The sequence below is a fragment of the Streptomyces sp. NPDC048507 genome (assembly GCF_043199995.1).
Taxonomy (GTDB): Bacteria; Actinomycetota; Actinomycetes; order Streptomycetales; family Streptomycetaceae; genus Streptomyces.
Window position 1 is genome coordinate 111,099 of sequence record NZ_JBICWZ010000010.1, and the last position, 49,451, is coordinate 160,549.

Consider the following 49,451-nt stretch of genomic DNA (forward strand, 5'->3'; position numbering starts at 1 on the left):
CCTCCGCCGCGGTCCGGCATCTGGAAAGCCAAGGTGCGCACCTCGAAAGTCGCTGTGGTCTGGTCGGTCTCTGGCGTACTGAAAAGTTTCCAAAGCTGGGCCCCCGATCGTAGGGCCCACCCATGCAACTTACTGAGGCTTTAGTCAGTTCCCGGTATCGGGGAGAAAGGAGGCAGGATGTTGCCCATGTCCAACCTTTCGCCCTCCCCCGGCACCCCGATGGCGGCCAGTCCGCTCACCCGCGCCGTCCTCGAGATCGACGAGTACGCCTCCACCCTCGGCTGGGACAAGCCCGCCCGGCTCTTCGCCCTGGTCGACACGGCCCGGCTGCGCCGGTCGGAGCCCGGGCTCGCGAACCAGCTCGGAACCGACCAGGACGACACCGGCAAGAACCAGCTGACGCCGATCGAGCAGGACCAGGTGCCGGCCGGGACCGCCCTGGACAAGTTCCTGGGGACCATCGCGTGGCCCGACGCGATCGCCGGCTGCGCCCTGACCGTGGAGCGGCTGATGCTCCCGCCGTCCGCGGAGGCCTCCGTACCCGAGGGACTCAGCGACAAGCAGCTGGCCAAGTGGGTCGCCGCGCATCCCGACCGGCAGGAGGTGCGGCTGACCGTGGGCGTGCTGCGCGACGGCTCCCGCGAGTCCGCGGTGCGGCTGCGGGAGAAGGACTCCGCCAGCGAGGTGCTGACCGGGGCGACCCTGGTGCCGGGCCTGGCCGAGGCGCTGGCCGCGACCTTCCTGGACTAGCCGCCCCCGCCGGCGGGGGCGGTCGCGGCCGGGGCCGCAGCCGCGGTCAGGACTTCGTGCACCGCGGCAGGCCCGCCGTGTCGCCCTTGCCGATCTTCTCCAGCGCCTTGGTGGCGTCGCCGATGGTGTCCACCTTGACCAGGGTCAGGCCGTCGGGCACGTGCGCGGCGGCCGCGGCGCAGTTGTCGGCCGGGGTGAGGAAGTACTCGGCCCCGGCCTGGCGGGCGCCGATGGTCTTCATCTGGATGCCGCCGATGGGGCCGACCTTGCCGGCGTCGTCGATGGTGCCGGTACCCGCGATGAACTTGCCGCCGGTGAGGCTCTCCGGGTTGAGCTTGTCGACGATGCCGAGGGCGAACATCAGACCGGCGCTGGGCCCGCCGACGTCGGCGAGCTTGATGTCGATGGGGAACGGGAAGGTGTGGTCGGTCCCGGCCCGGATGCCGACGACGGCGTGGCCGTCCTCCGGCGCCTTGCCCGCGGTGACGGTGACCTTGCTCGTGGCCGTCGGCTCGCGGTTGGCCTTCTCCGCCTCGGCGGCTTCGGCGGCCGGGACGATGGTGAACTCCACCGGCTCGCCGGGCTTGTGCCTGGTCACCAGCTTGGCCACGTCGCCCGGGGCGGTGACCGCCGCGCCGTCGACTTCCCTGATCACGTCTCCGGCGTGCAGCCGGCCCTCGGAGGGGCTGCCCTTGACCACGGTGGAGACGATGACCCGGGCGGACACCGGGATGCCCAGCTGCTTGAGGGCGGCCACCTTGGCGCTCTCCTGGGACTGGCTGAACTCCTCGGCGTTCTCCTGCGTCGATTCCTTGTCCGTCTTGCCGTTCGGGTAGAGGTTCTCGTGCGGTACGACGATGTTGTCGTCGGCCAGCCAGCCGTACACGGCCTCGAGCAGGTTCATGTCGTAGTCGGCGCCGGTGACGCGGACCGTGGTCATGTTGAGGTGACCGCTGGTCGGGTACGTCTTGTGGCCCGAGATGTTCAGGACCGGCTCGCCGCGGGAGTCCCCCAGCGTGTTCACGGTCGGTCCCGGGCTCATCTCGGAGTACGGGACCTTGATGAACACCCCTGCGCAGAGAAGCGCGAACAGCACGAGGAAGGAGGCGAGCATCGTCGCGGTGCGGCGTGGCATGAGCCGACAGTACGGGACGGTCTCGGGGGGCGGCCCGTGGGGCCGGTCCGTACGGGGGCCCGGGGCGCAACTCTCAGGGGATTCTCAGCCCGGCCGCTGCGCGGAGCCCTCTCGTGGGCGGGACGCCGGAGGGACTCACGGGACGCCTCAGACGGCGTCGGAACCGGAGTGTGCCTTCTCTTTCGTCCCGGCCCGATGGGCGCGGTCGGCCTTGTCCATGACCTCGCGGAACCTCGCGTAACCGGCGAGCTCCGATATGTCGCCTTGCGTGCGGTCGCGTGCCGCCCAGCTGCCCCATATCGCCGCTCCGACCGCGGCGAACAGCGGAATCAGCAACCACGCCAGTGACGCCATGGACGTGCCTCCCTGCCCCGAAAGTACGTGTCGTTGGTGGCTTCAACGCTCGTGCCCGGAAAGGGGTTACGCAAATCGAGGGCGTGTTGCGCGGCCGAACGGGTGTGAGGGTACCGCCACCCGGGTCGAGTCCCGCGCCCGGGGGCACCGCCGCGCCCCTGCGCCCGTTCGGCGCCGCCGCCTCAGCAGGCGCCGACCCACTCCTCCGTGCCGTCCGCGAAGGTCTGGTGCTTCCAGATGGGGACCTCGTGCTTGAGGTCGTCGATCAGCATCCGGCAGGCCTCGAAGGCCTCGCCGCGGTGCGGACAGGAGACGGCGACGACCACGGCCAGGTCGCCGACGGCCAGGTCGCCGATGCGGTGGACCGCCGCCAGGGCGCGGACCGGGTACTTCTCGACGACGCGCTCCGCGACGCGGCGCATCTCGGCCTGCGCCGTCGGGTGGCAGGAGTAGCCGAGGGAGTCGACGTCGACGCCGCCGTCGTGGTCGCGCACCGTGCCGACGAACAGGGTCGTGCCTCCGGTCGCGTCGTCGCCGACGGCCCGGAAGACCTCGTCGATCGAGAGCGGGGTGTCACGGATGTCGAGCAGGCGGATCGGGTCCTGAGCGGCCTGCTCGCCGGGGTGGTCGAAGTGCGGTGCCATGTCTTCCATCGTGCCCTAGGGGCTGAGGTGGCGGAATAGCCGTTTCGCCCGGGCCGGGCGCGTCGGCTTGGGAGCCTCCTACAGGAGCTCCGGCCCCCGGAACCCCACCCGCCCGGCCCCGGCGGGGCTCGCCGGGCTGCCGGGGCGCGAGGACCCGCCGGGGCGGCAGGCCAGGCGGAGCCCGCAGGTCCGGCGGGGCTCGCCGGGCTGCCGGGGCCTACTGGGGCGACGGGGCTCGTGGGGCCGCCGCGCGCCGCCCCGGCCCGGTCACAGGCCCCGGCGCTTGCGGGCCCGGCGGACCGCGGCGGCGGCGCCCAGCAGGGCCACCGTCGCGCCCGCGGCGCCCGCTGCCGTGGCGGCGTCCTTGCGGCCCAGCCTGCGGCCCGCGACCGTGTGCCGGCCCGCCACCTCCTGGAGCAGCTCGGCCAGCACCTCCTCGTTGGTCCAGCGGGGCCGCCAGCCGGCCGCGTGCAGCCCGCTGACGCTGACCACCCACGGGTGCATCGTGTACGCGAGGTCCCCGGCCGGGGACGGCGTCAGGCCGATCCGGTGCAGCCGGGCCGCCGCGCCCAGGGCGACCGCCGAGGGCAGCTCCATGCGGCGGATGCCGCTCAGCTCCTCGACCTCCTCCTGCTCCAGCCAGCCCTCGCAGCCGACCGCCAGCTCGCCCTCGGCCTTCTCCAGCGCCGCGTACTCCAGCGCGCTGACCAGGTCCTCGACGTGGCAGAACTGCCAGGTGGGCCGGGAGCCCGCGACGACGAGCAGGCGCGGCGACTCGAAGTACCGGGTCAGGGCGGTGTCGGTGCCGCCGACCAGGACCGCCGGACGGACCACCGTCACGTTCAGCCCGGGGTGGGCCCGGGGCGCCCGGCGGCCCAGCCGCTCGATCTCCAGGAGGTCGCCGACGCCGGTCGCCTCGGCGGTGGCGCGCAGCTCGGAGTCCTCCGAGAGCGGGATGTCGTTGTCCGGGAGGGCCCCGTAGACCATCGCGGACGTGCAGAGCACGACCCGGTGCACCCCGGCGGCCGCGGCGGCGGTCAGGACGGTCTGGGTCCCCCGCACGTTGTACGCGGTACGGGCCGCCGGGTCGGTCTCCAGGTCGAGGTCGAGCGCGAGGTGCACGACGACGTCGGCGCCGCGCAGCTTCTCGGCGATCGCGGGGTCGCGCACGTCCAGGACGTGCCAGTGCGCGGCCGCGCAGTCCCCGCGCCGCTCGTCGATGGCGACGACCTGCTTGACCTCGTCCGATGCGGCGAGGCGGCTCACCAGGGCCGCGCCGACCCCGGACGCGGCTCCGGTCACCGCGATCACGGGGCTGCGCCGCCGGGGTTCGGGCTGGTTTCGCGGCTGGCGAACGCCGGGGGCGCTGTCACCGTGCTCAGGGCGGTTTTCGGCGTCGTGCGGCGCGCGAGCCTGCGGATCTGGGGAACTCACCGGGCGTCTCCAGCGGTTGTCTTCAGTGGGGGCGCGCCGTGACGCGTACCCACCAGGTGATGTCCATCCTGCCGCAGCCCAGGAGTCGGCGGAGCACCGAGCCCGGAAGCGGGAGTGGTGTCTACGCTGGGTGGTGTTGTCGGACCATTGCCCGTCGGCTCCCGCCGGCGGCCCTACGAGCCGAGGAAACCCGTGAGCGACACCCCATTCGGATTCGGCCTTCCGCCGGAGGAGCCGGAGAACGGCGACGAGGGCAAGAAGGGCGGGCAGGGCGGGCCCGCGAATCCGTTCGGGTTCGGCCCGGGCGGCCTGCCGGGCGGTGCGGACAATCCGTTCGCCGCGATGTTCGGGTCGATGAACCCGAACGACCTGGGTGCCGCCTTCCAGCAGCTCGGCCAGATGCTGAGCTACGAGGGCGGCCCGGTCAACTGGGACATGGCCAAGGACATCGCCCGCCAGACCGTCGCCCAGGGCACGGCGGACGGCGTGAAGGACGTGAGCGTCGGCGTCGCCGAGAAGTCGGCGGTCGAGGAGGCGGTGCGCCTCGCCGACCTGTGGCTGGACGGGGTGACCTCCCTGCCGTCGGGTGCCAACGCCGCCGTGGCGTGGAGCCGTGCCGAGTGGGTCGAGGCGACGCTGCCGGTGTGGAAGGAGCTCGTCGACCCGGTCGCCGAGCGCGTCGGCGCGGCCATGGGCGGCGTGCTGCCCGAGGAGATGCAGGCCATGGCGGGCCCGCTGCTCGGCATGATGCGTTCCATGGGCGGGGCCATGTTCGGCCAGCAGATCGGCCAGGCCGTGGGCACGCTCGCGGGCGAGGTCGTCGGCTCCACCGACATCGGCCTGCCGCTGGGCCCGGCCGGCCGGGCGGCGCTGCTGCCGCTGAACATCGAGGCCTTCGGCAAGGACCTCGGCGTCCCCTCGGACGAGGTACGGCTGTACCTGGCGCTGCGCGAGGCGGCCCACGCCCGGCTCTTCGCCCACGTGCCGTGGCTGCGCTCGCACCTGTTCGGCGCGGTCGAGGGGTACGCCCGCGGCATCAAGGTCGACACCTCGAAGCTGGAGGACGTGGTCGGCCAGCTCGACCCCTCGAACCCGGAGCAGCTCCAGGAGGCCCTCCAGGGCGGCATGTTCCAGCCGCAGGACACCCCGGAGCAGAAGGCCGCCCTGGCCCGCCTGGAGACGGCGCTCGCGCTGGTCGAGGGCTGGGTGGACGCCGTCGTGCACGAGGCGGCCAAGCCCCGTCTGACCTCGGCCGACGCCATGCGCGAGACGATGCGCCGGCGCCGCGCCTCGGGCGGTCCCGCGGAGCAGACCTTCGCGACGCTGATCGGGCTGGAGCTGCGGCCCCGGCGGCTGCGCGACGCCTCGCGGCTGTGGGCCTCGCTCACCGACGCGCGCGGCGTGGACGGCCGCGACGGGCTGTGGGAGCACCCGGACATGCTGCCGACGGCCTCCGACCTGGACGACCCGGACGGGTTCGTGCACCGCGAGCAGCTGGACTTCTCCGAGATCGACAAGATGCTCGGCGAGGCGGCGCGGGGGCGCGACGGGTCCGCCGGCGGGAACGGCGCCGCGGGCGACGGCAAGAGCGGCGAAGAGAACGGCGAAGACGAGAAGTGAGCCTGCACGAAGACGCGGTCCTGGTCCTGAAGCGGTACGAGGACCAGCCCGAGCTCCGCGACCTGTACCTGGAGCACCTCGCCGCCCACCCGGACGGGGTCTACAAGCCCTGCACGGCCGGGCACGTCACCGGCAGCGCCCTGGTGGTGGACCCGGAGGGCGGCCGCGTCCTGCTGACCCTGCACCGGAAGCTGGGCATCTGGCTCCAGATGGGCGGGCACTGCGAGCCCGGTGACGCCACCCTCGCCGACGCGGCGCTGCGCGAGGCCGTCGAGGAGTCGGGCATCGCCTCCGGGCTGACGCTGGTGCCGGGCGGGCCGGTGCGGCTGGACCGGCATCCGATCCCGGCACCGTGCAACTGGCACCTGGACGTGCAGTACGCCGCGCTGGCTCCGGCCGGGGCGGTGGCGGAGATCAGCGAGGAGTCGCTGGACCTGCGCTGGTTCCCGTACGAGGAGGTGGCGGCGGTGGCCGACACCTCGGTGGTGCGGCTGCTGGAGGCCACCCGGGCGCGCCTCGGCGGCTGATCCCGGCAGCACGGCGGGAGGGGCGGCCCCGTGCGGGGCCGCCCCTCCCGCCGTGCGGTCCGTGTCCGCGGACACGGACCGCTCGCGGTCAGTTCCAGGCGTTGTTCTGGTTCTGGGCGTGGGCGCCGTGCTGGCCCATGCCGTACTGGGCGGCCATGCCCTGCCCGAGCGCGGCGTTCTGCGGCGGCAGCACCTCGCTGGGCTGGACCAGCGCGAAGCCGGTGCCGAGGAAGCTGAGCTCCCAGCCCTCGCCGGTGTTGCCGCGGCGCCGCCAGACGCCCGTGGAGTGCGTCTGGGCCTGCATCTGCACGCGCAGCGAGGTGGACCAGGCGACGATGGCGTCGGCGTCGGCGTTGACGTACTTGTCCGGCGTGACCTGCATCATCAGCGGCTGTCCGGAGGTCATGAGGGCGACCTTGCCGCGTCCGCTGATGTTGAGCTGGTACTTGCCGGAGCCGGAGATCCCGTACTGGCTGTCCACGGCGATGGCCTCGGTGTGCAGGGAGGAGTCCAGGGCGAGCACGTAGCTGCTGTCGACGGTGAGGCCGTCCTGGTCCACGTCGACGACGTGCACGTGCTGCGCGAGGTTGGCCAGGTAGACCGTGCCCTGCCCCGAGCAGCGCATCAGGTCGAGGCCCTCGCCGGTGCGGGCGCGGGAGGTGCGCTGGGTCGTGCTCTGGTACTCGCCGTCGAAGTCGACGATGCCCTGGTAGGCGACCATGGCGCCCTTGCGGGCGAGGACGTCGTCGGAGCCGGTCAGCGAGACCCTCAGGAGCTGGGGGTTCTGGACGGTGTACCGGTCCTGGGACTGCGCTTCCGCGTAGCCGAAAAGTGCGCTCTGCATGATGTCCGCTCCCCCTCAGCCCCGGGTCCGGAGCCGGTCGGTGCTGTCCTCGCTGGGCTGTACGACGACGATGCCCTGGCCGGAGAAGGCCATCTGGTAGGCCTCTCCGCTGCCCCGGCCGATCATCGACGAGGCCTTGAAGCTGCGCTTCCCCTTGACCTTGAGGTTCGGGGACCAGGCGACGAGCGCGTCCGGGTCGACGTACGTCTCGTCCTCGCCACGGCCGCAGTCGACGACGATCGGGGTGCCGCGGGAGGTGATGGCCACCCATCCGGTGCCGGAGACCTGGACGTTGAAGAGGCCCTGGCCGGCGAACTTCGCCATGCCCTTGACCCGCTCGACGCCCCACTGGAGGTGCGCGTCGAAGGCGAGGAGATTGGTGCCGTTGACGGAGAGGGCGTCGTTGTTGAGGTTGATGCAGACGACGTCGGCGCCGTAGTCGGCGAGGTAGAGCAGGCCGTCGCCGGTGGCCTTCATCAGCGGGGCGCCCTCGCCGGTCAGCCACTGCGAGGCCATCTGGCGCACGGCGGGCGGGTTGGGCTCGTACTGGACGAAGCCCTCGTAGGCGACCATCGAGCCGGTGCGGGCGAAGAGGTCCTGGCCGCTCTGCATGGCGACCTTGAGCATGGCGCGGCCGTGGTTCTCCATGCGGGCCGTGACGGGGGTGGGGGCGTAGCCCGCGAGCTGCTGGTTCGTTGCGTTCATGGCGTTCATGTGGGGCTCCCTCAGACCTCGTACGGCTGGACGACGATGAAGTTGCCGGGAGCACCGCGGAACTGGAGGTTCACGGTCTCGCCGCTGTGGCCGGGGTAGGCGTTGCGGCGCAGGCGCACCTGGCTGGAGATGATCACCTGGGATGCGGCCGACCACGCGACGATGGCGTTGCTGTCCGCGAAGGTGGTCGGGGTGACGGGCAGTACGACCGGGACGCCGTGCGTCTTGACGATCACCGTGCCGGAGCCCTGGAACAGCATCGTGAACAGGGCTCCGCCGGGGATGCCGTGGCCCTCGATGCGGCGCACCTCGTGCTGGAGGGACTCGTCGAAGGCGAGGACGGACTCGGCGGAGACGCAGATGCCGTCGCCCTGGAGCTCGATGGCGTGCAGGTGCGCGCCGTCCTCGGCGAGGAACACCTGGCCGCGGCCGGTGCAGCGCATCAGCTGCATCTCCTGGCCGGTGGCGTTGCCGACGATGCGGCCGGCGAAGCCCGCTCCCTTGTAGCTGAAGTCGACCTTGCCCTGGTAGAGGACCATGCTGCCCTGACGGGCGAGGACGGCCTGGCCGCCCATCGACAGGTCGACGCGCATGAGCTGCTGGTTCTGCGGGGTCCAGCGGGCGCCCGTGGGGGCTTCCTTGTACGGCTGGAGGGCGGCGGCGAGGCCGGCCCCGGCGGCGGCCTGCGGGGCCTGGCCGTAGGCGGGCGGGGGCTGCTGCCCGTAGGGCTGGCCGGGCTGCTGCCCGTACGGCTGGGCCGGGACCTGACCGTACGGGGCCTGCGGGGCCTGGCCGTAGGGCGGAGCGGGGGCCGGGGGCGGGACCTGGCCGCCGTACGAGGAGTGCGGCTGCTGCTGCCCGCCGTAGGAGGGCGGGCCGGGCTGCTGCGGCGGGTGGGGCGGCTGGCCGTACGGGGCCGCGGGGGCGGGCGGCACCAGCGGGGCGATCATCGTCGGCGCCGAGTGCACCGGCGCGGGGGCCGGGGGCTGCTGCTGCGGCGCCGCGTAGGGCGCGGGCTGGTGGTGCTGCGGCTGGTGCTGGTGGTGCTGGGGCTGCTGCGGCTGCTGGTGCTGCGGCTGGGCGGGGGCGGCGAAGGACGGTGCCGGGGCGGCCTGCTGCGGGGGCGGGGCGAAGCCGGGCGCGGCCGCCTGCGGCGGCGCCTGGGGCGGCACCTGCTGCTGCGGCTGCTCCTCTTCCTCGGCGACCTCGCCGCCGAAGTTGCGCAGCAGCGCGTCGAGCCCGCCGTCGAAGCCCTGGCCGACGGCGGCGAAGCGCCACACGTCCTTCAGGTAGAAGTCGCCGATCATCAGCGCGCGCTCGGTGCTGAACTCGGCGCCGGTGAAGGAGTACCGGACGACTTCCTCGCCGCCGGCCACGACCCGGATGTAACCCGGGCCGATCTGCGACATCTGGCCGGGGCCGTCGAGGGTCGCGGTGAAGGACAGCTTGTGGATCGCCGCCGGCACCCGGTCGAGGGTCACCCGGAAGGATTCCGTGTCCCCGGCCTGCGCGCCGAGCTGCTGGACGGACTCCTCCGGCGACTTCGGCTGGTTGTAGAAGACGAAGTAACGGTCGTCCGAGAGCCGTTCGTCGGCGTCGAGGCCGAAGCAGCTGATGTCGAAGGCGAGCCCGGGCCCGGCGATCTGGACGCCCACGTACAGATCGGTACCCGCCGTCAGATCACTGATCTTGGCCTTGTGGCCGCGTTGGAATTCCCTGGCCATACGTCCGACCGTCCCCCATCCCGACTGTGAATCCGTGCCGCCGGATCGCCTCGCGGCGATGCCGCGCCGGCATGCGTGCCGCTCAGGCTAACGGCTCCCGCCGACATCCGGCCAAGTCGGTACCGACCCGGTACACAATCACCACCCGTGACGGAAGGTAACCGTCCGGATCACTCCTCCCGGGCGTCCGGGGGCCCCGGAGGCCCCGGAAGGCGCTCCGCCGCGACGACCCCCTCCAGGAAGCCGCGGGCCCGCTCGGTCTTCGGGTAGGCCTCCAGCAGCTCCCAGAACCGGGGACCGTGGCCGGGCACCAGCAGGTGCGCCAGCTCGTGGAGCAGCACGTAGTCCACGACGTACTCCGGCATGCCCTGGAGGCGGTGGGAGAGCCGGATGCTGCCCTCGGCCGGGGTGCAGGAGCCCCAGCGGGTGTTCTGGTTGGTGACCCAGCGGACCGAACCCGGGCGGGCCCGGCCGTCGAAGTACTGCTCCGAGAGACGTTCGGCGCGCGCGGTGAGTTCCGCGTCGCCCAGGGTGCGCTTGCTCTCCTGGGCGGCGAGCTTGTCCAGCATGACGCCCACCCAGCGGCGTTCCTCCGCCTCGGACATCCGGGCAGGGATCAGCACGACCGTCCGGTCACCCTCGCGGTAGGCGGACACGGTCCTGCGGCGGCGCGCGCTCCGGCGGACTTCGACGGCGCGCTGGGGTGGGTCGGCGGACACGCCTCGACGGTACCCGCTCGCCGTGGCGGAAGTCCCGCGCGTCCGCGGTTCGAACATGATCGATTCGGCGGGGATTCCGCGAACGCCCCCTTTCTCCATCTCATACGCCTTGTGCACCCCGCCTGTGGACGGGCCGGCGCACGGTGCGCGGCCGCCGGGCAAGGTGGCACAGGACAGGAGAAGGCGGCGGAACAGGTCTCTGGGGGGATGTCGTGTATCCGAAGGTGAAGCCCGCGCTGGCACGGGCCTGGCGGGATCTGCAGACGGTCCAGTTCGGTGTGACGCCCGCCCACGCGGTGGTGCTCGGACCGGTGGACACGGCCACCGGTTCGCTCATCGACCGGATCGACGGGACGCGCGGGATGGAGCTGTTACGGGCCGAGGCCCGGGCGGCGGGGCTCGCGGAGGGGCGGCTGGACGAGCTGGTGCGGCGCCTGGCCGGGGCCGGGCTGCTCGACGACCTCACCGCGGGAGGGCCCCGCGCCCAGGCGGTGCGCCGTCGCCCGGAGGTGCTGGAGCGGCTCGGCCCTGATATGGGCTCGCTCTCCCTGGTGCACCGGGAGCCGGGGGGTGACCTGCGGGGGGTGGCGGCGCGGCGGGCGATACGGGTCCAGGTGCGCGGGAGCGGCCGGGTCGGGGCGGCGGTCGCGGCCGTCCTCGCGGGGGCCGGGGTGGGGCGGGTCGAGGTGCTCGACGGGGGCCGGGTGACGGCGGCCGACGTGGCTCCGGGCGGGCTGGGTCCCGCGAGCGTGGGCCGGCTGCGGGCGGAGGCGGCGGCCGCCCTGGTCCGGGAGTCGGCTCCGGGCCGGCCACCGCGCACGGGAGATCCCGAGGGGCCGGGGCCGGCGCCCGCGCTGGTGGTGGTCGCGCCCCGGGACGGGCTCCAGGCGTGGGCGCCCGATCCGGCGGTGGCGGCCGACTGGGTGGGCTCGGGCACCCCGCACCTGTACGCGGGAGTGCTGGAGGGGACGGGGCTGGTGGGGCCGCTGGTGCTGCCGGGGGCCACGGCCTGCGCCGGGTGCATGGAGCGCGACCGCGTCGACCGGGATCCGGCCTGGCCGCGGATGCTGGTCCAGTGGCGTTCGGCGCACCGCCGCCGGGCCACGGCGGCCTGCGATCTGGGGCTGTCCACTGCGGTGGCGGGGCTGACCGCGGCCCACGCCCTGGCCTTCCTGGACGGGGAGCTGCCCGCCTCGACCGCCACCCGCTGGGAGGCCGCCCTGCCCGGGCTGCACTGGGAGCACTCGGCGCTGCGGCCCCATCCGGACTGCCCGTGCGCGGCGGCGGCCCCCGCCGTGGACGCCGGGGCGGTGCGGTCGTGAACGGCCGGACTCCCGCCGGACCGGGGCGGACCGGGGCGGATCGGGGGCGGGTACCCGGGTCCGCCCGCACAGGGGGCCATGGCAGGATGCGTCGGGGGCCGAGGGGCCGTCCCGCAACCGCCGCTCGCGGCGCAGCCGTCTGGGAACTGGAGGGGCGAATGTCTGATCTTCCCCGGAAGGCGGTCACCCGTACCGTCAAGCTGGCGGCGCTGCCGCTGGGCATCGCGGGACGGGCGACCTGGGGCCTCGGCAAGCGCATCGGCGGCAAGTCGGCCGAGATCGTGGCCCGTGAACTCCAGCAGCGCACCGCCGAGCAGTTGTTCCGCACCCTCGGTGAGCTGAAGGGGGGCGCCATGAAGTTCGGGCAAGCCCTTTCGGTGTTCGAGTCGGCGCTGCCCGAGGAGGTCGCGGGCCCCTACCGGGCGGCCCTGACCAAGCTCCAGGAAGCGGCCCCGCCGCTGCCGGCGGCGCGGGTGCACCAGGTGCTGGCGGAGCGGCTCGGCGAGGATTGGCGCGAGCTCTTCGAGGAGTTCGAGGACAAGCCGGCCGCGGCGGCCTCGATCGGGCAGGTACACCGCGCGGTGTGGCACGACGGCCGGCAGGTGGCGGTCAAGGTCCAGTACCCGGGGGCCGGAGAGGCGCTGCTGTCCGACCTGAAGCAGCTGAGCCGGTTCGCCGGGCTGCTCGGTCCGCTGATCCCGGGCATGGACATGAAGCCGCTCATCACCGAGCTGCGCGACCGCGTCGCGGAGGAGCTGGACTACGAGCTCGAGGCGGAGGCGCAGCGCACCCACGCGGACGCCTTCGACGGCGATCCGGACGTGGTCGTCCCGGACGTCGTGCACCAGGGGGACCAGGTGCTGGTGACCGAGTGGATGGAGGGCGTGCCGCTGTCGGAGATCGTCGCCGACGGCACCCGGGAGGAGCGCGACCGCGCCGGCCAGCTGCTGGCCCGGTTCCTCTTCTCCGGACCCGCGCGCACCGGGCTGCTGCATGCCGACCCGCATCCGGGGAACTTCCGGCTGATCACGGGGGCGGACGGCCGGATGCGGCTGGGCGTGCTCGACTTCGGCACGGTCGACCGGCTGCCGGGCGGCTGGCCGAAGCCCATAGGCCGCTCGCTGCGCATGACCCTGGACGGGGACGCGGAGGGGGTCTACGGACATCTGCGTGCGGAGGGCTTCGTGAAGGAGTCCATCGCGCTCGACCCCGGCGCGCTGCTCGACTATCTGAAGCCGATCATCGAGCCCGCCGAGGCCGAGGAGTTCACCTTCACCCGTCCGTGGCTGCGCGGCCAGGCGGCGCGGATCGCCGATCCCCGCTCCCCCGCCCACCAGTTGGGGCGGCAGATCAACCTGCCGCCCTCGTACCTGCTGATCCACCGGGTCACCCTGAGCACCATCGGGGTGCTGTGCCAGCTGGGCGCGACGGTACGGCTGCGCGACGAACTGGAGGCGTGGCTGCCGGGGTTCCTCCCGGAGGACTGAGGCCCGGAACGGGCCCGGCGGCGGCCCGGGTCACCACCAGGCGGAGTCGAGGCGGCCCTCGATCGCCCGGAGGTTGGCGCGCGCGCAGTCGACGCAGAAGTACTGTCTGGTCCCGTTCTCCACCGAGCAGGTCCAGGTGGGCGGGGCGCCGTCCGGGGAGCGGGCGCCGCATCGCGCGCAGACGACGGGCTGGGTCCCGGATCCCGGCGGGCAGGGGTGGGGAGGCTGCTGGTCCACCTCCGGACGATATCCCCGCGGGGGCCCGGCCCGCTCCGCAACGCACCGGGGGGACCGGTCCGTTCGGACCGGTCCCCCCGGGTGGTTCAGTCGGTGGCTCGCGGGCTCACCGGCCGTCAGTGCATGACGGCCATGGCGAGCGCACGCCGGGCGCGCAGCGAGACGCGCTCGGCCTTGCGCTGCATGCGCCGGGCGGCGACCAGGCGCAGGGCGTGACGCTCGGCGTCCGCCTCACGCATGCGGTCGTCCATATGGGCACGAGCCAGGGCTTCTGGGATGAGTTGCATTTCGCGGGTCCTGTTCTGACGCGAGGTGATCGCGCCTGCGGTGATGAAGTCTGCGGTGGCGGAGCCGTGCGGCTGCTCGCTCGTGGTGGCGTGGGGGGACATGAGGGCCTGCTTCAGGGGGTCGTGCGTCACGGGGCGGTCGATGGTTCCGATGGCGGTCATGCCGCTGCAACCGGGTTCTTGCGCGGACGGCCACGCGGACGCTTGCGCGCCACGACGACGCCCTGGACGAAGAGCTCGCCGCCCCAGACGCCCCAGGGCTCGCGGCGCTCCTTGGCGCCGGCGAGGCAGGCCTCGACCAGCGGGCAGGTGCCGCAGAGCGACTTGGCGTACTCGACGTCGGCCGGGGACTCGGCGAAGAAGACCTCGGGGTCGAAGGTGCGGCAGGGAACCGGGACGCCGAGGTTCTCGATGGCGTCGTCGAGCGCGGTGAGCGCGGTGAGGGGGGTCAAGGTGGAGTCCTCCGGGACTGCGGGCGGGGAGATCGTTTGGGTCTGCGGTACGGACGGGGCGTGCGCTTCGAGTTGCACGGTGTTTTTCTTCCTCGTCTTGTTCGACTAGTCGTTCCGGCCGGTCGGCCGGTCGCGGCTTGGTACCTGGTCTTGCCAGTCCCGAGGCCCCTTCGCTCCGCCGTCCCCGTTCGGGGACAAACAGAAGGGCCGCGGATCCCGGGTGGGGTTCCGCGGCCCTGAAGGCGCCGGCCTGATCGTGAGATCAGGCTGGATCACTCCAGGGTTCGAGCCCGCGGAAGGCCCACATCAGGTGGTGCTGGTGCTTCTTCGTCTGCGTCTGGGATCCGGCACCGGCTGCGGCCGCGAAGCCATAGGCGGCGTGCGCCTGGGCTTCCAGTACTGCCACCGGTGCCTGGGTCGGTCGCTCATTGCGCTCGCTGACCGGAAGGGTCGCCAGGAGGGCGGGGCTGCCGACGGAAATCGCGGACAGACCGGTACCCCTGTTGGAGACGGAGCCGAGCAGGCAGGAAGCGTCGACCGAGCGATCGGTCATTTTGGTGAAGGTCATGAAGCTGGTCACTGGTCTCGCCTCCTCTCGGCGTCTCGGGGTCCGGGCCCGGAGGCCTGTCCCATGCGTATTCGGATAAGTACAGCACGGATCCCGGGCTTCGGAGAAGCCACCGTTTCCGTTGCTAAGAACCTATGGGGATCCGCCGGGCATGTGCAAACTATTTTTCCGACGAGTTTCTACGCGTCGTCAGGATCCGCCCCGACAGGCTCCTGGCCTGCGCAGATGGCCAGGACATCGGTTCCGTACCGCTCGAGCTTGCGGCCACCGACGCCGGAGATCATCGAGAGCTCCCCGGCCTCGGAGGGCGAGGCCTCCGCGATGGCCATGAGGGTCTTGTCGGTGAAGACGCAGTACGCGGGCAGCCCCTGGGCCTTCGACTGGCCCGCGCGCCAGTCGCGCAGCCGCTCGTAGAGTCCTTCGTCCATGTCGGACGGGCAGTCTTCGCAGCGCATCAGTTTGATGTCGCCGGCTTCCGTCAGGGTCCGGCCGCAGACCCGGCACAGCGCCGGTCCGCGGCGGCCGCGGACCCGGGTGCCGCCCTCGGTGGAGGCCCCGGCCCGGCTCGCGGGGGCCGCGGAGCCCGGCCGCAGGCCGTTCAGGAAGCGGCTGGGGCGACGGGAGGCCCGGCCGCCCGGAGCCCGGGAGAGCGCCCAGGAGAGCGTCAGGTGCACCCGGGCGCGGGTCACGCCGACGTACAGCAGCCGGCGCTCCTCCTCGACCTGCTCGTCGGTCTTGGCGTAGGTGATCGGCACCATGCCGTCGGTGAGGCCCACCAGGAAGACGGCGTCCCACTCCAGGCCCTTCGCCGCGTGCAGCGAGGCGAGGGTGACGCCCTGGACGGTCGGCGCGTGCTGGACGGCCTTGCGCTCCTCCAGCTCGACCGTGAGATCGGCCAGCGTCGCCCCGGGGCGGGCCCGGGCGAAGTCCTCGGCCAGGCGGACCAGCGCGGCCAGGGATTCCCACTGGTCGCGCACGGCGCCGGAGCCGGCGGGCGGCGCGGCGCTCCAGCCGGTGGAACTGAGCACGGCCCGGACCTGGGAGCCCAGCTCCACGACGTCTTCGAGCAGCGGATCGTTGCTGCCGCCCGAGCGGGCGGCCCCGCGCAGGGCGAGGACGGCCTTCTGCACCTCGGCCCGTTCGAAGAACCGCTCGGCCCCGCGCAGCTGGTACGGCACCCCTGCGTCGGCCAGGGCCTGCTCGTACACCTCGGACTGGGCGTTGATCCGGTAGAGGACGGCGATCTCCCCGGCGGGGACGCCGGCCGCGATGAGGTCACGGACCCGCCCGGCGACGCCCTCGGCCTCGGCGGGCTCGTCCGGGTACTCGGCGTACACGGGGGCGGGGCCCGGCTCGCGCTGGGAGATCAGCTCCAGGCGGTGTTCGGCGGCCCGGCCCCTGGCCTGGCCCAGCAGGCCGTTGGCGAGGTGGACCACCTGGGGGGTGGAGCGGTAGTCGCGGACCAGCTTGACCACGGTGGCCTGCGGGTAGCGGTTGCGGAAGTTCAGGAGGTGGTCGGGGGTGGCGCCGGTGAAGGAGTAGATGGTCTGGCTGGCGTCCCCGACGACGCAGAGGGAGTCGCGTTCGCCGAGCCACAGGTCCAGCAGGCGCTGCTGGAGCGGGCTGACGTCCTGGTACTCGTCCACCACGAAGTGCTGGTACTGGCTGCGGATCTGCTCGGCGATGTCGTGGCGGTCCTGGAGGATGCCGACGGTGAGCAGCAGCACGTCCTCGAAGTCGATCATTGCGCGGTCGCGCTTGAGCTGTTCGTAGGTGCCGTAGATCTGGGCGGTCTCGGCCAGGTCCCGGGGGGCCTCGCGGCCCGCCTTGAGGGCGGCGGCCGGATAGTCGGCTGGCACGGTCTGGGTGACCTTGGCCCATTCGATCTCGCCGGTGACGTCGCGGAGCTCGCCCCGGTCGAGGCGGATGCGGCAGCGGGCTCCGGCCTCGGCCACGAACTGGATCTTGCGTTCCAGGAGCCGGGGCACCTCGCCGCCCACGGCCCGGGGCCAGAAGTACTGGAGCTGGCGCAGCGCCGCGGAGTGGAAGGTGCGGGCCTGCACCCCGCCGGCGCCGAGGTCGCGCAGGCGCCCGCGCATCTCTCCGGCGGCGCGGTTGGTGAAGGTGACGGCGAGCACGCTGGCGGGCATGAGCTGGCCGGAACGCACCCCGTAGGCGATGCGGTGGGTGATCGCGCGGGTCTTGCCCGTACCGGCGCCCGCCAGCACGCACACCGGGCCGCGCAGGGTCGTGGCGACCTCGCGCTGTTCCGGGTCCAGGCCCAGGAGCACGGCGTCGGCGTCCGCCGCACCGCTGCCGGTGGCGGCCGGGAAGTCTGGGGAGTGCGTTGCTGATGTCACCCCGCCATGCTGCCAGGTCCCGGACGGCGGACGGGCTGGGCGTCCACAGGCGGAGCCGTTCATCACACCGGTCCGCGGCCACGGCGGCCGGTTGGATCAGTCGGATCCGTCACACCGGCCGGCCGGGGCGCGACGGACGGGAATGGTGGGGCGGCGGCGCGCGTTCGAGTACTCGGATCAGCCGAGAGACCTCGGTCCACCGAGACTCACAGAGGAGCGAGCATGCAGGACACGGGCACCGTCACGATGTACAGCACGACCTGGTGCGGTTACTGCCGTCGGCTGAAGTCCCAGATGGACCGGGAAGGCATCGCGTACAACGAGATCAACATCGAGCTCGACCCGGAGTCCGCGAAGTTCGTCGAGCAGGCCAACGGCGGCAACCAGACCGTCCCGACCGTGCGCGTGAAGTCCTCCGCCGGCAACGAGTCCGTCATGACGAACCCGAGCCTCGCCCAGGTCAAGCAGGCCCTCGCCGTCTGACCCTGCACGGCCCGGCCCCAGACCGGCCCCCGCCGCGGCGGGGGCCTTCTGCGTGTCCGGGCCCGGACCGGCGCGGGGCGGGGGTCAGAGGGCGGTGGCCGGCTTGGGGAGGGGCTGGCCGTACCAGAGCTCGACGAGGCGGGCCGCGATGGAAATGCCCGACGGGGGCAGGACCTCGCCGGATTCGATGGCGGCGCGCAGGTCCTCGCGGGAGAACCAGCGGGCCTCCTGGATCTCCTCGCCGTCGACCGTGATCTCCGAGGTGACGGCCCGGGCGGTGAAGCCCAGCATCAGGCTGTACGGGAACGGCCAGGGCTGGCTGGCCACGTACGCGACCGTGCCGACCTTGACGCCCGCCTCCTCCCACACCTCGCGGACCACCGACTGCTCGATGGACTCGCCGGGCTCGACGAACCCGGCCAGCGTGGAGAAGCGGCCCTCCGGCCAGTGCACCTGGCGGCCGAGCAGCGCGCGGTCCTGCTCGTCCGTGACCAGCATGATCACGGCCGGGTCGGTGCGCGGGTAGTGCTCGGCGCCGCAGCCCGGGCAGCGGCGGATGTGGCCGGCGGCCGCGACCACGGTGCGCTCGCCGCAGCGGGAGCAGAAGCGGTGCATGCGCTGCCAGTTCTCCAGCGCCACCGCGTGCACCATCAGGCCGGCGTCGCGCTGCGACAGCAGGAGCCCGGCCTCGCGCAGGCCCGCCGGGCGGGCCGACTGGTCCATGCGGCCCGGCAGCGAGTCCTTCTGCAGCGCGAAGTACCGTACGCCGTCGTCGTCGGTCCCCAGGAAGTAGCGGTGGGTCTCGGTGACCGGGGCCTCGAAGGCCGGGGTCATCACGATGCCGGTGCCGCCGTCGGCGGTGTCGTCGATCAGGACCTGGCCGCCGGAGACGACGAAGACGCGGGTCGTCGGGTGGCTCCAGGCCGCGGCGAGCCAGGCCTCGTCGAGGCGGTGGTGCGCGGCGCGGTCGATTCCGCTGGGCGCGGCGAGCGAGATCGGGCGCTCGGGCTCGGTATGGGTGCTCACAGGTACTTCCAACTCCCCCGGTGTGTGGGACAAGGCAGGCTGGTGTGGTGCGAGTGGCGCGGGCGGCGCGGGCGGCGCGGGCGTCAGGCGGTGGGCTTCCAGTGCTCGGCGAGGTCGCCCCACAGGTAGGCGGTGGTCTCCACGCCCTTGAGGAGGAGGTCGAGCTCGACCTTCTCGTTCGGCGAGTGCCAGCCGTCCGAGGGCACGGAGATGCCGAGGAAGAGGACCGGTGCGTCCAGGACGTCCTGGAGGTCCGCCGCCGGGCCCGAGCCGCCCTCACGGGTGAAGCGGACCTGCTGCCCGAAGGCGCGGCCCATGGCGCGCACGACCGATTGCAGGGCCGGGTGGTCCAGCGGGGTCAGGCAGGGCCGGGTGGGGGCCCCGAAGACGATGGAGTGCCGGATTCCGGCGGGCACGCGGGCCGCGACCCAGTCCCGTACGGCCGCTTCGACCTCGTACGGGTCCTGCCCCGACACCAGGCGGAACGACAGCTTCAGGTGTGCGGAGGCGGGCACGATCGTCTTGCCGCCGGGGCCCTGGTAGCCGCCGCCGATGCCGTTGACCTCGGCCGTCGGGCGGGCCCAGACCCGTTCCAGGGTGGAGTACCCGGCCTCGCCAGCCGCCGCGTGGGACTTCGCGGTGCGCAGCCACTCGGCCTCGTCGAAGGGCAGCTCGGCGATGAGCGCGCGTTCGGCGTCGGTCAGCTCGGCGATGCCGTCGTAGAAGCCGGGGATCGTGACCCGGCCGTCCTCGTCGTGCAGGGCCGCGACGAGCCGGGCGGCGGCGGTGGCCGGATTGGGCACGGCACCGCCGAAGGCGCCCGAGTGGATGTCCTGGTCGGGGCCGTGGAAGTCGATCTCGCAGTCGGCGACGCCGCGCATGCCGGTGCAGACGGTGGGGGTGGTCTCGGACCACATGCCGGTGTCGGAGACGATCACGACGTCGGCGGCCAGCCGGCCGGCCCGCTCCTCGACGAGCGCGCGGAAGTTCGGGGAGCCGGACTCCTCCTCGCCCTCGATCAGGAGCTTGAGGTGCACGGCGGGGGCGGCGGCGCCGGTGGCGGCGAGGTGGGCGCGCACGCCGAGGGTGTGGAAGAAGACCTGGCCCTTGTCGTCGGCCGCGCCGCGCCCGTACATGCGGCCGTCCGCGACGACGGGCTCGAAGGGCTCGGTGTGCCAGCCGTCGGCGAGGGCGGCGGGCTGGACGTCGTGGTGTCCGTAGACGAGGACGGTCGGGGCGGCCGGGTCCTCGGCGGGCCACTCGGCGAAGACGGCGGGGGCGCCGGCCGTCGGCCAGATCTCGGTGACCGGGAAGCCGGTCTCCTTGAGCTTCGCGGAGAGCCATTCCGCGCTGCGGCGCACGTCGTCGGCGTGCTCGGGCTGGGCCGAGACGGACGGGATGCGCAGCCACTCGGCGAGGTCGCCGAGGAAGGCCTCGCGGTGGGCGTCGATGTACAGGCGGACGGCGCTGTCCGGCAGGGTTTCGCTCATGGCCACGAGCCTAGCCGTCCACCTGAGGGTCACCGTCCGTGCCCGTTTCGCCTTGGAGGATCCGCTCAAGCCGGGCCCTGCCGGGGAGGTCGCGGGGGCGGATCACGCGGCCGCTGCGGACGTGGAGGAACGCGGCGGAGACCCGCTCCAGGGGCGTCGCCGTGGCTTCCGCCCAGGCGAGGCGGTACACGGCGAGCTGGAGGGGGTCGGCCTGGGTGGTGCGGCCGGTCTTCCAGTCGACGACCTCGTACGAGCCGTCGGGGAGCCGGTAGACGGCGTCGATCCGGCCGCGGATCACCCGGCCGGCGAGGGTGATCTGCACCGGGGCCTCCATCCGGTACGGGGTCCGCTCGGCGTAGGCGCTGCGCTCGAAGGCGGCCTTGAGGGAGGCGAGGTCGGCCTCGTCGGCGACCTCCTGGTCGGAGCCGGGCAGGTCGGTGGCGGGGTCGAGGAGCCCGTCGAGAAGGGGCAGGGGCAGTTCGTCGAAGCGGGACTCGACCCAGGCGTGGAAGCGGGTGCCCTGGCGGGCGGCGGGCTGCGGGGGCTTGGGCATGGGACGGGCCAGATCGCGTACGAAGCCCTCCTCGTCGGCGGCCAGGCGCAGGAGCTGGCTGGCGGAGAGGGCGGAGGGCAGCTCGACCTCGCGGACGGCTTCGCGGGCGCGGCGGAGCTCGCCCTCCAGGGCGTCGAGGTCACGGTCCCAGGAGGCGATGGCGCGGGCCTCTTCGGGGGTGAGCGGGGGCCCTGCCGGGCCGGCGGGGCCGGCCGGGGCGCGGCGGGGGGCCGGCAGGCGGGCCGGGCCCGGCGCGGCGGCGGGGCCGGGGTGCGCGGGCTCGCCGGCCCAGAGGTCCTCGGTGTCCGCCCAGGGGTCGGCGGAGAGGTGGTCCTCCCCCGCCCCGCCGGCCGGCTCCCCGCCTCGGACGGAGCCCTGCGGCGGGACCGCCCACGGGTCCTCGGGCACGGCTTCGCCCGCCCACGGCCCCCGCCCGCTCGGGGAGCCGCCCCCGGCGCCGCCCGGCGCCCCGGCAGCCGGCCCCCCGTGAGAGGGGTCGCCGAAGAGCGGACCCCCCTGGTCGGGACCCTCCGCGCGCGGACCCCCGTGAGACGGGGCGCCGGAGAGCGGGCCTCCGTGGGACGGGGCGCCGGACGGCGGACCCGCGTGGGACGGGGCGCCGGAGGGCGGGGACTCGGCGTACGGGCCCGCCTGGTCGGGACCCTCGGTGCGCAGGCCCCCCTGGTCGGGACCCTCGGCGTACGGGCCCCCGTGAGACGGTGCCTCGGCGCCCGGGCCCCCGTGAGAGGGGTCGCCGAAGAGCGGACCCGCGTGGGACGGGGCGCCGGAGGGCGGGCCCTCGGCGTACGGGCCCGCCTGGTCGGAACCCTCCGCGTACGGACCCCCGTGGGACGGACCCTCGGCGCCCGGGCCCCCATGAGAGGGGTCGCAGGAGAGCGGGCCCGCGTGGGACGGGGCGGCAGGGGGCGTGGCGTATGGGGCTTCGTCGTAGGGGTCTTCCTCGGGGGGTTCCTCCTCGTACGACGGGTCCTCGCAGTCGGGCGGCCAGAGGTAGGGGGCCGTCGGGGGCGGGGGCGGGGCGGGGGCCGAGAGGTGGGATTCGACCAGGGCGGCCGCCGCCCGGCGCAGGGTGAGGGAGGCCGGGTCCAACGGGAGGGGCCAGGACCGGTCGGGGCCGGTGGAGTCCAGGGCCGGGTTCTGCGCGTCGGCGGCGGGCTCCGGCGCCCAGGCCTCGATCTCGCCGAAGCCCGCCTCGCAGTGGGCGCGGAGGGACTCCAGGAACGCCGAGGGACCCCGGCGCCGCTTCTGCGTCGGCCCCCACCAGTGGCCGGAGGCCAGCAGCAGGGAACGGGGACGGGTGAAGGTGACGTACCCGAGGCGGAGTTCCTCGGTCTGCTTGTGCGTCTTGAGCGCGGCCCTGAAGGACTTCAGGCCGGCCGAGGTCCACTCCGGGTCGCCGGGCAGGGTGGCGGCGTCCCCGCGCAGGCCGTACGGGAGCACCTTCGCGTACGAGGTCCAGGCCTCCGGGGCCTTCTCCTTCGGGAAGGCGCCCGCGCACAGGTCGGGGACGACCACCACGTCCCACTCCAGGCCCTTGGACTTGTGGGCGGTGAGCACCTTCACGGTGTTCTCCCCGCCCGGCAGGGCGTGGTCCAGGCCCTTCTCGTACTGGGCGGCCGTGCGCAGGAAGCCCAGGAAGGCCAGCAGGGTGGCCTCGCCGTCCAGCGCGGCGAAGCCCGCGGCGATGTCCATGAAGTGCGACAGGGTCTCGCGCCGCCGGGCCGCCAGCGCGTGCGGGGACGCGGAGAGCTCCACCTCCAGGCCGGTGGTGGACAGCACCCGGTGCAGTACGTCCATCAGCGGGTCGGCGAGCGCCCGCCGCAGGTCCCGCAGCTCCTGGGCGAGGTGGGCGAAGCGGACCCGGGCGGCCGCGGAGAAGGGGAGGTCGTCGGGGGCCTGGCCGGCTCCGTCCAGGAAGGTCTCCAGCGCGTCGGCCAGCGAGACGACCTCCGCCGGGTCCACGCCCTCGACCGCCGCCGCGAGCCGCCCGTCGGGCCCGGTGTCCGAGGAGGCGCGGGCCACCAGCTGCCGGGCGCGGCGCCCCAGGAGCGCCAGGTCGCGGGCGCCGATGCGCCAGCGGGGCCCGATGAGCAGCCGGACGAGGGCCGCGTTGGCCCCGGGGTCCTGGAGCACCTCGCAGACGGAGACCAGGTCGGCGACCTCGGGGAGGTGCAGGAGGCCGGACAGGCCGACGACCTCCACCGGCACGTCACGGGCGACGAGGACGGCCTGGATCCGCGCGAAGTCCGCGGCCGAGCGGCACAGCACCGCGATCTCGCCGGGCTCCTTCCCGGTGCGCACCAGGTGGGCGACGGAATCGCCGAGCCACTCCAGTTCCTCCTCGTGGGTCTCCAGCAGCGCGCAGCGCACCGACCCGTCGCGCTCGGCGCCCGGCGCGGGGCGCAGCGCCTCGACCCCCTCGTGCATGGCGCGCAGCGGGGCGGCGAGCCCGTTGGCCAGGTCGAGCAGGCGGCCGCCGCTGCGCCGGTTCTCGCTGAGGGACAGGCGGGTGGCGGGGCGGCCGTCGGCGTGCCGGAAGTGCTCGGGGAAGTCGTCGAGGTTGGCGACGGAGGCCCCGCGCCAGCCGTAGATGGCCTGGCAGGGGTCGCCGACGGCGGTCACGGCGTGCCCGGTGCCGCCGCCGAAGAGTCCGGACAGCAGCAGCCGCTGGGCGACGGAGGTGTCCTGGTACTCGTCGAGCAGGACGACGCGGAACTCCTCGCGCAGCAGCGCGCCGACCTCGGGGCGGGTGGTGGCGAGGCGTGCGGAGAGGGCTATCTGGTCGCCGAAGTCGAAGAGGTCGCGGGACCGCTTGGCGGCGCGGTAGCGGCTGACGAGTTCGAGCAGCTCCAGGCGGCCGCGGACGGCCTCCGGGACCTTGCGCAGGTCTTCGTTGGTGAGCTTGACCCCGACGAGGGAGTCCAGCAGCCCGGTGTCGTAGGCGCGCAGTCCGTCCGGTTCGACGAGGTGTTCGGAGAGTTCTCCGTCGAGCGCGAGGAGGTCGCTGACCAGGTCGGGGACGGATTTGGTGAGCGAGGGGTAGGGGCCGGGGGCCTCGCGGATCACCTTGGCGGCGAGCTGGAAGCGGGTGGCGTCGGCGAGGAGGCGGGCGCTGGGTTCCAGCCCGATGCGCAGGCCGTGGTCCTTGAGGAGCTGCCCGGCGAAGGCGTGGTAGGTGGAGATGCGCGGTTCGCCGCCGGCGGCACCGGCGTCGGCCGGGGAGGGGTCCGGGTCGGTGACGCCGGCCCGGGCGAGGGCCTTGCGGACGCGCTCGGCGAGCTCACCGGCGGCCTTGTTGGTGAAGGTCAGCCCGAGGACCTGCTCGGGGGCGACCGCGCCGGTGCCGACGAGCCAGAGCACGCGGGCTGCCATGACGGTGGTCTTGCCGGAGCCGGCGCCCGCGACGATCACCTGGGGGGCGGGCGGGGCGGTGGCGCAGGCCAGCTGTTCGGGCGTGAAGGGGATCCCGAGGAGCTCCTTGAGCTGCTCGGGATCGGTGAGTGCGGGGGCGCGCCCGGACTCGTACGCGGTCACGGCGGTCACCACGAAAGGCTAGCCGCCGCCACCGACAGCGCGGTCCGGCGTCTCGTGGGACCCGTGCCGGGCGTATGCCGGGCGGCGGCCCGTGTGCGGCGGCTCATTCGACGCTCTGGCGGCCCTCGGGGCGGGCGCTGCAGGCGCTGCGGAAGGAGCAGCGCTTGCAGTGCTCGCCGGTGGCGGGCGCGAACCGTTCGTCCAGGACCCGGCCGGCGGCGGTGGCCAGCAGGTCACCGACCCAGGCGCCGGAGGGGCCGCCGTCGAGCGGCTGCTGGGCCTGGACCTTCGGCACCTCGTCCCCGCCGTCCTTCTTCGCGGCCCCCTGGCGGAGCTGGACGAGTTCGGCGCCGCCCGTCCCGGGCCGCAGGCCGTCGAAGACCTCGTCGACGGCGCCCTCGCGGACGGCGAGCTGGTAGACGGCGAGCTGGGGGTGGCGGTCGACCTCGTCGCGGGTCGGGGCACCCTTGCCGGTCTTGAAGTCGACGACGTACGCACGGCCCTGCGGGTCGGCCTCGACGCGGTCCATGGAGCCCCGGATGCGGACGGCGTACTCGCCGGCGTCGAGGGTGACGTCGAAGTCGTGCTCGGTGGCGACGGAGGTGCGGCCGCCGCGGTCGGTGGTGTGCCAGCGCAGGAAGCGCTCCAGGGCGGCGCGGGCGTTGTCCTTCTCCTGTCGGGACTTCCAGGGGGCGTCGAAGGCGAGGGCGTCCCAGACGGAGTCGAGGCGCTCCATGAGGACGGCGAGGTCGGCGGGGGTGCGGCCGGAGGCGACCTCGTCGGCGAGGACGTGGACGACGTTGCCGAAGCCCTGGGCGGCGGTGGAGGGGGCGTCGGCCTTGACCTCGCGGCCGAGGAACCACTGGAGGGAGCAGGTGTTGGCGAGCTGGTCCAGGGCGCTGCCGGAGAGGGCGACGGGCCGGTCGCGGTCGCGCAGGGGCACGGTGGAGGCGGTGGGCTCGTACAGGCCCCACCAGCGCTGCGGGTGCGCGGCGGGGACCAGGGGGCGGTCCTCGTCGTCGGTGAGCGCGGCGAGCCGGGCCAGGCGGCGGGCGGCGGCGTCGCGCAGGGCGGGCGAGGCGGCCGGGTCGACGGTGGTGGCGCGCAGTTCCGCGACGAGCGCGGGGACGGCGAGGGGGCGGCGGGGGCGGCCGGTGACGTCCTTGGGGGTGACGCCGAGCTCGGTGAGGAAGCGGGAGGGCTGGTCGCCGTCCTCGGCGGGGGCCTTGACGGCGGTGACGACGAGGCGGTGGCGGGCGCGGGTGGCGGCGACGTAGAAGAGCCGGCGTTCCTCCGCGAGGAGCGCGCCGGGGGTGAGGGGTTCGGCGAGGCCGTCGCGTCCGATGCGGTCGGCTTCGAGGAGGGAGCCGCGGCGGCGGAGGTCCGGCCAGAGGCCCTCCTGGACGCCGGCGACCACGACGAGGCCCCACTCCAGGCCCTTGGAACGGTGGGCGGTCATCAGCCGGACGGCGTCGGGGCGGACGGCGCGGGTGGTGAGGGTGTCGGCGGCGATGTCCTCGGCGTCGAGCTGTTCGAGGAAGTTGAGGGCGCCGCGGCCGCCGGTGCGTTCCTCCGCGCGGGCGGCGGTGTCGAAGAGGGCGCAGACGGCGTCGAGGTCGCGGTCGGCGTTGCGGCCGGTGGTGCCGCCGCGGCGGGCGCGGCGTTCCAGGCGCTGCGGCCAGGGGGTGCCGTCCCAGAGGGTCCAGAGGGCCTCTTCGGCGGTGCCGCCGCCCTGGAGGAGCTCGCGGGCCTTGCGCAGCAGCAGGCCGAGGCGTTGCGCTCCGCGGGCGTACGCGGGGTCGTGCGCGGTGAGCCGCTCGGGCTCGGCGAGGGCGCGGGCCAGCAGGACGTCGGAGGGCGCGGGGACGGTGACCGCGGCAGCCCGCTCCTCGTCGCGCAGGGCCCGGCCGAGGCGGCGCAGATCGGCGGCGTCCATCCCGCCGAGCGGCGACCCGAGCAGCTCGATGGCGGCCTCGACCCCGACCCACCCCTCGCCCGGGGGGACCGCCGCCCCGGTGCCGGGGCGGCCGGCGGGCGCCGTGTCCGTCGCGGCGGACTGCGGCCCACCGCCGGCGGCCGGGCCGGCGGGGGCCCCGGCGTCCGGTTCCGTGGCACCGCCGGAGGGGGCGGCGGAAGCCGGGAGCGCGGCACCGTCCGAGGGGTCAGGGGAACCGGCACCATGCGGGGCCGGGTCGGCGGCGCTCCCGGCAGCCGGGGAGACGGCGCCGTCCGGGCCCGGGAGGGCGGCGGCGGAGGCGGCTTGGGCCGTGATGCGCAGGGCCGTCAGGAGGGGGGCCACGGCCGGCTCGTGGCGCAGCGGGGCGCCCGAGGCGTCCGTTTCCGCCGGGACCCCCGCCGCGATCAGGGCGCGCCGCATCGCCGGGAGGGTGCGGCCGCCGGAGCGGACCAGGACGGCCATGTCCCGCCAGGGCACGCCGTCCTCCAGGTGGGCCCGGCGCAGCACGTCGGCGATGTTGTCGAGCTCCGCCCCGGCGGTCGGGTACGTGTACACCTCGACCCGGCCCCCGTCCCGTACGGGCTCCAGCGCCCGGTGGGCCCGTACGGCGGCCGACGGCAGCCGCGGCACCGGCATCCGGGTGGTCAGCAGCCGGGTGGCGGCCAGCAGGGCGGCGCCCGAGCGGCGGCCGACCGTCAGCGCGCGGACCCGCGCGCCGGGGAAGGCCGACTCGAAGTCGAGGACGTTGTTGATGTCGGCGCCCCGGAAGGCGTAGATCGACTGGTCCGGGTCGCCGAAGGCGACCAGGGTCCCGCCCGGGCCGTTCAGCGCGCGCAGCAGCCGCAGCTGGGAGGCGTCCGTGTCCTGGTACTCGTCCACGAGGATCACGTCGTAGGCGGAGGCGAGCGAGGGGGTGCGCTCCGCGAGGAGCACCGCGCGGTGCAGGAGCTCCGCGTAGTCCAGGGCGCCCTGGAGGTCCAGGACGTCGAGGTACTCGGAGAGGAAGGCGGCGGCCGCCTTCCAGTCGGGGCGGCCGATGCGGTCGGCGAAGTCGGAGAGGGCCCCCGGGCCCAGGCCCAGTTCGCGGGCGCGGGCCAGGACGGCCCGGACCTCGTCGGCGAACCCGCGGGTGGTCAGCGCGGCCCGCAGGTCGTCCGGCCAGCGGATCGAGCCGAGCCGGCGCTGCCCGTCCAGCAGGGTGCGTACCGTCACGTCCTGCTCGGGGCCGGAGAGCAGCCGCAGCGGGTCCGCGAACAGTTCGTGGTCCTGGTGGGCGCGGACCAGTCCGTAGCAGAAGGAGTGGAAGGTGGTGGCCTGCGGGGCGCGGGCGCCGCCGAGCCGCAGGGCCGCGCGGTCGCGCAGCTCCACCGCGGCCTTGCGGCTGAAGGTGAGGATCAGGACGCGCGCCGGATCGGTCCCCGCCTCGACCCGGGCGGCGGCCGCCTCGATCAGCGTGGTCGTCTTGCCCGTGCCCGGTCCGGCCAGCACCAGCAGGGGTCCCCGGGTGTGATCAACCACCGCGCGCTGCGCTGCGTCCAGGACAGGGGGAGCCACCCGTCCCGGGCCGCCGCGCACCAGCCGGTACGCGTCGGGGGTGCGCGTACGCCGCTGCGGGCGGCCGGAGGAAGAGGTGATCACGTGGTGTGCCGGTCCTGGTGGGTCTGCGGTCGCCGCGGTGGCCGCGGCCGCCGCGGGTGCGGTGACGGAGTCGCCGGCGGCAGCGGCCTGCGTGGCCGCCGCGTGCGCCGAAGAGGCAACGCTACGCCAACCGAGGTGGGGGCCGCAGTCCGTCCCGGGGGGCGGGAACGTCGCCCCGGAGGCCCCCGGGGTCGTCCCCCGTACGGGCCTTCGACCCTCCGCCCGCGTCCCGCATGGCCGAAGCTGTCAGATGTGAGCCTCGTCGCCTCCGTCCCGCCCGTCCCGCCCGTCCCAGCGCGCCCGCCGCATCGCCAGCCGGGGCTCGCCGGAGGGGGTCTCGCGCAGCGGGGTGCCCTCCGTGCGGTAGTGCTCCAGGGCCCGGCGCTCGCTGCCGGGCAGCGGCACTCCGTCCGCCCGCACCACCCGCCACCAGGGCACGGCCCCTCCGTACAGGGCCATGACACGGCCGACTTGACGGGGTCCGCCCTCGCCGAGCCACTCCGCGACGTCCCCGTAGGTCATCACCCGGCCGGGCGGAATCCGCTCGGCCGCTTCCAGCACCCGCTCCGCGTAGGCGGGCAGCTCTTCGCTCATTCGGCACATGGTGCCGGATGCCGGGGAGACATCGGCGGAAGTCTCGCTTCCGTACCGGCGCGCACCCTGCTGCCCCGCCCGGCCGCCGGTCCGTGCCACCATCTTCCGGGCGGTGACTGGTGATACGTGATCAAGAAGAGACGGATGTGACGGCGAAGGAGCAGGGTGTGAGCCCTCCGGACGGTGCGTCGAAGGACGGCCGCGCGCGCCCCGGCGACGGCGCGCCCGCGGACTCCGGCGCGCCCTCGGACGACGGCGCGCACCCGGACGGCGGCGCGCACCCGGATCCCGGTCCGGGCCCGCGCCGCGATCCCGGCGCGGCCGCGGACGACGGCCCCGGCGGGGGCACGCACCCCGGCACGGACGCCCGCCCCGGCGGCGACGCCCGCGCCGACGAGGTGCCCCTGTGCGATCCGCACCCCGACGACCCGCCCGGCCACACCCCGACCGCGGCCGACCGGGTCGAGGTCGACGAGCCGCTGCTCGCCGCCCGCGTGCACCGGCCCTCCGACCTCGTACGGCTCCTCGTCGGCATCCTCGGGATCGCCGTCGTCCTCGGCATCGCCGCCTTCGCCCACGGCACGACCGCGGGCCTGGAGGAGGACATCACCAAGGGCACCGGCCAGGCCCCGGACCTGCTGATCAAGGTCGCCGGCCTGGTGTCCTCGATCGCGGTACTGCTGGTCCCCGTCGCCTTCGCCATCGAACGGCTGATCAAACGCGACGGCCTGCGCATCGCCGACGGCGTCCTGGCCGCCGTGCTCGCGCACGGCGTCACCCTCGCCACCGACCTGTGGGTCTCCCAGGCCGCCCCCGGCACCATCCAGGAGGCCCTGACCCGGGCGACCGACACCACGGGCGGCTCCACCGACCCGGTGCACGGCTACCTCGCGCCCGTGATCGCGTACATGACCGCCGTCGGCATGACGCGGCGGCCGCGCTGGCGGGTGGCGCTGTGGGTCGTCCTGCTGCTGGACGCCTTCGCGATGCTGGTCAGCGGCTACACCACACCCTTCTCGATCATCCTGACCGTGCTGATCGGCTGGAGCGTCGCGTACGGAACCCTGTACGCGGTCGGCTCGCCCAACGTGCGGCCCACCGGGCAGAACCTCCTCGCGGGGCTGCGCCGGGTCGGTTTCCAGCCGGTCAGCGCGATGCGCGCGGAGCCCTCCGAGGCGGACGGCTCCGAGGCCGGCGACCGGGGCCGGCGCTACCACGTCACGCTGGAGGACGGGCCGCCGCTGGACGTCACCGTCGTGGACCGCGAACAGCAGGCGCAGGGCTTCTTCTACCGGGTCTGGCGGCGGCTGACCCTGCGCGGGATCACCACCCGGCGCAGCCTCCAGTCGCTGCGCCAGGCGCTGGAGCAGGAGGCCCTGCTGGCCTACGCGGCCATCGCGGCCGGGGCCAACGCGCCGAAGCTGATCGCCACCTCCGAGCTCGGCCCGGACGCCGTGATGCTCGTGTACGAGCACCTGGGCGGCCGGACCCTCGACGCCCTGCCCGACGAGGAGATCACCGACGAGCTGATCCGCAACGCGTGGGAGCAGGTACGGGCCCTGCAGTCGCGGCGGATCGCGCACCGCCGCCTCACCGGCGACGCGCTGGTGGTGGATCGTTCCGGCAACGTCGTCCTCACCGACCTGCGGGGCGGCGAGATCGCGGCGGGCGACCTGGTGCTCCGCATGGACATCGCGCAGCTGCTGACCACGCTCGGCCTGCGGGTCGGCGCGGAGCGGTCGGTGGCCTCCGCGGTGTCGGTGCTCGGCCCGGACGCGGTGGCGGACTGCCTGCCGCTGCTCCAGCCGATCGCGCTGAGCCGCTCCACGCGGGCGACCCTGCGCAAGCTGGCCCGGGAGCGGGCCGACCGGCAGCGGGAGGCCGTACTGGAGTCCTCGCGGGCGGCGAAGGCGGCCCGCGAGGCCGGGGCCGCGGCCGGGGCGGGGAACGCGGCGGCCAGTCCGGCCGCCGACCGCAAGGCCGAGAAGCGGGCCCTGGACGACGCGCTGGAGGACGCGCGCGAGGAGGACCTGCTGAGCCAGATCCGCCGGCAGGTGCTGCTGATCCGGCCGCAGGCGCCGGTGGAGCCGGCCCGGCTGGAGCGGATCCGGCCGCGGACGCTGGTGTCCTTCATCGCGGGCGCGTTCGGTGCGTACTTCCTGCTGACGCAGCTGGCCCACGTGGACTTCGCGACCGTCGTCGCCGAGGCGCAGTGGGGCTGGGTCGGAGCGGCGCTCGCCTTCTCGGCGCTGAGCTACTTCGCGGCGGCGATGAGCCTGCTGGGCTTCGTACCGGAGCGGGTGTCGTTCCTGCGGACGGTCGTCGCGCAGGTCGCGGGGTCCTTCGTGAAGCTGGTCGCCCCGGCGGCGGTCGGCGGCGTCGCGCTGAACACCCGGTTCCTCCAGCGGGCCGGGATCCGGCCCGGGCTCGCCGTGGCCAGCGTCGGGGCCTCGCAGCTGTTCGGGCTGGCCAGCCACATCCTGCTGCTGCTGGCGTTCGGCTACCTGACCGGCACCGAGAAGACCCCGGAGATGACCCCGTCGAGGACGGTCATCGCGGGGCTGCTGACGGTGGCCGTCCTGGTCCTCGTCGTCACGGCGGTGCCGTTCCTGCGGAAGTTCGTCGCGACGCGGGTGCGGGCGCTGTTCGCCGGTGTCGTGCCGCGCATGCTGGACGTGCTCCAGCGGCCGCAGAAGCTGATGACGGGCATCGGTGGCATGCTGCTGCTGACCGGCTGCTTCGTGATGTGCCTCGACGCCTCGATCCGCGCCTTCGGGGGCGGCGAGGCCATCAGCTACGCGAGCATCGCCGTCGTCTTCCTGGCCGGCAACGCCCTGGGTTCGGCGGCGCCGACGCCGGGCGGCATCGGCGCGGTGGAGACCACGCTGACGCTGGGTCTGATCGCGGCGGGCCTGGAGAAGGAGGTCGCCATCTCCGCGGTGCTCCTCTTCCGCCTCATGACCTTCTGGCTGCCGGTCCTGCCGGGCTGGATCTCGTTCAACTTCCTGACCCGCAAGGAAGCCATCTAGGCGGCGCGGGTCGGGCACGATCCGCAAGAGACGGCCCAGGCCGGCCCGGCGCCCTCAGAAGGCCAGGAGCAGCGTCGCCAGCAGGGCCGCCGAGCAGGCCAGTTCCACCGCGCCGACCACGGCGGGCCGCAGGGCGCGGCCCGGGAGGGCGGCCGCCCGGGCGAGGTAGGCCGTGAAGGGCGGGAGCAGCCAGGGGGAGAGCGCGCCCGCCGCCGCCACGGCGGCCGCGTGATAGGCCACCGAGCCGCGCCGGTACGCCGCGGAGCCGCGTTCGCGGATCATCGTCTTCACGTACGGGACGGTCCCGGCGAAGTACAGCAGGCAGGCGAGCGCCGGCCGCCAGGAGCCGCCGGGCCCCAGACCGCCCAGGGCGGCGGCCGCCATCAGCATCCCGCAGGCCGGGACCACCGCCGCCAGGCCGTTGAGCAGGTCCCGCTCCCGGCCGCGGCGCGCGTGGACGGCGTTCACCGCCAGGAAGGGCGCCGCCGCCGCGCCCGCGAGGAGCAGCCACGGGTGGCGCACCGCGAGCGGCAGGCCCGCCGCCGCGCAGGCCGCCCCGAGGACCACCCCGGGCCGTACGTGCCGGTGCGCCGAGCGCAGCCCGCGCGCGGCCAGCCGCAGCCACTGCTGGGCGTGGAAGACGGCCGCGTAGCCGAGCAGCCAGGCCGTCAGGAGCAGTGCGTGCGCCGCGCCGGGACGGGGCGCGAGGAGGGTGCCGGCGAGGAAGGGCACGATGAGCATCGCCCACGCCCCGTGCTGGTCGGGGACCCACACCCGGACCCACCGTCTGCGCGCAGCCATTCCGCACCGCTTTCCGTTCCGTTCCGCGGGGCTCCGCCGCCGTTCCTCCAGCGTGCCATCCGCTCGGCCCGCAAAAGACCGGCAAGAGGTCACCCGCACTGGGGACCTTTGTCACCGGGTTCGCCTTTCCGGCGGGCGTAGCGTCGTTGACGGGTCCCCTCGCCCGGAGACCGCAACACCCGTTTCCCGGCTTGGAGGTCGCTGTGGACGAGCGTCAGGAGAATCGGTCGGCGCACGAGGCAGCCGTCGATTCACTCATCAAGGCGGGCGGTTTCTTCACCCGCGCCGAGGTCTCCGGCGACCTGCGCACGGTGCACCGTACGGGCGGCCGCGCGGCGGAGGCGTTCTACCGGGACCGCTGGAGCCACGACAAGGTCGTGCACTCGACGCACGGCGTGAACTGCACGGGTTCCTGCCGCTGGAAGGTGTTCGTCAAGGACGGCATCATCACCTGGGAGACGCAGGCGACGGACTACCCCTCCGTCGGTCCCGACCGCCCCGAGTACGAGCCCCGCGGCTGCCCGCGCGGCGCCTCGTTCTCCTGGTACTCCTACTCCCCCACCCGCGTGCGCCACCCCCTCGTGCGCGGCACGCTCCTGGAGATGTACCGCGAGGCCAAGGCGCGCCTGGGCGACCCGGTCGAGGCGTGGGCCGACATCCAGCGCGATCCGGCCCGCCGGCGCGCGTACCAGCGGGCCCGGGGCAAGGGCGGGCTGGTCCGCGCCACCTGGGAGGAGGCGACCGAGCTCGTCGCCGCCGCGCACGTGCACACCATCGGGGAGCACGGCCCCGACCGGGTCGCGGGGTTCTCCCCGATCCCGGCGATGTCGATGGCCTCGCACGCCTCCGGAGCCCGTTTCCACTCGCTCATCGGCGCGCCGATGCTGTCCTTCTACGACTGGTACGCCGACCTCCCGGTGGCCTCCCCGCAGGTGTTCGGGGACCAGACGGACGTGCCCGAGTCGGGTGACTGGTGGGACGCGGCCTACCTGATGATGTGGGGCTCGAACGTCCCGGTGACCCGTACCCCGGACGCGCACTGGATGGCGGAGGCCCGCTACCGCGGCCAGAAGGTCGTCACCGTCTCCCCGGACTTCGCCGACAACACCAAGTTCGCCGACGAATGGATGCACCCGCACCCCGGTACGGACGGCGCGCTGGCCCTGGCGATGGGGCACGTCATCCTCAAGGAGTTCTTCGTGGAGGAGGAGACCCCCTTCTTCACCGACTACGTCCGCCAGTACACGGACCTGCCCTTCCTGGTGTCGCTGCGGGAAACGGAACACGGTCTGGTGCCGGGCAAGTTCGTCACCGCCGCCGATCTGGGCCGCGAGAGCGAGAACGCGCAGTGGAAGACCGTCCTCGTCGACGACGTCACCGGCGAACCGGTGGTCCCGAACGGCACGCTCGGCCACCGCTGGGGCAAGAACGAGACCCCGGAGTGGAACCTCGACCTCGGCGACACCGTGCCCCGGCTCTCCCTGATCGGCGAGGCCGGGGGCGAGAGCGCCGAGATCGTGCTGCCGCGCTTCGAGGACGACGAACGCGGCGGGACGGTCCGCCGCGGGGTCCCGGTGCGCCGGATCGGCGACCGTCTGGTGACCACCGTCTTCGACCTGATGCTGGCCCAGTACGGGGTGGCCCGCCCGGGCCTGCCCGGCGAGTGGCCCACCGGCTACGAGGACGCCGCGCAGCCCGGGACCCCCGGCTGGCAGGAGTCGCTGACCTCCGTGCCGGCCGCCCAGGCGGCCCGCGTGGCGCGGGAGTTCGCGCGGACCGCGCAGGAGTCGAAGGGCCGCTGCATGATCTTGATGGGCGCGGGGACGAACCACTGGTTCCACTCCGAGACCATCTACCGCGCCTTCCTCGCCCTGCTCACCCTCACCGGCTGCCAGGGCCGCAACGGCGGCGGCTGGGGCCATTACGTCGGCCAGGAGAAGTGCCGTCCGGTCACCGGCTGGGCCACCCTGGCGGCGGCGTCGGACTGGTCGCGTCCGCCGCGCCAGATGATCGGCGCCGCCTGGTTCTACCTGCACACCGACCAGTGGCGGTACGACACCCTGCCGGCCGGGGCCCTGGCCTCCCCGCTCGCCGCCGGCGCGTTCGAGGGGATGAGCGGCGCGGACTGCCTGGCGGCGAGCGCCCGGATGGGCTGGATGCCGTCCTACCCGACCTTCGACCGCAACCCGCTGGAGCTGGGGGAGGCCGAGGACCCCATTGCCGAAACGGTTCAGCAGCTCAAGGACGGCACCCTCGGCTTCGCCGGCGAGGATCCCGACGCCCCCCGCAACTGGCCGCGCGTGCTCAACGTCTGGCGGGCCAACCTGCTCGGCTCCAGCTCCAAGGGCAACGAGTACTTCCTCAAGCACCTCCTCGGCACCCACTCCAACCTCCCCGAGGACGGCCCGCGCTGCACCCCGCGCGACGTCGCCTACCGGGAGGAGGACGTGGAGGGCAAGCTCGACCTGCTGACGACCATGGACTTCCGGATGACCTCCACGACGCTCCTGTCGGACGTGGTCTTCCCGGCGGCCACCTGGTACGAGAAGCACGACCTGTCCTCCACGGACATGCACCCCTTCCTGCACGCCTTCACCCCGGCCGTCGACCCGCCCTGGCAGGCCCGCTCCGACTACGACGCCTTCCGCGGCCTCGCCGAGAAGTTCGGCGAGCTCGCCGGGCCCCGCCTCGGGGTGCGCAGGGACCTGGTCGCGACCGCGCTCCAGCACGACACCCCGGGCGGGGAGATGGCCCAGCCCGGCGGAGTGGCCCTGGACTGGTCGAAGGGCGAGTGCGAGCCCGTACCGGGCCGGACCATGTACAACCTGACCGTCGTCGAGCGGGACTACGGAGCGGTCGGCGAGAAGTTCGGCGCGCTCGGCCCGCTCGTGGACCGGCTCGGCGTGACCACCAAGGCCATCACCTTCGACGTCGCCGAGGAGGTCGCCCACCTCGGCGAGAAGAACGGCCTGGTCCGCGGCGGGGCCGGGGCGGGCCGTCCGCGCCTGGACACCGCGCAGCGGGCCTGCGAGGCGATCCTCGCCCTGTCGGGCACCTCCAACGGCCGGCTGGCCACACAGGGCTTCGAGACCCTGGAGAAGAAGGTCGGCACCCCCATGGCCCACCTGGCCGCCGAGGCCGAGGGCAAGCGGATCACCTTCGCCGACACCCAGGCCCGCCCGGTCCCGGTGATCACCTCACCGGAGTGGTCGGGCTCCGAGTCGGGCGGGCGCCGCTACACGGCCTTCACGGTCAACACCGAGCACCTCAAGCCCTGGCACACCCTCACCGGCCGCCAGCACTTCTTCATCGACCACGACTGGCTGCACGAGGTCGGGGAGTCCCTGCCCGTCTACAAGCCGCCGCTGAACATGCACACCCTGTACGGGGAGCCCGAGCTGGGCGTCGTCGACGAGAAGACGGTCGCCGTGCGCTACCTGACCCCGCACAACAAGTGGGCGATCCACAGCCAGTACCAGGACAACCTCTACATGATGACGCTGGGCCGCGGCGGCCAGACCGTGTGGATGTCCCCGCAGGACGCCGGGGCGATCGGCGTCGCCGACAACGACTGGATCGAGGCGGTCAACCGCAACGGGGTGGTCACCGCCCGCGCGATCGTCTCGCACAAGATGCCGCCCGGCACGGTCTACATGAACCACGCGCAGGAGCGCACGGTCGGCGTCCCCAAGACCGAGAAGACCGGCCGCCGCGGCGGCATCCACAACTCGCTGACCCGGGTGATGCTCAAGCCCACCCACCTCATCGGCGGCTACGCCCAGCTGACCTGGGCCTTCAACTACCTGGGCCCGACGGGCAACCAGCGCGACGAGGTGACGGTCATCCGCCGCCGCTCGCAGAACGTGGAGTACTGATCCGGATGCGCGTCATGGCACAAGTGGCGATGGTCATGAACCTCGACAAGTGCATCGGCTGTCACACCTGTTCGGTCACCTGCAAACAGGCGTGGACCAACCGGCAGGGCACCGAGTACGTCTGGTTCAACAACGTCGAGACCCTTCCCGGCCAGGGCTACCCGCGCCGCTGGGAGGACCAGGAGAAGTGGAAGGGCGGCTGGGAGCGCACCCGCTCGGGGCGCCTGCGGCTGCGGGCCGGCGGCCGGCTGAAGAAGCTCGGCGGCATCTTCGCCAACCCCCACCTGCCGGAGATCGGCGACTACTACCAGCCCTGGACGTACGAGTACAAGAACCTCACCGAGGCGCCGGCGGGCGACGACCTGCCCACCGCCCGGCCGGTCTCCCAGCTCACCGGCGAACCCCTCGACACCATCGAGTGGGGGCCGAACTGGGACGACAACCTCGGCGGCGCACCCGCCCACGCGCCCCGGGACCCGGTCGTGGAGAAGATCCGCGACCGCGTCGGCGAGCGGATCCGCTTCGAGTTCGAGCAGAGCTTCATGTTCTACCTGCCGCGGATCTGCGAGCACTGCCTGAACCCGGCGTGCGTCTCCTCCTGTCCGTCCGGCGCCATGTACAAGCGCGAGGAGGACGGCATCGTCCTCGTCGACCAGGACCGGTGCCGGGGCTGGCGCATGTGCGTGACCGGCTGCCCGTACAAGAAGGTGTACTTCAACCACCGCACCGGCAAGGCCGAGAAGTGCACCTTCTGCTTCCCGCGCATCGAGGTCGGCATGCCGACCGTGTGCTCCGAGACCTGCGTCGGGCGCATGCGCTACCTCGGCGTGATGCTCTACGACGCCGACAAGGTGGCCGCCGCCGCGGCCGTGGAGGACGAGCACGACCTCTACCCGGCGCAGGTGGACTGCTTCCTCGACCCGGACGACCCGGCCGTGATCGCCGCCGCCCGGCGCTCCGGGATCACCCACGACTGGCTGGAGGCGGCCCGCCGCTCCCCCGTCTACGACCTGATCGCCACCTACCAGGTCGCCCTCCCCCTGCACCCGGAGTACCGGACCATGCCGATGGTCTGGTACGTGCCCCCGCTCTCCCCCGTGGTCGAGGCCGTCGCCGCCACCGGCAGCGACGGCGAGGACGCGGGCAACCTCTTCGGCGCCATCGACGCCCTGCGCATCCCGGTCGAGTACCTCGCCGAGATCCTCACGGCGGGCGACACGGTCCCCGTCGAAGCGGTCCTGCGCCGGATGGCCGCGATGCGCGCCTACATGCGCAGGATCAACCTCGGCGAGGAGCGGGACGAGTCGATCGCCCGGGCCGTGGGTCTGAGCGGCGCCGAGATGGAGGACATGTTCCGCCTGCTCGCCGTCGCCAAGCTGGAGGACCGGTTCGTGGTGCCGAGCGCCGCCCGCCCCGAGGCCGAGGCCCTGGCCGGGTCCCACCCGCTCGACGACGCGTCCTGCCCGGTCGGGGACCACGAGGCCCCGCAGTCCCGCGTGATGCTCAACCTCGCTCCCACCAGGAGGAGTTCATGACCCCGGACGCCCTGGTGCGGCTGGTCGCGGGCTGCGTCCTGCAATACCCCGGCGACCACTTCCACGACGAACTCCCCCGGCTGCGCGCCGCCCTCACCGGGGCGCCCGCCGAACCGGCGCTGCTGCTCGGCGCGTTCCTCGACCGCGCCGCGGCGATGACCCCGATCGCGCTGTGCGCCGAGTACACCGCCACCTTCGACACCCGCAACCGGCGCTGCCTCTACCTGACCTGGTGGACCGACGGCGACACCCGCCGGCGCGGGCTGTCCCTCGTCCGGCTGAAGCGGATCTACCGGGACTTCGGGCTGGAGTTCGCGGGCGAGGAACTGCCCGACTTCCTGCCCGTGGCGCTGGAGTTCGCCGCGCTGCGCGAGGAGGCGGGCACCGAGCTGCTCCAGGAGCACCGGGCCGGGCTGGAGCTGCTGCGGCTGGCGCTCGCCGAGTCCGCGTCCCCGTACACGGGGGTGCTGGAGGCCGTCTGCACGACGCTGCCGGGCCCCTCCCCCGAGACCAAGGCCCAGGCGAAGGCGCTCGCGCGCAGCGGCCCGCCCCAGGAGCTGGTCGGCGCGGGCACCGCGCTCGAACCCTTCGGCCCGGGCATCGACGCCCCCGCCGACCTCCCGTGGCCCACCGCACCCGAAAGGCAGAGCGCCTGATGGACCTCCTCCTGTGGGGCGTGCTCCCGTACGTCTCGGTCGCCCTGCTCGTCGCGGGCACCGTCTGGCGGGCGCGCTTCGACGCCTTCGGCTGGACCAGCCGCTCCTCGCAGCTGTACGAGTCGCGGCTGCTGCGCATCGGCTCGCCGCTGTTCCACTTCGGCATGCTGTTCGTGGTCCTGGGCCATGTCGTGGGGCTGCTCGTCCCGAAGGGCTGGACCGACGCGGTGGGCCTGAGCGACCACGCGTACCACCTGCTCGCGGTCTCCACCGGCGCGGTCGCGGGCCTCGCCGCGGCCGCCGGGATCGCCGTCCTCCTGCACCGGCGGCTCACCGTCAAGGCCGTGCGCCGGGCCACGCTGAAGAGCGACCACCTGATGTACGGCTTCCTGCTCGGCGCGATGGCGCTGGGACTGGCCGCCACGGTCCTCAACTCGACCGGCCAGACCGGTGGTTACAACTACCGCGAGGGCGTGTCGGTGTGGTTCCGCAGCCTGTTCGCCCTCAGTCCCGACTACCACCTGATGGCGGGCGCCCCGCTCGTCTTCCGGCTGCACGTCCTGTTCGGCTTCACGCTCTTCGCGCTGATCCCGTACTCGCGGCTGGTGCACATGTTCTCCGCGCCGCTGGCCTACCTGTTCCGTCCGTTCGTGGTCTACCGCAGGCGGGATCCCGGTCAGCTGGCCGAGCGCCCGCAGAAGCGCGGCTGGGAGCGGGTCTCGTGAGCCGCCCCGCCCGGGGCGTGCTGCGCCGCCCCCGGCACGCCGTCGGCGAGCGCCCCTTCATCGTGATCTGGGAGGCCACCCGGGCCTGCCCGCTGGCCTGTCTGCACTGCCGCGCCGAGGCGCAGACCGAGCGGGACCCGCGGGAGCTCGGCGGGGCCGACGCCCGCCGGGTGATGGACCAGGTCGCCGCCTTCGGCAGGCCCGCCCCGCTGTTCGTGATCACCGGCGGCGACCCCTTCCAGCGGCCCGACCTCACGGACCTCGTCGCGTACGGGACCTCCCTGGGCCTGCGCGTCGCCGTCTCCCCCTCCGGTACGCCCACCCTGACGCGGGAGAACCTGAGCGCGGTCCGCGACGCGGGCGCGGTGGCGCTGTCCCTGTCCCTGGACGGCTCCACCGCCGCCCGCCACGACGCCTTCCGGGGCGTGGAGGGGGTCTACGACTGGACCCTGGAGGGCTGGCGGGCCGCCCGCGAGCTGGGCCTGAAGGTGCAGATCAACACCACGGTCACGCGCGACAGCCTGGAGGACCTGGCCGACATCGCGGCGCTGGTGCGGCGCGAGGGCGCGATGCTGTGGTCGGGCTTCGTCCTGGTCCCCGCCGGCCGCGGCGGACGGCTGGACTCGCTGACCCCCGGCGAGACCGAGGACGTCCTGCACTTCCTCTACGACTGCGGGGCGGTGCTGGCCACCAAGACGACCGAGGGCCACCACTTCCGCCGGGTCGCCCTCCAGCGCAGCATCCTCGACGCGCGCGGGGAGCGGCCCCGGCTCGGGGCGCTGTACGGGAGGCTCGTCGAGCGGGCCGACCGGCTGGGCCTCTTCGAGGGGCCGCGGCGGCCGGTGCGGCGGCCGCCGATGGACGTGTCCTCGGGGCGCGGCTTCGTCTTCGTCTCGCACACCGGGGAGGTCCACCCGAGCGGCTTCCTGCCGCTGTCGGCGGGCAACGTCACCCACCACCCGCTCACCGAGATCTACCGGGGCTCCGCCCTGTTCACCACCCTGCGCGAGCCGTCCCTGCTGCGCGGGAAGTGCGGGGCCTGCGAGTTCAAGACGGTGTGCGGGGGCTCGCGCTCGCGGGCGTACGGCTTCACCGGGGACGTGCTGGAGGCGGATCCGTACTGCGCGTACGAGCCGGGCAGCTTCCCGTACCAGGAGGAACTGCGGGCCCTGACCGAAAGCACGATGCGCTGAGCCCCGCCCCTCCCGTACGTTGCGAAAGGGGAAATATCGTCACAGGAGATGACAATGCGATCAGTGATCGTCGTCGGCGGCGGAATCAGCGGTCTCGCGGCCGCCTGGCAGCTGCGCGGCCAGGCAGACGTGACCGTGCTGGAGGGCCACGCCAAGGTGGGCGGCAAACTGCGCACCGGCACCCTCGCGGGCATCTCCGTCGACGAGGGCGCCGAATCGCTGATGGCCCTGCGCCCGGAGGCCGTGGAGCTGGCCGCCGCCGTCGGACTCGGCAACGCCCTGTGCGACCCGGCCCCGTCCCCCACCACCGTCTGGACCCACGGCGGGCTGCGCGCGCTGCCCCCCGGCCACGTCATGGGCGTCCCGAGCGACCCCGCGGCGCTGGCCGGCACCGGCCTGATCTCGGCGGAGGGCATCGCGCGGATCGCCGCCGAGGAGGGCCTGCCCGCCGCCCCGCTCACCGAGGACCTGTCGGTCGGCGCCTACCTCGGCGCCCGCTTCGGCCGGGAGGCAGTGGACCGGCTGGTCGAGCCGCTGCTCGGCGGGGTCTACGCGGGCCGCGCGGACCGGCTCTCGCTGCGCGCCGCCCTGCCCCGGATCGCGGCCCTCGCCGAACAGGGCGGCCCGCTGCTGCCCGCGCTGCGCCGGATGAAGGCGGCGGGCGCGCCCCGCTCGGGCGCGGTGGCCGTCCAGGGCGTCGCCGGCGGCACCGGCCGCTTCCCGCAGGCGGTGGCGCGGGCCTGCGGGGCCCGCATCCTGACCGGCACCACGGCCCGCTCCCTCCAGCGGCTGCCCGGCGACCGGTGGCGGGTGCTGGCCATGACGGCGGACGGCCCGCTGACGATGGAGGCCGACGCGGTGGTCCTGGCCCTGCCCGCCTTCGCGGCGGCGGAGCTGCTGCGCCCGCACGCGCCGCAGGCGGAGGCCGAACTGTCGGCGATCCCGCACGCCTCCACCGCGGTCATCACCATGGCCTTCTCCCGCCCCCAGGCGCACTTCCTCCCCGAGGGCAACGGCTTCCTCGTCCCGCCCGTGGACGGCCACCTGCTCAAGGCGGCGTCCTTCCTGTCCAACAAGTGGGCCTGGCTGCACGACGCGGCGCCCGCCACCTTCGTCCTGCGGGCGTCCATCGGGCGGATCGGCGAGGAGGAACTGCTGGCCCGCCCCGACCGGCACCTGATCCGGGCCGCCATCGCCGAACTGCACCGGGCGGTCGGCCCGATGGGCGAACCCCTCGCCGCCCGCGTGACCCGCTGGGACCGGGGCCTGCCGCAGTACGGGGTCGGCCACCGCGAACGCGTGGCCCGCATCCGCGAGGCGGCCTCGAAGCTCCCGGGCCTGGCCCTGTGCGGAGCCGCGTACGAGGGCGTGGGCGTGGCAGCCTGCGTGGCCACCGGCCGCGCCGCCGCCCGCCGGGTCGCCGCCCCCGCCTGACCGGGCCGCAGCTCGACCGGCCCCCGGCCGCGCGGGAACGCCCCCCGTCCCCCGAACGGGTCAGCGCGGGGGCGCGCGGGCGTCCGGCGGCAGAGGATGGGGCCATGCCCAAAATCGTCCTGCGGACAGCCGCTGCCGCCACCCTCGCCGCCGCGCTGCTCACCACCAGCGCCTGTTCCGACGGCGGCGGGACCGAGAAGAAACCGCGGGCCGGCGGCACCAAGGACGCCAAGCCCCTGAAGTGGGGGGAGTGCTCCGCGCCCACGGCCGCCGAGGGCGGCGGGCAGACGCCCGGCAAGGACTGGCAGTGCGCCACCCTCGACGTGCCCCTGGACTACGCGGACCCGGGGGGCGAGACCATCCCCATCGCCCTGATCCGCGCCCGGGCCCGCGACCAGAAGAACCGCCTCGGCTCGCTCGTCTTCAACTTCGGCGGCCCCGGCGGCTCCGGCATCACCACCCTGCCCGGCGCCGCCCAGGAGTACGCCGCCCTGCGCGACCGGTACGACCTGGTCAGCTTCGACCCGCGCGGGGTGGGCCGCAGCGCCCCGGTGCGCTGCGAGGACGACAGGCAACTGGACGCGTACTACGCCCAGGACAACACCCCCGCCACCGCGCAGCAGGAGAAGGCCTTCGTCGACGGGATCAAGAAGTACGGCAAGGCCTGCGAGACGAACTCCGGCAAGATCCTGCCCCACGTCGGCACCGAGAACGCCGCCCGCGACATGGACCGCATCCGCCAGGCCCTGGGCGACGAGAAGCTGAACTACTTCGGGATCTCCTACGGGACGGAGCTCGGCGGGGTCTACGCCCACCTCTTCCCGAAGAACGTCGGCCGGGCCGTCTTCGACGCCGTGGTGGACCCGACCGCGGATTCCGCGCAGGGTGCGCTCGGCCAGGCCAAGGGCTTCCAGCTGGCCCTCGGCAACTTCGCCCAGGACTGCGTCAACCGGGGCGACGAGTGCCGGCTCCAGGGCAGCACGCCCAAGGAGATCGAGGCGAACGTCATCGCGCTGCAGAAGCGGCTGGCGGCCAAGCCCATCGCCGGCATCGGCGACCGCGTGCTCACCGAGTCCGCCGCCACCAACGGCATCGCGCAGGCCCTGTACTCCAAGGAGCTGTGGCCGCTGCTGGAACAGGGGCTGGACGAGGCCGAGGGCGGTCAGGGGCAGCTGCTGATGGCCCTGTCGGACGCCCTCAACGGCCGTGACCAGCAGGGCCGGTACAGCAACATCGGCGCGGCGAACACCGCCATCAACTGCGCCGACTCCAAGGAGCGTTACACCCTCGCGCAGACCAAGGCCAGGCTGCCGGAGTTCCGCGCGGCCTCGCCCGTCTTCGGGGACTTCCTCGGCTGGGCCATGCTGAGCTGCACGGACTGGCCGGTCGCGGGCGCCTGGCAGACCCCGGACGTCTCCGCCCCCGGTTCCGCGCCGATCGTGGTGATCGGCAACACCGGTGACCCGGCGACCCCGTACGAGGGGGCGCAGAAGATGGTGGAGCGGCTCGGCAAGGGCGTGGGCGTGGAGCTCACGTACAAGGGCGAGGGGCACGGCGCCTACAACAGCGGCGACACGTGCGTGCAGCAGGCGGTGAACTCCTACCTGCTGGACGGGAAGGTGCCGGCCGCGGGCACCGTCTGCACCCCGGCACCGGCCGCCACGTCCACCTCCACCGCCAGCCCGACGGCGGCCTGAGCCGCCGGCGCGCGCGGAAGGGGCCGTACCCGGTGCGGGTACGGCCCCTTCCTGCCGTGCGGTGCGGTGCGCGGAGCGCGCCGCACCGGCCGCGGCTAGTAGACCGGCTTCTCGGGCTCGATCTGGTGGACCCAGCCGATGACGCCGCCGCCGACATGCACCGCGTCCGAGAAGCCCGCGGACTTCAGGACCGCGAGGACTTCCGCACTGCGGACACCCGTCTTGCAGTGCAAGACGATGCGCTTGTCCTGCGGCAGGTCCTGGAGGGCGGTGCCCATCAGGAACTCGCCCTTGGGGATCAGCTTCGCGCCCGGGATCGAGACGATCTCGTACTCGTTCTTCTCGCGGACGTCGATGATCTCGATGGGCTCGTCGGCGTCGATCCACTCCTTGAGCTGCTTGGGAGTGATCGTGGAGCCGAGTGCCGCCTCCTGCGCCTCCTCCGACACGACGCCGCAGAAGGCCTCGTAGTCGATGAGCTCGGTGACGGTCGCGTTCGGGCCGCAGACCGCGCAGTCGGGGTCCTTGCGGACCTTGACCTGGCGGTACTGCATCTCCAGGGCGTCGTAGATCATCAGGCGGCCGACCAGCGGCTCGCCCACGCCCGTGAGGACCTTGATGGCCTCGGTGACCTGGATGGACCCGATGGACGCGCAGAGCACGCCCAGTACGCCGCCCTCGGCGCAGCTCGGGACCATGCCCGGCGGCGGGGGCTCCGGGTACAGGCAGCGGTAGCACGGGCCGTGCTCGGACCAGAAGACCGAGGCCTGGCCGTCGAAGCGGTAGATCGAGCCCCACACGTACGGCTTGTTCAGCAGCACGCAGGCGTCGTTCACCAGGTACCGGGTGGCGAAGTTGTCCGTGCCGTCGACGATGAGGTCGTACTGGCTGAAGATCTCCATCACGTTCTCGGCTTCGAGCCGCTCTTCGTGAAGGACCACGTTGACGTACGGGTTGATGCCCAGCACGCTGTCACGGGCCGACTCGGCCTTGGAACGGCCGATGTCCGCCTGGCTGTGGATGATCTGGCGCTGCAGGTTCGACTCGTCGACCTCGTCGAACTCCACGATGCCCAACGTGCCCACGCCGGCCGCGGCCAGGTACATGAGGGCGGGGGAGCCGAGGCCGCCCGCGCCCACGGCCAGCACCTTGGCGTTCTTCAGGCGCTTCTGGCCGTCCATCCCGACATCCGGGATGATCAGGTGGCGGGAGTACCGACGGACCTCGTCAACGGTGAGCTCAGCAGCTGGCTCTACCAGGGGTGGCAGCGACACGGGGACTCCGTAGATGGGTATGTCTGAACGGTGGTTCTTCCCGTAACACTGCCACGCCCTTCTTCATTCCGAGACACCCGGTCCGATACGCGAGACGATTTCGTCCCAGTACCCGGGCATCGAGGCCCACGGGTCCCGGTCCCCGGCGGCCCGCCGGTCCGTGAACCAGACCGTTCCGGCACCCTGCCAGCGGGCGATCCGCATCGCCTCCTCCAAGTGCCCGCGCGGCACCCCGTGCACGAGGTGGCAGAACCGCTCGGGCGGATGCTCCGCCGTCCACTCGGCCACCTGCGACCAGCGGTAGTCGGCCCAGGGCCCGGAGAAGGTGACCAGCTGGTCGGCGGCCTCCGCATAGCCCTCGCACGGGTGCGTGCCGTGGCCCAGCACGATCCGCAGCTCCGTGCCGAGCCCGCGCAGGGCGTCGGTGACCCGCCGGACCGGGGCGAGGCCGTCGCGGTCCGCCGGAACGCCGGCGAGGTAGAAGCCGCCGACGCCGTACCAGTCGCGGAAGCGGTGGGCGTCGGAGACCAGCTCCCCGAACGACCGGGCCCCGTCCCGCACCGCGAGGTGCCCGAGGACGACGCCGCCCGCCTGCCGGAGCCGGGCGGCGGCCTCGGTGCAGTGCGGGTCGGGCCGGCCGCCCGGCCCGTCGGCGACGTTGAGCACGGCCCAGTGCAGCGGGGTCCCCGGCCGGGTCAGCTCGGCCCACTCGACGGGGGCGAGCAGCGGGTGCGCGTAACCGGGGATGCCCAGACCGAGCCGGCCCGCCCCCGTCCCGGCCGTCGCCGTGGCCCCCGGCGGGGTGGTCAGATGCGGCACGCCGCCTCCATCCAGATGTCGGCCAGGGACTCCTCCAGGTTGATCCGGGGCCGCCAGCCCAGCCGGTCGCGGGCCGTGCGCACGTCGGCCTGCTGCCAGGCGCCGCAGCCGTCGGGATAGGGGAACGGCTGGGGGGCCGCGGCGGCGATCTGCTCGGCGGTGGCCTCCGAGCGGGGCGAGCCGATCGCGGCCAGCCCCTGCGGGCGGCCCGGGTGAGCGTGGCCGCCCGCGCCGTGGCCGCCGTGCTGCGGCCCGCCGTGCTGGGCCGCGCCGTGGGGCACGTCCAGCTCGTGCAGCGCGCCGCCGTACCCGGCGACCCGGGCCAGGACGGACGCCGCGTCGCGCAGCCGGACCGCCCGCCCGGTGCCGATGTTGACGACGCCCTGGGCGGCGGACAGCGAGGCCGCGTGCACGGCCCGCGCGACGTCCCGTACGTCGACGAAGTCGCGCTGGACGCCGAGTCCGCTCAGCTTCAGCTCGCCGTCCCCCGACTGCATGGCGCGGCGCATCGCCTCGGCGAGCCGTCCCAGCGGGGAGCCGGCCGGGGTGCCGGGGCCGACGGGCGAGAACACCCGCAGGACGACGGCGTCCAGCCCGGACCCGAGCACCAGCTCGGTCGCGGCCAGCTTGCTGACCCCGTACGGCCCACCGGGTCTCGGCACGGCGTCCTCGGCCGTGGACGAACCGGGCTGGCTGGGCCCGTACTCGGCGGAACAGCCGAGCTGGACGAGCCGGGCCCCGCAGCCGCTGCGGCGCAGCGATTCGCAGATGGTGGCGACGGCGACGGTGTTGTGCCGGGTGAGCTCCCGGGCGCCGCCCCGGGTGGCGCCCGCGCAGTTGATGACGACGCCGGGGTGGACGGCGTCCAGGAACCGGGTGAGGGCGCCGGGGCTGCCGGTGGCGAGGTCGAAGCGGACGTCCGCGTCGTCGCCGCGGCCGAGCGCGGTGAGCTGGACGGCCGGGTCGGCGAGCAGCCGGTCGGCGACGTAGCGTCCGAGGTAGCCGTTGGCTCCGATCAGCAGGACTCTCATCGCGCGGCCCCTCGGTGGGTTGGCTGGCCGGTCATCCTGTTTCTCCTTGAGTGGGGTGGGGTGGGCACGGGGGGGTGGGGCGCTCAGGGCCGCGCGTGGGCGGAGGCCCGGGACAGCGCGAGGACGGCGTGTACGAGGAGCCCCGCGGCCGCGGCGGACACCGCGGCGGGGAGCGGGATCAGGGCGAGCGCCAGGGCCAGGGCCACCGGCAGGCGGTGCGGGCCGTGCCGCAGCAGCAGCCGGACCAGGAACAGCAGCACCGCGAGCGGTACGGCCACGGCCGGGGCGGCTCCGGTCACCGCGGCCGCCCCCGTGGCGGCCGCGGCGAACAGCAGCAGGACCCCGGCGAGCAGCGGCCGGGCCCCGGCGGCGAAGTCCTCCAGGGCCCTGCTGCGGGTGAGCCGCCGCCGGGCCCGGGCCGCGTACAGCGCCGCCGCGAGGTGGGCGGGGGCCACGGCCAGCGCGAGGGCGGCGCCGAGGGCCGGCCCGTACCGGTGCACGGCCCAGCCGACGACGGCCGCCGCGAGCAGGTGGGCGGCCCAGGGCAGCCGGCCGCCCGCGCTCCGGCCGGGCCACACCAGCGCGCCGGCGGTGACGAGCGCCGCGAGGGGGCCGGCCCCCGGCATCCCGGTGGCGGCCGCCGCGCAGGCGAGGGCGCCGGGCAGCAGGGCGTACCCGAAGCCGCGCGCCGCGCGGGGCCCGGTCCGCGCCGGACGCCGGGCGGGGTCCGCCGGGGCATCGCCGCGCGGGGTGCGGGCGTACAGCTCCTCGGCGAGGGAGAAGACGTCCCGGTGCCGGAAGCGCGCGGCGGTGCGGTCGCTGATGCCGTGCGCCTCCAGCCCGGCCGCGATCTCCAGCGGGTCGACGGCCCGTTCGCAGAGCTCCCGGTGCCGGTGCAGCAGCGCCTTGACGGGATCCCCGCCGCCGCGGCGCCGGACCGTCTGCGGCGGCGCCGCCGGGAGCGCCTCCGCGCTCCGGGCCCGGGGTGCGGCCTCCGCCCGGGGTGCGGCCGGCGCGTCCTGCGCGCGGGGCGCGACCCCGCCGGGGAGCGGGGCGCGCGGGTCCGGCGCACCGGCGCGTGCGCCCCCGCCGCCGGGGCCCGGCCGCAGCGCCGCGCCCGCGTCGGCACCCGCGTCGGCGGTCGGCGCCGGCGCCGCGCCCGCGATGTCCGAGGTGGTCATACCGCCGCCTCCGAACCGGCCGCCGGGGCGACGGGGGCCCACGTCGGCGTGGTCCAGTGGCCCGGCACCCGCGCCTCGGCGGGCCGCTCGAAGGGGACCTCCCCGTCGGGCCGGGCGGAGCCGCGGACCAGGAGGCGCAGGTAGCTGTCGCCGAAGGCCGCCACGTTCTGTTCGACGGTGAACAGCTCCAGTGCCCTGGCCCGGGCCGCCGCGCCGAGCCGCTGGGCCCGCTCGGGGTCCCCCAGCAGGGCGAGGCAGGCGTCGGCGAGCGCGCGCGGGTTGCGCGGCGGGACGACGAGCCCGGTGCCGCCGATGACCTCGCAGACGGCCCCGACGTCGGTGGAGACGGTGGCGCGGCCGCAGAACATGGCTTCGGCGAGGGTGATGGGGAAGCCCTCGATCACCGAGGACAGCAGCACGATCCGGCCGGCCCCGTACGCGTCGGCGGGCGAGGGCGCCTCCGGGCCGCCGACCTCCTCGAAGGTGACGGGGTTCTCCCCCGCCGTACGGGCGTCGGCGGCCTCGTCGGGGAAGAGCTGCGCGGCGAGCGAGCGGCAGTCGGCCAGGTAGCCGGGGGCGGCGGCGGTCGCGAAGATCCTCAGCCGGGCCCCGGGCCGGGCCCGGCGGACCTCGGCGAAGGCGTGCAGCAGGCCGAAGAGGTCCTTGGCGGGTTCTATCCGCCCGACCCACACCAGGGTGTCGGGGTCCCCGCGGTCCGGGTCCTCGCCGACGGCGGCGAATCGGTCCGCCTCCATCCCCGGGTACACGGTCCGCAGCCGCTCCCGGGACGCCCCGCAGCGTTCCTGCCAGCGGCGGGCGTGCGCGTTGCCGGGGGTGAGCAGGTCGGCGCGGGCGTAGATCTCGCCCGCCAGCCGGCCGTGGAAGGCCGCGAGGAGGGCGCGGACGGCGGGCCGGTCGTCCTCGTCCTGCTCCAGGTAGTGGGCGCGCAGCTGGACCCCGTACTCGGTCACCAGCAGCGGGACCCCGAAGAAGCGTTTGGCCAGGAGTCCGGGGAGCGCCGCGACCCCGCCGGCCGCCGCGTGGCAGACGTCGACGGCGCCGAGCCCGGGCTCCTCGTACCAGTCCAGGGACAGCGGCCGCAGCATCCGCTCCAGCGCGTCCACGAACTCCAGCAGGTCCGGTACCCGGGCCGCCGCCAGGGCGCGGCCCGCTCCCGGGGCCCGGCAGCCCGCCTCCACGGCCCGTACGGCCTTCTCGGAGCGCAGCGCCGCGTACATCCCGCCCTGTTCGCGGGCGAGTTCGGCCAGCCCGTAGAGCCCGGCGGCGAAGGGTTCGGCCGTGCCCGCGCAGATCCCCCGGACCAGCTCCGCGAAGCAGTCGGTGAAGCGCCGCCGCTCGCGCCGGGCGTACGTGCGCCCGTCGTCGGCCGGTGCCCACAGCGGAGCGGTCCGCACCCGGGTGACGTGCCCCGGCAGCGGGACCCGGCCGCGCTCCTCCTGGCCGGCGCTGCGGCTCAGCGCGTAGAGCTCGAACTCGTGCTGCGGAAGGCCGCGCACGAGCCGGTCGCACCAGAGCCCCGCCCCTCCCGCCGCATACGGATAACCGCCTTCCGTGAGCAGTGCGATCCGCACGAGTGACACCCCCCATCTCCGCTCCGGGCGGGGCGCCGTCGGTCCGGCGGCCCGCCGCGGAAGAACTCAAGCGGATGTGCCGGTGGCGGGGGGGGCGGGGGTGGGTTGGGGGCGCCGGGCGGGGGGGGTGTGGTT

General features: G+C 74.3%; 39 protein-coding genes (1 of these 39 only partly in view). 14 read left to right on the top strand and 25 right to left on the bottom strand.

Translation table 11 applies throughout. The features are described 5' to 3' along the window. On the bottom strand, nt 1–20 hold the start of the coding sequence (locus ACGFXC_RS25825) for a UPF0182 family protein (protein WP_393716749.1). The gene continues 2,875 nt to the left of window position 1, outside the view; only the first 20 of its 2,895 coding nucleotides appear in the window; it begins with the start codon at nt 18–20; its stop codon lies off the left edge, out of view. Nucleotides 21–177: 157 nt separating this feature from the next. Here ACGFXC_RS25825 and ACGFXC_RS25830 point away from each other — a divergent pair, with 157 nt between their 5' ends. Then, nucleotides 178–750, top strand: coding sequence for a PPA1309 family protein (locus ACGFXC_RS25830; protein WP_393716542.1), 573 nt, complete (start codon nt 178–180; stop codon nt 748–750). A 46-nt stretch (nt 751–796) separates the two neighbouring features. Here ACGFXC_RS25830 and ACGFXC_RS25835 read toward each other — a convergent pair whose 3' ends face one another. From ACGFXC_RS25835 to ACGFXC_RS25850, 4 genes are all read right to left on the bottom strand, one after another. Continuing rightward, nucleotides 797–1,885: a PDZ domain-containing protein gene (locus ACGFXC_RS25835; protein WP_393716544.1), complete on the bottom strand. Its 1,089-nt coding sequence runs from the start codon at nt 1,883–1,885 to the stop codon at nt 797–799. A gap of 147 nt (nt 1,886–2,032) precedes the next feature. After that, nucleotides 2,033–2,239 carry a hypothetical protein gene (locus ACGFXC_RS25840; RefSeq protein ID WP_393716546.1) on the bottom strand — a complete coding sequence of 69 codons (207 nt, stop codon included), beginning with the start codon at nt 2,237–2,239 and terminating at the stop codon, nt 2,033–2,035. Nucleotides 2,240–2,421: 182 nt separating this feature from the next. Beyond that, complete coding sequence (locus tag ACGFXC_RS25845) at nt 2,422–2,883, bottom strand: molybdenum cofactor biosynthesis protein MoaE (RefSeq protein WP_393716547.1); 462 nt, start codon at nt 2,881–2,883, stop codon at nt 2,422–2,424. 267 nt (nt 2,884–3,150) lie between these two features. After that, nucleotides 3,151–4,317, bottom strand: coding sequence for an SDR family oxidoreductase (locus ACGFXC_RS25850; protein WP_393716549.1), 1,167 nt, complete (start codon nt 4,315–4,317; stop codon nt 3,151–3,153). Nucleotides 4,318–4,509: 192 nt separating this feature from the next. Between ACGFXC_RS25850 and ACGFXC_RS25855 the strand changes: the two genes are divergently transcribed. Both ACGFXC_RS25855 and ACGFXC_RS25860 read left to right on the top strand, forming a co-directional pair. Continuing rightward, complete coding sequence (locus tag ACGFXC_RS25855) at nt 4,510–5,937, top strand: zinc-dependent metalloprotease (protein ID WP_393716550.1); 1,428 nt, start codon at nt 4,510–4,512, stop codon at nt 5,935–5,937. After that, a complete protein-coding gene (locus ACGFXC_RS25860) occupies nt 5,934–6,464 on the top strand; it encodes an NUDIX hydrolase (protein WP_393716552.1) in 531 nt (176 codons plus the stop codon). The genes ACGFXC_RS25855 and ACGFXC_RS25860 overlap by 4 nt, the downstream gene beginning before the upstream one ends. An 88-nt stretch (nt 6,465–6,552) precedes the next feature. On the opposite strand, the gene ACGFXC_RS25865 is transcribed toward ACGFXC_RS25860, so the two are convergent. From ACGFXC_RS25865 to ACGFXC_RS25880, 4 genes are all read right to left on the bottom strand, one after another. Then, entirely contained in the window at nt 6,553–7,308 is a 756-nt protein-coding gene (locus tag ACGFXC_RS25865) for an AIM24 family protein (RefSeq protein ID WP_393716554.1), read from the bottom strand. A gap of 15 nt (nt 7,309–7,323) precedes the next feature. After that, nucleotides 7,324–8,013 (bottom strand): AIM24 family protein, encoded by a 690-nt coding sequence (locus ACGFXC_RS25870; RefSeq protein WP_393716750.1) that lies wholly within the window; start codon nt 8,011–8,013, stop codon nt 7,324–7,326. A gap of 20 nt (nt 8,014–8,033) precedes the next feature. Beyond that, nucleotides 8,034–9,746 (bottom strand): TerD family protein, encoded by a 1,713-nt coding sequence (locus tag ACGFXC_RS25875; protein ID WP_393716556.1) that lies wholly within the window; start codon nt 9,744–9,746, stop codon nt 8,034–8,036. A gap of 170 nt (nt 9,747–9,916) precedes the next feature. After that, a complete protein-coding gene (locus ACGFXC_RS25880) occupies nt 9,917–10,522 on the bottom strand; it encodes a M48 family metallopeptidase (RefSeq protein WP_393716558.1) in 606 nt (201 codons plus the stop codon). A gap of 155 nt (nt 10,523–10,677) precedes the next feature. On the opposite strand from ACGFXC_RS25880, the gene ACGFXC_RS25885 reads away from it, so the two are divergent. Both ACGFXC_RS25885 and ACGFXC_RS25890 read left to right on the top strand, forming a co-directional pair. After that, nucleotides 10,678–11,787, top strand: a complete 1,110-nt coding sequence (locus ACGFXC_RS25885) for a ThiF family adenylyltransferase (RefSeq protein WP_393716560.1) — start codon at nt 10,678–10,680, stop codon at nt 11,785–11,787. A gap of 158 nt (nt 11,788–11,945) precedes the next feature. Next, entirely contained in the window at nt 11,946–13,274 is a 1,329-nt protein-coding gene (locus ACGFXC_RS25890; protein WP_393716562.1) for an ABC1 kinase family protein, read from the top strand. Between the two features lie 30 nt (nt 13,275–13,304). On the opposite strand, the gene ACGFXC_RS25895 is transcribed toward ACGFXC_RS25890, so the two are convergent. The 5 genes from ACGFXC_RS25895 to ACGFXC_RS25915 all read right to left on the bottom strand — a co-directional run bounded on the left by ACGFXC_RS25895 (nt 13,305) and on the right by ACGFXC_RS25915 (nt 17,178). Further along, nucleotides 13,305–13,511 carry a hypothetical protein gene (locus ACGFXC_RS25895; RefSeq protein ID WP_393716563.1) on the bottom strand — a complete coding sequence of 69 codons (207 nt, stop codon included), beginning with the start codon at nt 13,509–13,511 and terminating at the stop codon, nt 13,305–13,307. Nucleotides 13,512–13,627: 116 nt separating this feature from the next. After that, nucleotides 13,628–13,960, bottom strand: a complete 333-nt coding sequence (locus ACGFXC_RS25900) for a hypothetical protein (protein ID WP_393716565.1) — start codon at nt 13,958–13,960, stop codon at nt 13,628–13,630. Beyond that, on the bottom strand, nt 13,957–14,328 hold the full coding sequence (locus ACGFXC_RS25905; protein WP_356874535.1) for a WhiB family transcriptional regulator: 372 nt from the start codon (nt 14,326–14,328) through the stop codon (nt 13,957–13,959). Before ACGFXC_RS25905 ends, ACGFXC_RS25900 begins: the two co-directional genes overlap by 4 nt. 184 nt (nt 14,329–14,512) lie before the next feature. After that, nucleotides 14,513–14,818: a hypothetical protein gene (locus tag ACGFXC_RS25910; protein ID WP_393716752.1), complete on the bottom strand. Its 306-nt coding sequence runs from the start codon at nt 14,816–14,818 to the stop codon at nt 14,513–14,515. A 179-nt stretch (nt 14,819–14,997) separates the two neighbouring features. Then, nucleotides 14,998–17,178, bottom strand: a complete 2,181-nt coding sequence (locus tag ACGFXC_RS25915; RefSeq protein WP_393716567.1) for an ATP-dependent DNA helicase UvrD2 — start codon at nt 17,176–17,178, stop codon at nt 14,998–15,000. Nucleotides 17,179–17,400: 222 nt separating this feature from the next. On the opposite strand from ACGFXC_RS25915, the gene ACGFXC_RS25920 reads away from it, so the two are divergent. After that, a complete protein-coding gene (locus tag ACGFXC_RS25920) occupies nt 17,401–17,661 on the top strand; it encodes a mycoredoxin (protein ID WP_393716568.1) in 261 nt (86 codons plus the stop codon). Nucleotides 17,662–17,745: 84 nt separating this feature from the next. Here the strand turns inward: ACGFXC_RS25920 and nudC are convergent, their stop codons facing one another. The 5 genes from nudC to ACGFXC_RS25945 all read right to left on the bottom strand — a co-directional run bounded on the left by nudC (nt 17,746) and on the right by ACGFXC_RS25945 (nt 28,474). Further along, on the bottom strand, nt 17,746–18,699 hold the full coding sequence (gene nudC, locus ACGFXC_RS25925; RefSeq protein WP_393716570.1) for an NAD(+) diphosphatase: 954 nt from the start codon (nt 18,697–18,699) through the stop codon (nt 17,746–17,748). Between the two features lie 71 nt (nt 18,700–18,770). Further along, complete coding sequence (locus tag ACGFXC_RS25930) at nt 18,771–20,177, bottom strand: dipeptidase (RefSeq protein ID WP_393716572.1); 1,407 nt, start codon at nt 20,175–20,177, stop codon at nt 18,771–18,773. A 10-nt stretch (nt 20,178–20,187) separates the two neighbouring features. Beyond that, a complete protein-coding gene (locus tag ACGFXC_RS25935; RefSeq protein WP_393716574.1) occupies nt 20,188–24,294 on the bottom strand; it encodes a UvrD-helicase domain-containing protein in 4,107 nt (1,368 codons plus the stop codon). A gap of 94 nt (nt 24,295–24,388) precedes the next feature. Next, nucleotides 24,389–27,877 (bottom strand): ATP-dependent helicase, encoded by a 3,489-nt coding sequence (locus tag ACGFXC_RS25940; protein WP_393716754.1) that lies wholly within the window; start codon nt 27,875–27,877, stop codon nt 24,389–24,391. Nucleotides 27,878–28,126: 249 nt separating this feature from the next. Next, a complete protein-coding gene (locus ACGFXC_RS25945) occupies nt 28,127–28,474 on the bottom strand; it encodes an MGMT family protein (RefSeq protein WP_393716576.1) in 348 nt (115 codons plus the stop codon). Between the two features lie 119 nt (nt 28,475–28,593). On the opposite strand from ACGFXC_RS25945, the gene ACGFXC_RS25950 reads away from it, so the two are divergent. Next, nucleotides 28,594–31,503 carry a flippase-like domain-containing protein gene (locus ACGFXC_RS25950; RefSeq protein WP_393716577.1) on the top strand — a complete coding sequence of 970 codons (2,910 nt, stop codon included), beginning with the start codon at nt 28,594–28,596 and terminating at the stop codon, nt 31,501–31,503. Between the two features lie 54 nt (nt 31,504–31,557). On the opposite strand, the gene ACGFXC_RS25955 is transcribed toward ACGFXC_RS25950, so the two are convergent. After that, complete coding sequence (locus tag ACGFXC_RS25955; protein ID WP_393716579.1) at nt 31,558–32,304, bottom strand: YwiC-like family protein; 747 nt, start codon at nt 32,302–32,304, stop codon at nt 31,558–31,560. Between the two features lie 203 nt (nt 32,305–32,507). Here ACGFXC_RS25955 and ACGFXC_RS25960 point away from each other — a divergent pair, with 203 nt between their 5' ends. The 7 genes from ACGFXC_RS25960 (at nt 32,508) to ACGFXC_RS25990 (ending at nt 43,419) form a co-directional block, all read left to right on the top strand. Beyond that, nucleotides 32,508–36,179, top strand: coding sequence for a nitrate reductase subunit alpha (locus ACGFXC_RS25960; protein WP_393716581.1), 3,672 nt, complete (start codon nt 32,508–32,510; stop codon nt 36,177–36,179). 5 nt (nt 36,180–36,184) lie between these two features. Then, on the top strand, nt 36,185–37,714 hold the full coding sequence (gene narH, locus ACGFXC_RS25965; protein WP_393716583.1) for a nitrate reductase subunit beta: 1,530 nt from the start codon (nt 36,185–36,187) through the stop codon (nt 37,712–37,714). Continuing rightward, entirely contained in the window at nt 37,711–38,370 is a 660-nt protein-coding gene (gene narJ / locus ACGFXC_RS25970) for a nitrate reductase molybdenum cofactor assembly chaperone (RefSeq protein ID WP_393716585.1), read from the top strand. The genes narH and narJ overlap by 4 nt, the downstream gene beginning before the upstream one ends. Then, the gene (narI, locus tag ACGFXC_RS25975) at nt 38,370–39,095 is read left to right on the top strand and encodes a respiratory nitrate reductase subunit gamma (protein WP_393716587.1); all 726 of its coding nucleotides are present in this window, start codon (nt 38,370–38,372) and stop codon (nt 39,093–39,095) included. The genes narJ and narI overlap by 1 nt, the downstream gene beginning before the upstream one ends. Continuing rightward, a complete protein-coding gene (locus tag ACGFXC_RS25980) occupies nt 39,092–40,288 on the top strand; it encodes a TIGR04053 family radical SAM/SPASM domain-containing protein (protein ID WP_393716588.1) in 1,197 nt (398 codons plus the stop codon). Before narI ends, ACGFXC_RS25980 begins: the two co-directional genes overlap by 4 nt. Nucleotides 40,289–40,336: 48 nt before the next feature. After that, complete coding sequence (gene hemG / locus ACGFXC_RS25985; RefSeq protein WP_393716590.1) at nt 40,337–41,722, top strand: protoporphyrinogen oxidase; 1,386 nt, start codon at nt 40,337–40,339, stop codon at nt 41,720–41,722. A gap of 104 nt (nt 41,723–41,826) precedes the next feature. Beyond that, the gene (locus tag ACGFXC_RS25990) at nt 41,827–43,419 is read left to right on the top strand and encodes an alpha/beta hydrolase (protein ID WP_393716592.1); all 1,593 of its coding nucleotides are present in this window, start codon (nt 41,827–41,829) and stop codon (nt 43,417–43,419) included. 95 nt (nt 43,420–43,514) lie between these two features. On the opposite strand, the gene moeZ is transcribed toward ACGFXC_RS25990, so the two are convergent. The 5 genes from moeZ to ACGFXC_RS26015 form a co-directional block, all read right to left on the bottom strand. Next, entirely contained in the window at nt 43,515–44,693 is a 1,179-nt protein-coding gene (moeZ, locus tag ACGFXC_RS25995; protein WP_351829461.1) for an adenylyltransferase/sulfurtransferase MoeZ, read from the bottom strand. Nucleotides 44,694–44,756: 63 nt separating this feature from the next. Continuing rightward, a complete protein-coding gene (locus tag ACGFXC_RS26000; protein ID WP_393716594.1) occupies nt 44,757–45,512 on the bottom strand; it encodes a spherulation-specific family 4 protein in 756 nt (251 codons plus the stop codon). Further along, nucleotides 45,500–46,543, bottom strand: a complete 1,044-nt coding sequence (locus ACGFXC_RS26005) for an NAD-dependent epimerase/dehydratase family protein (RefSeq protein ID WP_393716596.1) — start codon at nt 46,541–46,543, stop codon at nt 45,500–45,502. The genes ACGFXC_RS26000 and ACGFXC_RS26005 overlap by 13 nt, the downstream gene beginning before the upstream one ends. 83 nt (nt 46,544–46,626) lie before the next feature. Continuing rightward, nucleotides 46,627–47,724: a hypothetical protein gene (locus ACGFXC_RS26010; RefSeq protein ID WP_393716598.1), complete on the bottom strand. Its 1,098-nt coding sequence runs from the start codon at nt 47,722–47,724 to the stop codon at nt 46,627–46,629. Next, nucleotides 47,721–49,316 carry a DUF3492 domain-containing protein gene (locus ACGFXC_RS26015; RefSeq protein ID WP_393716600.1) on the bottom strand — a complete coding sequence of 532 codons (1,596 nt, stop codon included), beginning with the start codon at nt 49,314–49,316 and terminating at the stop codon, nt 47,721–47,723. The genes ACGFXC_RS26010 and ACGFXC_RS26015 overlap by 4 nt, the downstream gene beginning before the upstream one ends. Nucleotides 49,317–49,451 lie beyond the last annotated feature (135 nt).

Coding starts and splice junctions, on each gene's coding strand:
- narJ (WP_393716585.1), top strand. CDS start 37,711: ATGACCCCGGACGCCCTGGTGCGGCTGGTCGCGGGCTGCGTCCTGCAA.
- narI (WP_393716587.1), top strand. CDS start 38,370: ATGGACCTCCTCCTGTGGGGCGTGCTCCCGTACGTCTCGGTCGCCCTG.
- ACGFXC_RS25845 (WP_393716547.1), bottom strand. CDS start 2,883: ATGGCACCGCACTTCGACCACCCCGGCGAGCAGGCCGCTCAGGACCCG.
- ACGFXC_RS25830 (WP_393716542.1), top strand. CDS start 178: ATGTTGCCCATGTCCAACCTTTCGCCCTCCCCCGGCACCCCGATGGCG.
- ACGFXC_RS25990 (WP_393716592.1), top strand. CDS start 41,827: ATGCCCAAAATCGTCCTGCGGACAGCCGCTGCCGCCACCCTCGCCGCC.
- ACGFXC_RS25875 (WP_393716556.1), bottom strand. CDS start 9,746: ATGGCCAGGGAATTCCAACGCGGCCACAAGGCCAAGATCAGTGATCTG.
- ACGFXC_RS25930 (WP_393716572.1), bottom strand. CDS start 20,177: ATGAGCGAAACCCTGCCGGACAGCGCCGTCCGCCTGTACATCGACGCC.
- ACGFXC_RS25870 (WP_393716750.1), bottom strand. CDS start 8,013: ATGAACGCAACGAACCAGCAGCTCGCGGGCTACGCCCCCACCCCCGTC.
- ACGFXC_RS26005 (WP_393716596.1), bottom strand. CDS start 46,543: ATGAGAGTCCTGCTGATCGGAGCCAACGGCTACCTCGGACGCTACGTC.
- ACGFXC_RS25945 (WP_393716576.1), bottom strand. CDS start 28,474: ATGAGCGAAGAGCTGCCCGCCTACGCGGAGCGGGTGCTGGAAGCGGCC.
- ACGFXC_RS25910 (WP_393716752.1), bottom strand. CDS start 14,818: ATGACCTTCACCAAAATGACCGATCGCTCGGTCGACGCTTCCTGCCTG.
- hemG (WP_393716590.1), top strand. CDS start 40,337: ATGACAATGCGATCAGTGATCGTCGTCGGCGGCGGAATCAGCGGTCTC.
- ACGFXC_RS25840 (WP_393716546.1), bottom strand. CDS start 2,239: ATGGCGTCACTGGCGTGGTTGCTGATTCCGCTGTTCGCCGCGGTCGGA.
- ACGFXC_RS25920 (WP_393716568.1), top strand. CDS start 17,401: ATGCAGGACACGGGCACCGTCACGATGTACAGCACGACCTGGTGCGGT.
- ACGFXC_RS25865 (WP_393716554.1), bottom strand. CDS start 7,308: ATGCAGAGCGCACTTTTCGGCTACGCGGAAGCGCAGTCCCAGGACCGG.
- narH (WP_393716583.1), top strand. CDS start 36,185: ATGCGCGTCATGGCACAAGTGGCGATGGTCATGAACCTCGACAAGTGC.
- ACGFXC_RS25835 (WP_393716544.1), bottom strand. CDS start 1,885: ATGCCACGCCGCACCGCGACGATGCTCGCCTCCTTCCTCGTGCTGTTC.
- ACGFXC_RS26010 (WP_393716598.1), bottom strand. CDS start 47,724: ATGACCACCTCGGACATCGCGGGCGCGGCGCCGGCGCCGACCGCCGAC.
- ACGFXC_RS25880 (WP_393716558.1), bottom strand. CDS start 10,522: ATGTTCGAACCGCGGACGCGCGGGACTTCCGCCACGGCGAGCGGGTAC.
- ACGFXC_RS25900 (WP_393716565.1), bottom strand. CDS start 13,960: ATGACCGCCATCGGAACCATCGACCGCCCCGTGACGCACGACCCCCTG.
- ACGFXC_RS25955 (WP_393716579.1), bottom strand. CDS start 32,304: ATGGCTGCGCGCAGACGGTGGGTCCGGGTGTGGGTCCCCGACCAGCAC.
- ACGFXC_RS25890 (WP_393716562.1), top strand. CDS start 11,946: ATGTCTGATCTTCCCCGGAAGGCGGTCACCCGTACCGTCAAGCTGGCG.